At 66.4% G+C, this 54,848-nt stretch carries 55 protein-coding genes and 3 tRNA genes (1 of these 58 running past the window's edge); 38 read left to right on the top strand and 20 right to left on the bottom strand.

Annotated features, from left to right (window positions below):
- The first annotated feature begins 46 nt into the window (after nucleotides 1-46).
- From ABIC78_RS04900 to ABIC78_RS04880, 5 genes are all read left to right on the top strand, one after another.
- Nucleotides 47-2,950, top strand: a complete 2,904-nt coding sequence (locus ABIC78_RS04900) for a M16 family metallopeptidase (protein WP_054130679.1) — start codon at nucleotides 47-49, stop codon at nucleotides 2,948-2,950.
- Nucleotides 2,951-3,122: 172 nt separating this feature from the next.
- Nucleotides 3,123-4,496: a class II 3-deoxy-7-phosphoheptulonate synthase gene (locus ABIC78_RS04895; RefSeq protein WP_054130678.1), complete on the top strand. Its 1,374-nt coding sequence runs from the start codon at nucleotides 3,123-3,125 to the stop codon at nucleotides 4,494-4,496.
- A gap of 221 nt (nucleotides 4,497-4,717) precedes the next feature.
- A complete protein-coding gene (locus ABIC78_RS04890) occupies nucleotides 4,718-5,017 on the top strand; it encodes a GIY-YIG nuclease family protein (protein ID WP_054130903.1) in 300 nt (99 codons plus the stop codon).
- Nucleotides 5,018-5,197: 180 nt separating this feature from the next.
- Nucleotides 5,198-5,485 carry a hypothetical protein gene (locus tag ABIC78_RS04885; protein ID WP_022677432.1) on the top strand — a complete coding sequence of 96 codons (288 nt, stop codon included), beginning with the start codon at nucleotides 5,198-5,200 and terminating at the stop codon, nucleotides 5,483-5,485.
- A gap of 166 nt (nucleotides 5,486-5,651) precedes the next feature.
- Entirely contained in the window at nucleotides 5,652-7,337 is a 1,686-nt protein-coding gene (locus ABIC78_RS04880; RefSeq protein ID WP_054130677.1) for a S10 family peptidase, read from the top strand.
- A 6-nt stretch (nucleotides 7,338-7,343) separates the two neighbouring features.
- Here the strand turns inward: ABIC78_RS04880 and ABIC78_RS04875 are convergent, their stop codons facing one another.
- From ABIC78_RS04875 to ABIC78_RS04850, 6 genes are all read right to left on the bottom strand, one after another.
- Nucleotides 7,344-8,726 carry an alginate export family protein gene (locus ABIC78_RS04875; protein WP_211183297.1) on the bottom strand — a complete coding sequence of 461 codons (1,383 nt, stop codon included), beginning with the start codon at nucleotides 8,724-8,726 and terminating at the stop codon, nucleotides 7,344-7,346.
- An 84-nt stretch (nucleotides 8,727-8,810) separates the two neighbouring features.
- Nucleotides 8,811-9,902 (bottom strand): Zn-dependent alcohol dehydrogenase, encoded by a 1,092-nt coding sequence (locus ABIC78_RS04870; protein WP_054130676.1) that lies wholly within the window; start codon nucleotides 9,900-9,902, stop codon nucleotides 8,811-8,813.
- A gap of 73 nt (nucleotides 9,903-9,975) precedes the next feature.
- The gene (locus ABIC78_RS04865) at nucleotides 9,976-10,845 is read right to left on the bottom strand and encodes a metallophosphoesterase (RefSeq protein WP_171794726.1); all 870 of its coding nucleotides are present in this window, start codon (nucleotides 10,843-10,845) and stop codon (nucleotides 9,976-9,978) included.
- A gap of 4 nt (nucleotides 10,846-10,849) precedes the next feature.
- Nucleotides 10,850-11,521 carry a guanylate kinase gene (gene gmk / locus ABIC78_RS04860; protein WP_022675787.1) on the bottom strand — a complete coding sequence of 224 codons (672 nt, stop codon included), beginning with the start codon at nucleotides 11,519-11,521 and terminating at the stop codon, nucleotides 10,850-10,852.
- Between the two features lie 99 nt (nucleotides 11,522-11,620).
- On the bottom strand, nucleotides 11,621-12,067 hold the full coding sequence (locus ABIC78_RS04855) for a hypothetical protein (RefSeq protein ID WP_354488042.1): 447 nt from the start codon (nucleotides 12,065-12,067) through the stop codon (nucleotides 11,621-11,623).
- A gap of 78 nt (nucleotides 12,068-12,145) precedes the next feature.
- Complete coding sequence (locus tag ABIC78_RS04850; protein WP_022675789.1) at nucleotides 12,146-12,655, bottom strand: SspB family protein; 510 nt, start codon at nucleotides 12,653-12,655, stop codon at nucleotides 12,146-12,148.
- 83 nt (nucleotides 12,656-12,738) lie between these two features.
- Here ABIC78_RS04850 and hisB point away from each other — a divergent pair, with 83 nt between their 5' ends.
- From hisB to ABIC78_RS04775, 15 genes are all read left to right on the top strand, one after another.
- Nucleotides 12,739-13,332, top strand: coding sequence for an imidazoleglycerol-phosphate dehydratase HisB (gene hisB, locus ABIC78_RS04845; RefSeq protein ID WP_171794724.1), 594 nt, complete (start codon nucleotides 12,739-12,741; stop codon nucleotides 13,330-13,332).
- Entirely contained in the window at nucleotides 13,325-13,954 is a 630-nt protein-coding gene (gene hisH, locus ABIC78_RS04840) for an imidazole glycerol phosphate synthase subunit HisH (protein WP_171794723.1), read from the top strand. The genes hisB and hisH overlap by 8 nt, the downstream gene beginning before the upstream one ends.
- A gap of 118 nt (nucleotides 13,955-14,072) precedes the next feature.
- Nucleotides 14,073-14,852: an SDR family oxidoreductase gene (locus ABIC78_RS04835; protein WP_171794722.1), complete on the top strand. Its 780-nt coding sequence runs from the start codon at nucleotides 14,073-14,075 to the stop codon at nucleotides 14,850-14,852.
- The gene (locus tag ABIC78_RS04830) at nucleotides 14,849-16,009 is read left to right on the top strand and encodes a glycoside hydrolase family 130 protein (protein WP_171794721.1); all 1,161 of its coding nucleotides are present in this window, start codon (nucleotides 14,849-14,851) and stop codon (nucleotides 16,007-16,009) included. Before ABIC78_RS04835 ends, ABIC78_RS04830 begins: the two co-directional genes overlap by 4 nt.
- A 150-nt stretch (nucleotides 16,010-16,159) precedes the next feature.
- Entirely contained in the window at nucleotides 16,160-16,885 is a 726-nt protein-coding gene (gene hisA, locus ABIC78_RS04825) for a 1-(5-phosphoribosyl)-5-[(5-phosphoribosylamino)methylideneamino]imidazole-4-carboxamide isomerase (protein ID WP_062786192.1), read from the top strand.
- Nucleotides 16,886-16,915: 30 nt separating this feature from the next.
- Nucleotides 16,916-17,677 carry an imidazole glycerol phosphate synthase subunit HisF gene (hisF, locus tag ABIC78_RS04820; protein ID WP_022675795.1) on the top strand — a complete coding sequence of 254 codons (762 nt, stop codon included), beginning with the start codon at nucleotides 16,916-16,918 and terminating at the stop codon, nucleotides 17,675-17,677.
- A gap of 134 nt (nucleotides 17,678-17,811) precedes the next feature.
- Nucleotides 17,812-18,135 carry a phosphoribosyl-ATP diphosphatase gene (locus ABIC78_RS04815; RefSeq protein WP_022675796.1) on the top strand — a complete coding sequence of 108 codons (324 nt, stop codon included), beginning with the start codon at nucleotides 17,812-17,814 and terminating at the stop codon, nucleotides 18,133-18,135.
- Nucleotides 18,136-18,211: 76 nt separating this feature from the next.
- On the top strand, nucleotides 18,212-18,589 hold the full coding sequence (locus ABIC78_RS04810; RefSeq protein ID WP_054130668.1) for a histidine triad nucleotide-binding protein: 378 nt from the start codon (nucleotides 18,212-18,214) through the stop codon (nucleotides 18,587-18,589).
- Nucleotides 18,590-18,660: 71 nt separating this feature from the next.
- Entirely contained in the window at nucleotides 18,661-19,131 is a 471-nt protein-coding gene (gene ybgC / locus ABIC78_RS04805) for a tol-pal system-associated acyl-CoA thioesterase (RefSeq protein WP_168351585.1), read from the top strand.
- Nucleotides 19,128-19,838, top strand: coding sequence for a protein TolQ (tolQ, locus tag ABIC78_RS04800; RefSeq protein ID WP_054130666.1), 711 nt, complete (start codon nucleotides 19,128-19,130; stop codon nucleotides 19,836-19,838). Before ybgC ends, tolQ begins: the two co-directional genes overlap by 4 nt.
- Before the next feature lie 3 nt (nucleotides 19,839-19,841).
- Nucleotides 19,842-20,354 carry a protein TolR gene (tolR, locus tag ABIC78_RS04795; RefSeq protein WP_171794720.1) on the top strand — a complete coding sequence of 171 codons (513 nt, stop codon included), beginning with the start codon at nucleotides 19,842-19,844 and terminating at the stop codon, nucleotides 20,352-20,354.
- Nucleotides 20,355-20,359: 5 nt separating this feature from the next.
- A complete protein-coding gene (gene tolA, locus ABIC78_RS04790; RefSeq protein WP_062786198.1) occupies nucleotides 20,360-21,400 on the top strand; it encodes a cell envelope integrity protein TolA in 1,041 nt (346 codons plus the stop codon).
- The gene (gene tolB / locus ABIC78_RS04785) at nucleotides 21,397-22,800 is read left to right on the top strand and encodes a Tol-Pal system beta propeller repeat protein TolB (protein ID WP_171794719.1); all 1,404 of its coding nucleotides are present in this window, start codon (nucleotides 21,397-21,399) and stop codon (nucleotides 22,798-22,800) included. The genes tolA and tolB overlap by 4 nt, the downstream gene beginning before the upstream one ends.
- An 88-nt stretch (nucleotides 22,801-22,888) precedes the next feature.
- Nucleotides 22,889-23,410, top strand: a complete 522-nt coding sequence (pal, locus tag ABIC78_RS04780) for a peptidoglycan-associated lipoprotein Pal (RefSeq protein ID WP_054130901.1) — start codon at nucleotides 22,889-22,891, stop codon at nucleotides 23,408-23,410.
- Nucleotides 23,411-23,531: 121 nt separating this feature from the next.
- On the top strand, nucleotides 23,532-24,074 hold the full coding sequence (locus tag ABIC78_RS04775; protein ID WP_054130662.1) for a J domain-containing protein: 543 nt from the start codon (nucleotides 23,532-23,534) through the stop codon (nucleotides 24,072-24,074).
- A 73-nt stretch (nucleotides 24,075-24,147) separates the two neighbouring features.
- On the opposite strand, the gene ABIC78_RS04770 is transcribed toward ABIC78_RS04775, so the two are convergent.
- On the bottom strand, nucleotides 24,148-25,041 hold the full coding sequence (locus ABIC78_RS04770; RefSeq protein ID WP_082349720.1) for a LysR family transcriptional regulator: 894 nt from the start codon (nucleotides 25,039-25,041) through the stop codon (nucleotides 24,148-24,150).
- A 93-nt stretch (nucleotides 25,042-25,134) separates the two neighbouring features.
- On the opposite strand from ABIC78_RS04770, the gene ABIC78_RS04765 reads away from it, so the two are divergent.
- From ABIC78_RS04765 to ABIC78_RS04755, 3 genes are all read left to right on the top strand, one after another.
- A complete protein-coding gene (locus ABIC78_RS04765; protein ID WP_054130661.1) occupies nucleotides 25,135-26,316 on the top strand; it encodes an acyl-CoA dehydrogenase in 1,182 nt (393 codons plus the stop codon).
- Entirely contained in the window at nucleotides 26,313-27,506 is a 1,194-nt protein-coding gene (locus tag ABIC78_RS04760; protein ID WP_169041977.1) for a CaiB/BaiF CoA transferase family protein, read from the top strand. Before ABIC78_RS04765 ends, ABIC78_RS04760 begins: the two co-directional genes overlap by 4 nt.
- Nucleotides 27,507-27,577: 71 nt before the next feature.
- A complete protein-coding gene (locus ABIC78_RS04755; protein WP_148291613.1) occupies nucleotides 27,578-27,982 on the top strand; it encodes a hypothetical protein in 405 nt (134 codons plus the stop codon).
- Here ABIC78_RS04755 and ABIC78_RS04750 read toward each other — a convergent pair.
- Nucleotides 27,974-28,948, bottom strand: coding sequence for a glutaminase (locus ABIC78_RS04750; RefSeq protein WP_168351591.1), 975 nt, complete (start codon nucleotides 28,946-28,948; stop codon nucleotides 27,974-27,976). The two genes, ABIC78_RS04755 and ABIC78_RS04750, sit on opposite strands and share 9 nt — an antisense overlap.
- Nucleotides 28,949-29,046: 98 nt before the next feature.
- Between ABIC78_RS04750 and trhO the strand changes: the two genes are divergently transcribed.
- The 11 genes from trhO (at nucleotide 29,047) to ABIC78_RS04695 (ending at nucleotide 38,485) form a co-directional block, all read left to right on the top strand.
- On the top strand, nucleotides 29,047-29,901 hold the full coding sequence (trhO, locus tag ABIC78_RS04745; RefSeq protein WP_169041978.1) for an oxygen-dependent tRNA uridine(34) hydroxylase TrhO: 855 nt from the start codon (nucleotides 29,047-29,049) through the stop codon (nucleotides 29,899-29,901).
- Nucleotides 29,902-29,982: 81 nt separating this feature from the next.
- Nucleotides 29,983-30,792 carry an IclR family transcriptional regulator gene (locus tag ABIC78_RS04740; protein WP_354488032.1) on the top strand — a complete coding sequence of 270 codons (810 nt, stop codon included), beginning with the start codon at nucleotides 29,983-29,985 and terminating at the stop codon, nucleotides 30,790-30,792.
- A 105-nt stretch (nucleotides 30,793-30,897) separates the two neighbouring features.
- Nucleotides 30,898-31,902, top strand: coding sequence for an aldo/keto reductase (locus ABIC78_RS04735; RefSeq protein WP_169041979.1), 1,005 nt, complete (start codon nucleotides 30,898-30,900; stop codon nucleotides 31,900-31,902).
- Complete coding sequence (locus tag ABIC78_RS04730) at nucleotides 31,899-32,723, top strand: amidohydrolase family protein (protein ID WP_062786216.1); 825 nt, start codon at nucleotides 31,899-31,901, stop codon at nucleotides 32,721-32,723. The genes ABIC78_RS04735 and ABIC78_RS04730 overlap by 4 nt, the downstream gene beginning before the upstream one ends.
- A complete protein-coding gene (locus tag ABIC78_RS04725; RefSeq protein WP_062786218.1) occupies nucleotides 32,704-33,030 on the top strand; it encodes a UxaA family hydrolase in 327 nt (108 codons plus the stop codon). Before ABIC78_RS04730 ends, ABIC78_RS04725 begins: the two co-directional genes overlap by 20 nt.
- Nucleotides 33,030-34,256, top strand: coding sequence for a UxaA family hydrolase (locus ABIC78_RS04720; protein WP_169041981.1), 1,227 nt, complete (start codon nucleotides 33,030-33,032; stop codon nucleotides 34,254-34,256). Before ABIC78_RS04725 ends, ABIC78_RS04720 begins: the two co-directional genes overlap by 1 nt.
- Nucleotides 34,253-34,996 carry an SDR family oxidoreductase gene (locus ABIC78_RS04715; protein WP_054130653.1) on the top strand — a complete coding sequence of 248 codons (744 nt, stop codon included), beginning with the start codon at nucleotides 34,253-34,255 and terminating at the stop codon, nucleotides 34,994-34,996. Before ABIC78_RS04720 ends, ABIC78_RS04715 begins: the two co-directional genes overlap by 4 nt.
- A 58-nt stretch (nucleotides 34,997-35,054) precedes the next feature.
- A complete protein-coding gene (gene fucP / locus ABIC78_RS04710; RefSeq protein WP_169041982.1) occupies nucleotides 35,055-36,380 on the top strand; it encodes an L-fucose:H+ symporter permease in 1,326 nt (441 codons plus the stop codon).
- Nucleotide 36,381: 1 nt separating this feature from the next.
- The gene (locus tag ABIC78_RS04705; RefSeq protein WP_054130652.1) at nucleotides 36,382-36,729 is read left to right on the top strand and encodes an L-rhamnose mutarotase; all 348 of its coding nucleotides are present in this window, start codon (nucleotides 36,382-36,384) and stop codon (nucleotides 36,727-36,729) included.
- Nucleotides 36,726-37,571 (top strand): fumarylacetoacetate hydrolase family protein, encoded by an 846-nt coding sequence (locus ABIC78_RS04700; RefSeq protein WP_062786229.1) that lies wholly within the window; start codon nucleotides 36,726-36,728, stop codon nucleotides 37,569-37,571. Before ABIC78_RS04705 ends, ABIC78_RS04700 begins: the two co-directional genes overlap by 4 nt.
- Before the next feature lie 176 nt (nucleotides 37,572-37,747).
- Entirely contained in the window at nucleotides 37,748-38,485 is a 738-nt protein-coding gene (locus ABIC78_RS04695; protein ID WP_028657496.1) for a GntR family transcriptional regulator, read from the top strand.
- 88 nt (nucleotides 38,486-38,573) lie between these two features.
- Here ABIC78_RS04695 and ABIC78_RS04690 read toward each other — a convergent pair whose 3' ends face one another.
- From ABIC78_RS04690 to ABIC78_RS04665, 6 genes are all read right to left on the bottom strand, one after another.
- Nucleotides 38,574-41,276: a TonB-dependent receptor gene (locus tag ABIC78_RS04690; RefSeq protein WP_309804648.1), complete on the bottom strand. Its 2,703-nt coding sequence runs from the start codon at nucleotides 41,274-41,276 to the stop codon at nucleotides 38,574-38,576.
- A gap of 466 nt (nucleotides 41,277-41,742) precedes the next feature.
- Nucleotides 41,743-41,819, bottom strand: a tRNA-Pro gene (locus ABIC78_RS04685).
- Between the two features lie 61 nt (nucleotides 41,820-41,880).
- Complete coding sequence (locus ABIC78_RS04680) at nucleotides 41,881-42,690, bottom strand: GNAT family N-acetyltransferase (RefSeq protein WP_354488027.1); 810 nt, start codon at nucleotides 42,688-42,690, stop codon at nucleotides 41,881-41,883.
- Between the two features lie 152 nt (nucleotides 42,691-42,842).
- Nucleotides 42,843-42,918 (bottom strand) — tRNA-Ile (locus tag ABIC78_RS04675).
- Between the two features lie 76 nt (nucleotides 42,919-42,994).
- On the bottom strand, nucleotides 42,995-44,032 hold the full coding sequence (locus ABIC78_RS04670; protein ID WP_502915630.1) for a polysaccharide deacetylase family protein: 1,038 nt from the start codon (nucleotides 44,030-44,032) through the stop codon (nucleotides 42,995-42,997).
- 5 nt (nucleotides 44,033-44,037) lie between these two features.
- Nucleotides 44,038-45,924: a histidine kinase dimerization/phospho-acceptor domain-containing protein gene (locus ABIC78_RS04665; protein WP_171794718.1), complete on the bottom strand. Its 1,887-nt coding sequence runs from the start codon at nucleotides 45,922-45,924 to the stop codon at nucleotides 44,038-44,040.
- 318 nt (nucleotides 45,925-46,242) lie between these two features.
- On the opposite strand from ABIC78_RS04665, the gene ABIC78_RS04660 reads away from it, so the two are divergent.
- Complete coding sequence (locus ABIC78_RS04660) at nucleotides 46,243-46,710, top strand: Lrp/AsnC family transcriptional regulator (protein ID WP_054130649.1); 468 nt, start codon at nucleotides 46,243-46,245, stop codon at nucleotides 46,708-46,710.
- Between the two features lie 82 nt (nucleotides 46,711-46,792).
- Here ABIC78_RS04660 and ABIC78_RS04655 read toward each other — a convergent pair whose 3' ends face one another.
- Entirely contained in the window at nucleotides 46,793-47,095 is a 303-nt protein-coding gene (locus ABIC78_RS04655; RefSeq protein WP_022677957.1) for a chorismate mutase, read from the bottom strand.
- A 104-nt stretch (nucleotides 47,096-47,199) separates the two neighbouring features.
- On the opposite strand from ABIC78_RS04655, the gene ABIC78_RS04650 reads away from it, so the two are divergent.
- Entirely contained in the window at nucleotides 47,200-48,213 is a 1,014-nt protein-coding gene (locus tag ABIC78_RS04650) for a polyprenyl synthetase family protein (protein ID WP_022677958.1), read from the top strand.
- A 33-nt stretch (nucleotides 48,214-48,246) separates the two neighbouring features.
- Here ABIC78_RS04650 and ABIC78_RS04645 read toward each other — a convergent pair whose 3' ends face one another.
- Nucleotides 48,247-48,435, bottom strand: coding sequence for a hypothetical protein (locus ABIC78_RS04645; RefSeq protein WP_107715930.1), 189 nt, complete (start codon nucleotides 48,433-48,435; stop codon nucleotides 48,247-48,249).
- Between the two features lie 147 nt (nucleotides 48,436-48,582).
- On the opposite strand from ABIC78_RS04645, the gene ABIC78_RS04640 reads away from it, so the two are divergent.
- Both ABIC78_RS04640 and hrpB read left to right on the top strand, forming a co-directional pair.
- Entirely contained in the window at nucleotides 48,583-48,963 is a 381-nt protein-coding gene (locus tag ABIC78_RS04640) for a glutaredoxin (RefSeq protein ID WP_171794717.1), read from the top strand.
- 71 nt (nucleotides 48,964-49,034) lie between these two features.
- Nucleotides 49,035-51,581, top strand: coding sequence for an ATP-dependent helicase HrpB (gene hrpB / locus ABIC78_RS04635; protein ID WP_171794716.1), 2,547 nt, complete (start codon nucleotides 49,035-49,037; stop codon nucleotides 51,579-51,581).
- Between the two features lie 6 nt (nucleotides 51,582-51,587).
- On the opposite strand, the gene ABIC78_RS04630 is transcribed toward hrpB, so the two are convergent.
- The 4 genes from ABIC78_RS04630 to ABIC78_RS04615 form a co-directional block, all read right to left on the bottom strand.
- Complete coding sequence (locus ABIC78_RS04630; RefSeq protein ID WP_054130645.1) at nucleotides 51,588-53,339, bottom strand: cation:proton antiporter domain-containing protein; 1,752 nt, start codon at nucleotides 53,337-53,339, stop codon at nucleotides 51,588-51,590.
- 94 nt (nucleotides 53,340-53,433) lie between these two features.
- Nucleotides 53,434-54,270 (bottom strand): helix-turn-helix domain-containing protein, encoded by an 837-nt coding sequence (locus ABIC78_RS04625; protein WP_082349715.1) that lies wholly within the window; start codon nucleotides 54,268-54,270, stop codon nucleotides 53,434-53,436.
- A 95-nt stretch (nucleotides 54,271-54,365) separates the two neighbouring features.
- Nucleotides 54,366-54,441, bottom strand: a tRNA-Thr gene (locus ABIC78_RS04620).
- 27 nt (nucleotides 54,442-54,468) lie between these two features.
- A protein-coding gene (locus tag ABIC78_RS04615) for a hypothetical protein (RefSeq protein ID WP_054130644.1) crosses the window boundary here: on the bottom strand, nucleotides 54,469-54,848 show its final stretch. Its footprint extends 487 nt past the window's final position; 380 of the gene's 867 nt are visible here — the last part of the coding sequence; its start codon lies off the right edge, out of view — the gene reads right to left on this strand; the stop codon is at nucleotides 54,469-54,471.

Here is a 54,848-nt window from a genome sequence, read left to right as displayed (position 1 = left end):
GGTCTATTCACTGGCCCTTCACAAACCCCCTCCCTATAGATGGGAAATGCGATCGAACACCTGGCGCTCGCGGCGCTTCGCTTTTCTCGTTCTTTCCCTGCTCGCCACCACGGCGCCCGCCGGCATTCCGGCAGCGGCGCAGGCCAGAGCCGCCCCGGCGGCGACGGCCGTGGACAACACGGCGCAGAACTGGCTCTACGTCGGCAGCGACGTGCCGCAGGACAAGGAATGGATCTTTGGCCGCCTGCCCAATGGCTTGCGCTATGCCGTGCGCCACAATGGCGTGCCGCCCGATCAGGTTTCGGTGCGCGTGCTGGTCGATGCCGGATCGTTTTATGAAACCGATGCCCAGCAGGGCTTTGCCCACCTGATCGAACACCTCACGTTCCGCGATTCCAAGTATCTCAAGTCGGGTGAGGCGATCCCCACCTGGCAGCGCCTGGGCGCCACGTTCGGCAGCGATACCAATGCCGAAACCAGCGGCACCCAAACCGTTTACAAGCTCGACCTGCCCGATGCCACGCCGGCCAAGCTGGATGAAACCTTCAAGCTGCTGTCGGGCATGATCGCCGCACCGATCTTCACGCCGCAGGGGGTGAAAACCGAGGTGCCGATCGTGCTGGCGGAAATGCGCGAGCGTTCCGGTCCGCAGACCCGCGTGATGGACGCCACGCGCGAGTTGTTCTTTGCCGGCCAGCCGGCCGCCACGCGCTCGCCGATCGGCAAGGTCGAAACGCTGCAGGCGGCCACGCCCGAGAGCATCAAGGCCTTCCACGACAAGTGGTATCGCCCCGACAACACGATTATCGTGGTGGCCGGTGATGCCGATCCCCAGGCGATGCTGGCGCAGATCACCAAGTGGTTCGGCCCGTGGACCGGCAATGGCCCCAAGCCCGCACCGGTCGATTTCGGCAAGCCGGTGGCGCCCAAGGGGGCCAATCCCGCCAATCCCGTCGATGGTGCCCGCGTGCTGGTCGAACCCAGCGTGCCGATGCAGTTCAACTATGCCGTGGTGCGGCCGTGGAAGCGCCATGCCGATACCATCGCCTATAACCAGGGGCTGATGATCGACCGCTTGGCCATGGCGCTGATCAACCGCCGCCTGGCCGTCCGCGCGCGCGCCGGTGGCAGTTTCCTGTCGGCCTCGATCGATCAGCAGAACTATGCCCGTTCGGCCGATACCACGCTGGTTTCGGTCACGCCGCTGGGTGATGACTGGAAGGCCGCCGTGGCCGATGTGCGTTCGGTGATCGACGATGCGCTGGCCTCGCCGCCCTCGCAGGCCGATATCGATCGCGAGGTGGCCGAGTTCGACCTGTCGTTCAAGGTGCCGGTGGAAACCCAGCGTACCCAGGCCGGATCGGACCTGGCCGACGATATCACCCAGGCGGTCGATATCCGCGAGACGGTGGCCAACCCCGAGACGGTCTATACCATCTTCAAGAAGTCAGTGCCGCTGTTCACCCCGCAGGCCGTGCTGGCGCATACCCGCGCGCTGTTCAAGGGCACGGTCGTGCGCGGCATGCTGACCACGCCGCGCGATATCGGCGCGACGGCGGCCGATGTGCGCGCCGCGCTGATTGCCAAGCCGGTGCCAACCGGCAGTGTCCGCCTGCCGACCGACAAGCTGACCTTTGCCCAGTTGCCGCCGATCGGCACGCCGGGCACCGTCGCCCAGGCGCAGCCCACCGGCGTGCTCGGGATCGAGCGGCTGACCCTGTCGAACGGGGTCAAGGCGCTGCTCTGGGCCAATGATGCCGAACCGGGGCGGATCATCATCCGCATCCGCTTTGGCGGTGGCCTGGCCGCGATCGCGCCCAAGGATGCGGTCTATGCTTCACTTGGTGACATGGCGCTGATGGAAACCGGCTTTGGCAAGGTGGACCGCAACGCGCTGGACGAGCTGGCCACGGGCCGCAAGTTCAACCTCAACTTCAAGCTCGACGATACCGTGTTCGAGTTTTCGGCCGATACCCGCCCGTCCGATCTCAAGGACCAGCTCTACCTCTTCGCCGCCAAGCTGGCCGCGCCGCGCTGGGATACCAACCCGATCCTGCGCGCGGTGGCAGCGGCCAAGCTGCAATATGCCGCCAGTGGCTCTTCGCCCCAGGCAGTGTTGCAGCGGGACATGGGCTGGCTGCTCAAGGACAAGGACCCGCGCTACAAGGTGCCCGATCCGGCCGCGCTCGACACTGTGACGCCTGCCGATTTCCGCCGCGTGTGGGAACCCCTGCTGGCGCAGGGCCCGATCGAGGTGGACATGTTCGGCGATTTCACGCGGCAGCAGGCGCTCGATGCGCTCAACGCCACGTTCGGTGCGCTGCCGGCCCGCACTGCGGCCAACCCGCCGCCGCTCGATCCGCATTTGCCCGCGCACAATGAAACCCCGGTGGTGCTGACCCACACGGGCGATCCGAATACGGCAGCAGCCATGGTGGCCTGGCCCACCGGCGGCGGGCGCACCGGCGTGCACGAATCGCGCCAGCTCGAAATCCTGGCGCAGATCGTCAACAACCGCCTGTTCGACGAGATGCGCGAAAAGATCGGCGCGTCCTATGCCCCGCAGGTTGAATCGGTCTGGCCGATGGATCTGCCCTCGGGCGGTTATCTCGGCGCGACAGTGCAACTGCGGCCGCAGGATCTCCCCGCGTTCTTTACCGCGACGGACAAGATCGCCGCCGATCTGGTGGCCGCGCCGCCCACGCCCGATGAAATCGAGCGCGTGACCGAGCCGCTCAAGCAGCTGATCACCCGCGCCAGCACCGGCAACGCCTTCTATATGTCGCTGCTGGAAGGCGGAGCGCAGGAGCCGGGCAAGTTCGACGATATCCGCTCGATCCTGGTCGATTACAGCAAGACCACGCCCCAGGCGATGCAGGCGCTCGCCGCCCGCTATCTCCAGCACGATCGCTCGTGGCGCGTCGAAGTGGTCCCCGAAGCTAAGAAATAACGTGCAGGATCCTCCCTCCGCAAAGCGGGGGGAGGTGGCGGCCGCAGGCCGCCGGAGGGGGTGTTTTTCTTCCCCCCACGCAACAAAATGTCGATCACACTATGCGAAAGGCTTTCTTTGCAATCCTGCGCGCGTGCGCCTATGTCCGCCGGTCTTGAAAGGAATGAGGACAGTGGCACAGAACTGGAATGCAAAGAGCTGGCGGGATCAAGAGGCGCGGCATCTGCCGGTCTATCCCGACGCGGACAAGCTGAACGCGGTGGAAGGCACCCTTGGCAGCTTTCCGCCGCTGGTCTTTGCCGGCGAGGCACGCGCGCTCAAGGCCGATCTGGCCCAGGTGGCGGCGGGCAAGGGTTTTCTGCTCCAGGGCGGGGACTGCGCCGAAAGCTTTGCCGAATTTCATCCCAACAACATCCGCGACACGTTCCGGGTGCTGTTGCAGATGGCCGTGGTCCTCACCTTTGCCAGCAAGCAGCCGGTGGTGAAGGTTGGCCGCATGGCCGGCCAGTTCGCCAAGCCGCGCTCGTCGCCGGTGGAACGCCAGGGTGATGTGGAACTGCCCAGCTATCTGGGTGACAACATCAACGGCATCGATTTCACGCCCGAACAGCGTATCCCCGATCCCGACCGCATGCTGCGCGCCTATAGCCAGGCGGCCGCAACGCTCAACCTGCTGCGCGCCTTTGCCGGCGGCGGCTATGCCAACCTGCGCCAGGTGCACGGCTGGACGCTCGACCATATCGCCAAGAGCCCCTGGGCCACCAAGTTTGGCGAAATGGCCGACAAGATCGGCGAAGCGCTGGACTTCATGGAAGCGTGCGGCGTCAACCCGTCGAACGTCCCGCAGCTGCAGGGCACCAGCTTCTATACCAGCCACGAAGCGCTGCTGCTGCAGTATGAAGAGGCGATGACGCGGCAGGATTCGCTGACCGGTGACTGGTACGATACCAGCGCGCACATGCTGTGGATCGGCGATCGCACCCGCTTCGAAGGTTCGGCCCATGTCGAATTCCTGCGCGGCGTGGGCAATCCGATCGGCATGAAGTGCGGCCCCAGCCTGACGCCCGACGCGCTGCTGCGCATGCTCGACACGCTCAACCCCGCGCGCGAAGCCGGCCGTATCACCCTGATCAGCCGCTATGGCCACGACAAGGTGGAAGCCGGCCTGCCCGCGCTGGTGCGCGCGGTGAAGCGCGAAGGGCACCCGGTGGTGTGGAGCTGCGACCCGATGCACGGCAACGTGATCAAGGCCGACAACGGCTACAAGACGCGGCCGTTCGACCGTATCCTGGCCGAAGTGAAGGGCTTCTTCGCCGTGCACCGCGCGGAAGGCACGCATGCGGGCGGCATCCATATCGAGATGACCGGCCGCGACGTGACCGAATGCACCGGCGGCGCCGTGGCGATCACCCAGGAAAGCCTGGCGGACCGCTACCACACCCACTGCGACCCGCGCCTCAACGCCGCGCAGTCGATCGAACTGGCGTTCCTCCTGGCCGAAATGCTCAACTTGGAACACGCCGACAAGAAAGCCGAAGCGGCCTGAGACTAGCAAAAAGCCCCCTCCTCTTCAGAGGAGGGGGTTGGGGGTGGTGCAAAGCCGCGCGCTAAATCCCGAACAAGCGGGACCCCGGATCAAGTCCGGGGTGACGAACCATGTAACGTCAGTTTAACGTCACCCCGGACTTGATCCGGGGTCCGGCTTTCCTTCGAAATCGGCCGCAACGTGCGTTGACGCTCCGCATGTGTCTGCGCGACGATCCGCCCATGGATCGCGAAACCTATGGCGGCTGGGTCTATATGATGGCCGATCGCTATCGCGGCACGCTCTACATTGGCGTGACAGCGGACCTCGCAAAACGGATCGATCAGCATCGCAAGGGCGCCGGATCAGACTTCTGCGCGCGCTACGGTTTGCATCGGCTGGTTTGGGCCGAGCGCGGAGAGCCGATCGACGCCTGCATCGCCCATGAAAAGCGGTTGAAGCGCTGGCGCCGGGACTGGAAGTTTGCGCTGGTTGAAACGGCCAATCCAGGGTGGGACGATCTGTTTCGGTTTCTGGTGTGACTGTTTCCCAAGGAAAAGCGGGACCCCGGGTCAAGCCCGGGGTGACGTTGTAAATTGATGCTATCGCGTTCGTCACCCCGGACTTGATCCGGGGTCCCGCTTGCTGATGAGCACACATTTCCGGGCACAACCGCACGTCGCCACTTCCCCCCGCGCACGCCATCGCGCACAGTGGCGGGCATGAGCCAGCCCAACGCCCAAAAGCCCATGGACCCGCTTGCCCAACGCGCGCTGTTTGCCAGGGCGGTGGACCTGCTCGGCGGGATCAAGGCCGCTGGCCAGGCGATCGGGGAAAGCGAACTGGGCATGGCCGCGCTGCTTTCGGGCGCGGAGCCATTGCATCCGCGCGTGCTGGAGCGGGCGAGCAAGGCCTTGATCGCCCATGCGGACGCCTGCCGCGCGATGGAGCGGCGCATTTCGCCGGCCTTTACTGCCAACCTGACCAACGCGCAGATCGGCAGGGGCTGAAACCCACCGCAGTCTGCGCCCAAGGCGGCCTGGCGGATATAGTATAACGCTGATCGGCGCGGGTTGGTCGTTCGTCGAACGGTTGGGAACCTTTGCTTGACACCATCGCGCCCGCGCGCGTTCGATGCGGCCGCCAAACCGGTTTCGCCTGTAAAGGAATTCACCCTTGCGCTCCGCCCTGTCGCTTGCCGCTGCCGTATCCCTGCTTGCTCTTAACCCCGCGCTGGCCCTGGCCAAGCCTGATGACGCCGCCAAGGCGGACAAGGCTGACAAGGACGCCAGGTCTGATGCGGCGCGCAACGATCCCGATGGCGTGCCCGATCCCGATAACGCCACCACCACGCGCTTCTTCAAGCCGCGCAAGGTGCTCTCGTCCGGCATGGTGACCGTGGGCGGTCAGAAGATCGACTACACCGCCGAAGCGGGCACCGTGGTGGTGCACCAGGCCGATTGGGACGATACCGATTGGCGCGAGACCGCCGCAGCCGGCAAGACCAAGGACGATGCCAAGGACGCGCCGGCCGAAGCCTCGATGTTCTACACCGCCTATTTCAAGAAGGGCGCGCCCTCGGCCGATCGGCCGATCACGTTCCTGTTCAATGGCGGCCCCGGTTCGGCCACGGTCTGGCTGCACATGGGCGCATTCGGCCCGCGCCGGGTGATCACTGCCAACGACAGCCACACTCCGCCCGCGCCTTATAACCTGGTGGACAACGCCTATAGCCTGCTCGACGCATCGGACCTGGTGTTCATCGATGCACCGGGCGCTGGCTGGTCGCGCATTGCCGGCAAGAACAAGGAAAAGGCGTTCTGGGGCGTGGACCAGGATGTCCATGCCTTCCGCGAATTCATCAAGGCGTTCCTGTCTGACCATGGCCGCTGGAATTCGCCCAAGTTCCTGCTGGGCGAAAGCTATGGCACGCCACGCGCCTCGGCCCTGGTCAACGCGCTGCAATCAGACGATTCGGTCGATTTCAACGGGGTTGTCCTGCTTTCGGCGATCCTCAACTTCGATCTTTCGGCTGATGGCCCGGAACACAACCCGGGCGTGGACAGCGCCTATGTGGTGAGCCTGCCCACCGTGGCGGCGACGGCGTGGTATCATAACCGCCTGCCCGGCACGCGCCCGGCCGACCTGGAAACCTTCCTGCGCGAGGTGGAGCACTTTGCCACCACCGACTATGCCATGGCCCTGATGCAGGGCAGCACACTGCCCGATGCCCAGCGCCAGGACATGGCCAAGCGCCTGGCTGGCTATACCGGCATTCCGGCCGAATACTGGCTGCGCTCCAACCTGCGGCTCAACGTGGGCCAGGTGATGCAGCACTTGCAGGAAGAGCAGGGCCTGACGACCGGCCGCCTCGATTCGCGCTTTTCGGGCCCGACGCTCGATCCCACGGCCAAGGAAGCCGGCTATGACCCGCAGAGCGCGGCGATCAGCTCGGCCTATATCTCGGCGTTCAACGCCTATGCGCGGGACAGCCTGCACTATGCCACGCAGGCGACCTACAAGCCGTTTGCCGGGCTGACCGAATGGGACATGACCCACCGCCTGCCCGATGGCAGCCGGTCGGAAAGCGGCCCGCTCAACGTGATGCCAGACCTGGCCAACGCGATGAAGCAGAACCCGCAGCTCAAGGTGCTGCTGGCCGGCGGCTATTACGATCTCGCCACGCCCTATTTCGAAGGGCTGTTCGAAACACGCCACCTGCCCATGCCGCAATCGCTGCAGGGCAACATCAGCTTTGCCTATTACCCGTCGGGCCACATGGTCTATGCCAACGAAGCCTCGCTCAAGGGCTTCCACGATGCCACGGCGGCCTTCATCGCCCGCAACAGCGGCAAGCACTGATCCCGTTCAATAGAACGCGGTCACGTTGAACGAACCATAGGTGGTGGATTGCCCCGGCTGCGCATTGGGCGCGGTCTGCATGAAGCCACCTTTGGCCAGATAGACCCCATCGAATTCCAGGCGCAGCCGGCGGGGCACCGCCCAATAGCGCAGCCGGGAATCGAACTGGTGCCCGGCAAAGGTGCCGCTGGTGCCCGCCGCATCGCGCACGCCCGAACTGCCAAACATATCGTGCGCATTGGCCAGCCACATCGGGTGCCACGTCAGCAGATAGTCAAACCGCTTGGACGGCGCGCCTTCCAGCCGCAGTCCGGGGGCGATGATATTGGCGCGGTAGGGCACGTTATAGAGCCCGGCCGGGGCGAAATCGTTGCGTCGCGTGGCATAGAGCGGATCATAGCGGGTGATCGTGCCGCCGGGCGTATCGCCGGTGGCATAGTCCAGCTCTGCCGTCAGATGCGTTTTGGCCTTGTCGGCAAAGGTATAGCCCACGCGTACGTGCAGGTTGCCGGCGCTGACGGGCAGCAGCGGCGCATTGGGCGCCATGACCGTGGCTTCCTCGCCCCACTGGTAATTGCCTTCCAGTTCGTAATCCAGGTGCGCCGGCGCGGGCTCTGCCGCCAGGCGCAGGCTGGAGGTGTTGAGCGAGCGGTCGCGCGTCGGGGTATCGGGCCGGTCGCGTTCGCCAAGGTGCAGCAGTCCGGCCTCTACCAACGTGACCGGCGCGCCCTTGGCCGAGATCACCTTGCCGACAAAGCCGCCCCACAGCATCAGGTCAAAGCCTTCATGGTCCCAGGCAAAGCGGTGGACATGCATGCCGCGCCGGTCCAGCGGCAGGCGCTGGTCGGGCAGGGTGAAGACGAGTGACGCACGCCATCCGCTGGGCCATTGGGCCTCGGCATGAAGGCCGGTATAGCTGTTGATGGTGTTGCGATAATCGTCGGCCGCGATCAGGCGGCGCGATCCGATGTTGAGCGTTTCGCGCCCCAGCCTGACGTTGAGCTTGCTGCCCTTGCCGAGGTGGCCGGGCAGGTCCAGCCCGACATAGCCTTGCACCAGTTCAATGGCATTTACCTCTCCGGTGGTGATCGGCGTGCCGGGATTGTCGTTGAACACGCGCGCGTCCCACAATTCGCCCACCACCTGCCACGGGCCCTTGGTCCACGCTGCCTTGATCGTGGCGCGGGTGTTGATCAGCTGGTCGGTGCGGTTGGCGTTGGGCCGCGCCTGGCCATCGATCACTTCATAACGCAGGCGAATCTGGCCAGAGATGGCCAGGCCATCGGCCGGCGGTGCCTCTCCCGCCAAGGCCGGCGGGGCGGCTGCCAGGGCCGTGGCGGCAAGCAGCGCAGCGCCCGGCAGGCGGGCGCGGTGGCAAAGGGCGGGCATCGGCGGTTTCCCTCGTGGCATGGCGATGCCACCGGGATTAGCGCCGCGCCCGCCAAGCCGGCGTGAAAGCGGCCTTAAGCGGAACTACGCGCCGTCGAACAGCACCACAGCGCGGGCGCCATCGCCACGGCGCAGCGCGGCAAAGCCATCGTTGACCTGATCAAGCGTGATCCGCGCGGTCAGCATGGTGTCGAGCTTGAGCTGCCCACCGAGGTAGAAATCGACCAGGCGCGGCAGGTCGATCGGAAAGCGGTTCATGCCCATCAGCCCGCCTTGCAGCGTCTTGCCCGACAGCAGGTCCATCGCCGAAAGGCCGACCTTGTGATCAAGCGGCATCATGCCCAGGATCGTGGCCGTGCCACCCCGGCGCAAGACCTGCACCGCCAGATCGGCCGAAGCCGGGCGGCCCACGGCCTCGATCGCATGCTCCACGCCGCCGCGCGTCAGTTCCATGATCGTGCCGGCGGCATCGTCGGCACTGGGGTCGATCGTGTCGGTCGCGCCCATTTCCTGCGCCAGCGCGCGCTTTTCGGGTGAAGGATCGGCGGCGATGATGCGGCCGGCCCCGGCAATGCGCGCGGCGTTCACCGCCGCCAGACCCACGCCGCCGCAGCCGATCACCGCCACGCTGTCACCCGGCGTTGGCTTGCAGGCATTGAACACCGCACCAGCCCCGGTGGTGACCGCGCAGCCCAACAGCGCGGCGCGATCGAGCGGCATGTCGGGCCGGATGGCGACGCAGGCGTTTTCGTGCACCAGCATCATTTCGGCCAGCGCCGACAGGTTGAGCATCTGCTGCACCGGTGTGCCGTCTGGCCGGGCGAGGCGCGGCGCCGCGCCGCGCGGGCGGCGGGTGCCGCTGCCCAGGCACAGCGCCATGCGGCCCGACAGGCAGAATTCGCAGGTGCCGCAAAAGGCCGAAAGGCAGGTGACCACGCGATCACCCTTCTTCACCCGCCGCACTTCCTCGCCCACGGCCTCGACAATGCCGGCGGCCTCGTGCCCCGGCACGGCGGGCAGCGCGTGGGGATAGGCGCCGTCGATGAAGTGCAGGTCGGAATGGCACAGGCCGCAAGCCACCGTGCGGATCAGCACCTCATGCGGGCCGGGCCGGTCAACCACCAGATCGGCCAGGGTCAGCGGCTGGCCCGCTTGTTCGAGAACGGCAGCTTTCATCGGTGGTCCTCTTCGTGGCGCCGGCGGATCGCGTCGCGGCTGCGCTGGTCCATTCGCGCAAATGCGCGGCCGGTCAACGCCCGGTAAGGGTGATCATCCAGAAATCGGGTCGCGTGCCGATGCGCAAGGGAAAGCTGCCCGATCCCACGCCGCTGCCGATCAGCACGATCTGGTCCTGCCAGCGCACGATGCCACAGCGAAATCGCGCGTCGTAATAGCGATTGCCGGTGATGGGGTTGCCGGCGATGCTGATGCCGGGCAGGTGAATCTGGCCGCAATGGGTGTGGCCGGCCAGGATCAGCGGCACGCCGGGGATTACGCGCGGCACATGCTCCACCACGATCACCGGCTTGCCCGCGGCGCGCGCCGCCGGCAGCAGCGGCGCGGCGATCAGCCGGGCACGGGGCGTATCGGCCAGGCCCAGCAGCGTGATCGGCCCCACGCCCTGGCTCTGGTTGTTGAGCACGGTGATCCCGGCGCGGCGCAGCAGCGCGGTAACCGCGTGCGGATCAGTCCATTCGTCATGATTGCCCAGCACGGCATAGACGCCCAGCGGGGCATGCAGGCGCGCCAGTGCCTCGGGCAGCAAATCCAGATGCACTGCCGGATCGTTGCGCCGGTCCCCGTTGACGAAATCGCCAGCCAGCAGGATGGCATCGGCGTGCTGCGCCATGATCTGGTCCACCACCCGGTCCAGCCGGGCGGCGCTCATCCCGTGGCTGCCGACATGGATATCGGAAACCAGCGCCACATCGATCTTGCGGCCGGCCATGGCCGGAGTATCGAACACGATCACCGCGCGGCGCACCAGCGGCGGCCAGGTTTCCACCCAATAGCCCCAAGCCAGCAGCGCTGCGCCAGCCAGGATCAGGGCAAGGAGCGTCCAGGCCCACCACAACCGGCGCTGGCTTGGCGGCGATGGCTCGATCTCCACGGCCGCCACGCGATCAGTGCCGGGTCAATTCGCGGACAAAGCCGATCAGCCCGGTCTGGCGCGCACGCTTGAGGCGTTCGGCCGCCAGGATCTGGCAGATCTGGGTATAGCAGGCATCGATATCGTCGTTGACCACGACATAGTCATAGCCGTCCCAGTGGCTGATTTCGGCCTGGGCGCGGGCCATGCGCGCGGCGATCACCTCGGCGCTGTCGGTGCCCCGCCCGGTCAGGCGGCGGCGCAGTTCCTCGATGCTCGGCGGCAGGATGAACACGCGCACCACGTCGGCCTCGGCCTTTTGATAAAGCTGCTGCGTGCCCTGCCAGTCTATATCGAACAGGGTGTCGCCGCCTTCCTTGAGGCGGGCGCGGATATGGGCCTTGGGCGTGCCATAGCAATTACCGAAGACTTCGGCCCATTCATAGAATTCGTTGGCTTCGACCATGGCATCGAACGTGGCGCGGTCGACGAAGTGGTAATCCTTGCCATCCACCTCGCCGGGGCGGATCGGGCGCGTGGTGGCCGAAACCGATGCCTCGATCTGCGAATCGTGCGCCAGCAGGCGCTTGGCGATCGTCGTCTTGCCCGCGCCCGATGGCGAAGAGAGGATGAGCATGAGACCGCGACGATGCAGTGCATCGGCACGGGAAACGGGCAGGGTGGGGGGCAATGCGCTGTCGGCCATGGTCGCAGATGGACCATGGCCGCCCTGCCGGTCAAGCCGCAGTTTGTGGCACCGGGAAGGTTTGCCAGGCTCTGCCGCAAAGGGGCAGGCGCTGCGGGATCAACGCGGCTTGGCTTTCACCGCGGCGCGGGCGCGGCGGATCTTGCGGCGATCGTAAAGCGCCTTGGCAACCAGGCCGCCGCCCACCACGATCGCGCCGGGCACCGAACGCGTGGCGACGCGGGCGATCGCGGTGCCAACCAGGCTGCCCACCAGCGAGGGGCCGCGGATCAGCCCGCCGGGCGTGCGCACCGGCAATGCCTTGCCCAGCACGCGGCCAGCCAGGCCCTTGCCGGCAACGCCGCGGGCCAGCAGGGCGCTGCCCGCGCTCATCGCGATGTCGGTGAGGATCAGGGTGGTCAGCGGGCTGTTTAGCGGCTGATCGTCCTTGGCCGGCGCAGCCTGGGTCGGCGCAGCCTTGGCCGGTTCTGCCTTGGCCGGCACGGCGTGGGTGCCGTCCTCGTTAATATCCTGTTCCGACTTCGCCGCTTTGCCCTTGGAAACCATGTGCGGGTGCCCCGTGTACCTTGATGGCCTGCGGCAAACGCGATCGGACTGGGCCGGGATCAGGTCTGGCGCAGGCGGTTACTTCTTGCGGCCGAAATCGACCGTGACGACATTCGAGCCGTCGTCGCTGCGTTCAACGGCGGGCTTGTCGGAAGTTTCCCCGGGGTTTGCGGAAGAATCGTTTTCCGCGTCCTCGTGGATGTCATCGTCCATCTCGTCGGCCGCCTGGAACTGCAGGCCGAAATCCACCGCGGGATCGACAAAGGCCGTGATCGCGCGGAACGGGATGACCAGCGTTGACGGCACCTGGTTGAAGCTCAACCCGACCGAGAAGGTATCTTCCTCCACCTTGAGGTCCCAGAACTTGTTCTGGAGCACGATGGTCATCTCGTCGGGAAAGCGTTCTTTCAGGCGGTTGGGGATGGAAACCCCCGGCGCCCCGGTGCGGAACGTGATGTAGAAATGGTGCTGGCCGGGAAGCATCCCGCCGGATGCCTCCACCTGGCCCAGGACGCGGCCTACCACGGCGCGCAGGGCTTCCTGCACGATTTCGTCATAGGGGATCAGGCTGTCGGGCGTTTCGCTCATATGCAGCACAACTGGCGCTGGCACGGGCGCGGGTCAAGAGGGAGTGATTGATTCTCGCATATCCGGGCGTATAGGCATGGCCCATGCGCACCGGATCGATCACCCGCACCACCGCCGAAACCGATATCAAGGTCAGCGTCAACCTGGATGGCTCCGGGGTCTATGACGTGAACACCGGGATCGGCTTTCTCGATCACATGATCGAGCAGTTCTCGCGCCATTCGCTGATCGATGTGACGCTGTTCGTGAAGGGCGATCTTCACGTGGACGAGCATCACACCGTGGAAGACAGCGCGATCGCGCTGGGCCAGGCGATCGGCCAGGCGCTGGGCGACAAGAAGGGCATCGCCCGCTACGGTTCGACCTATGCCCCGATGGACGAGGCGCTGGCCCGTGTCGCGCTCGACATTTCCGGCCGCCCGATCCTGGTGTGGAAGGCCGCGTTCAGCCAGCCGCGCCTGGGCACGATGGACACCGAGATGTTCGAGCACTGGTTCCAGTCGATCTCGCAGGCCGCCGGCATCACACTGCACATCGAGTGCCTCTATGGCACCAACAACCACCACATCATCGAGGGCATCTACAAGGGCTTTGCCCGTGCCATGGCCCAGGCAATCGCCATCGATCCGCGCAAGGCCGATGCCGTGCCCTCGACCAAGGGCATGCTCGGTGGCTGAACGGCTGGCCCTGATCGACTATGGCGCCGGCAACCTGCGCTCTGTCGCCAATGCGCTGAAAGTGGCTGGCGCCGACAATGTCATCGTCACTGCCGATCCCGATGTGGTGCGCCGCGCCGATCGCATCGTCTTGCCCGGTGTGGGTGCCTATCGCGCCTGTGCCACGGCGCTGCGCGGCGTGACTGGCATGATCGATGCGCTGGAAGAACGCGTGCTGGCCGATGCCGTGCCGTTCCTGGGCATTTGCGTGGGCATGCAACTGCTCGCCTCGCGCGGGGTGGAGCATGGCGTGACCGAGGGGCTGGACTGGATCGCGGGCGAGGTGCGCCTGATCGAGCGGACCGATCCGGCGATCAAGGTGCCGCACATGGGCTGGAACGATGTGTCGCCCATGCACCACGGCGATGGCGCCAGCCTGATCCGCGGCGGAGAAGCCTATTTCCTGCACTCCTACCACTTCGCCGCTGATGACGGCGCGGACGTGGCGGCCATGACCGACCATGGCGGCGGCCTGGTGGCGGCCGTGGCGCGCGACAATATCCTGGGCGTGCAGTTCCACCCGGAAAAGAGCCAGGCCTATGGCCTTGGCCTGTTGTCGCGCTTCCTCGGCTGGCAGCCCTGAGGCGCCCAGCCTGAGCCACCCAGCCTGAGGCGCACGGCCCCGCCAAAGGGGCAGGGCGCGGAACCAGCCGCGCCGCGAGGCTTTCCCTTTCCTGACACCGGCAGGAAAAGGACGCATCATGGCAATAGGTTACGCGGCAACCGGCGGGGCAGCGGGGCATACCGCGCAAACCCCGTTGACCGGACGGCGCATCGCCATCACCGGCGGCACCACCGGCATTGGGCGCGCCACGGCGCTTTTGCTGGCGGGCGAAGGCGCGCAGATCTTCACCTGCGGACGCGATCCTGAGCACCTGGGCGATTGCCTCGCCGCCGTGCGCGATGCTGGCGGCACGATTGACGGCTTGGCGCTGGATCTGGCGCATGAAGGCGCGGTCGATCGCTTTTTCGGCGCCGCCGAGCAGGCAATGGGCGGGATTGACGTTGCGGTCATCAACGCGGCGGTGCCGGCCTCGGGGTTGACCGAAATGGACGAGGCCGGATTGCGCTATGCCATCGCGGCCGATTTCACCGCCTATCTCGTCTCGGCCTGGCGGGCAGCCGCAGCCCTCTCTGGCAAGGATGGCGACATCGTGCTGGTCGGCTCGATGAGCGCGCACGTGCTTGGTGGCCATTCCACCGTCTATGCCGGGATGAAAGCCGGCATCGCCGGTTTTGCCGAGGCGTTGCGCCGCGAATTGGGCGGCAAGGGCGTGCGGGTCGGCTTGGTCGAGCCGGGCCTGGTCGGCACCGATTTCCAATATCCCGATATCCCCGCAGACAAGCAGCGCGCGATGATCGCCGACGAAAAGATGCTGCGCGCCGAAGATATCGCCGTCGGCATCCATTATTTCCTCACCCAGCCGCGCCGCACCGTGGTGCAGCAGATGGTCATTGTTCCCAGGGTCAACGAAGAATGAAATTTCCCCACGACCGACTGGTCATCACCCCCCACGTCATTGATCTGTCGCGCTCGCCGCTGGCGGGCCATTTCGATGCGGAAACCTTTGTGCTCGGGGCGTTCAACCCCGGCATGACCACGCTGCCCAATGGCAACGTCCTCCTCATGGTGCGCGTGGCCGAGGCGCTGCGCGAGCCGATCCGCGATGGCAAGGTGCACGCGATCCGCTGGGATGGCGATGGCCGGCTTGTCGGCGGTCAGCCGTTCGGGCGCTTCGTGCTCGATGCCTGGCCACTGGAACTGGCCGATACCCGCGATCCGCGCAAGTTCATGGTGCCCGGCGGCGGCTGGAAAGTCATGGCGCTCACCTCGCTATCATGGCTGCTGCCGGTGGAAATGACGCCCGATGCCATGGAAATCGTGGCGATCCACTATGACAAGGCGATCGCGCCGGCCGGGCCGTGGGCCTGTTATGGCGTGGAAGACGCCCGCATTTCCCGCGTGGCCGACGAGCAATATCTGATGACCACCTGCTCGGTCAGTCCCGAACGTCATTCCACCACGCTTTACAGCTCTGCCAATGGCCTGGACTGGACGTTCGAGGGTCTGGTGCTCGATCACCAGAACAAGGACATGCTGATTTTCGAAGGCCTGGTCGATGGGGCCTATTGGGCCCAGACGCGGCCCCTGGGCGATCTGTGGTTTGCCTATCCGCCGGGCAGCCCGTTCCGCGCCGGCCCGTCGATCAACCTGGCAACATCGCCCGATGGCCGGCACTGGAAGCCGCATCTTTCGCCGCACATCCGCCCGCGCGTCGATCGCCCGGCCACGGCCCGGATGGGGGGCGGCGCGCCGCCGATCCTGACGGAGGTGGCGGGCCAGCGTGGCTGGCTCAGCCTGTGGCACGGGGTGGAGCCCAAGGAAATCGTCGGCATCTACCGCACGTTCTGGAGCTTGCTCGACGAAGCCAATCCCACCCGCATCCTGGCCGAAGGAGAGGTGCCGCTGCTGGAACCCGAGCCGGCGCTGACCCAACCGCTCGAAGACCTGCTCTATCTGCGCGACGTGGTCTTCACCACCGGGGTGATCGACCAGGGCGATCGCTTCATCATCGCCTCGGGCGAGGCGGATCTGGCATGCCGCATCACCCATGTGCCCAAGGATGCGTTGGGGTAGGGTAACACAGGGGCTTCGACAGGCTCAGCCCGAACGAACTTCACGGAAATCGGTCTTGCCCCCGTTCGCCCTGAGCTTGTCGAAGGGCACCAAGCGTGAGCCACGCAAAACCCGTTGGACATGGCCGCGTGCGATGCTAGGCGCGCGGCCATGATCGTATTTCCCGCCATCGACCTCAAGGGAGGTCAGGTCGTCCGCCTTGCAGAAGGCGATATGGATCGTGCCACTGTCTATGGCGATGATCCCGCGCACCAGGCCGGGCTGTTTGCCCAGGCGGGTTCGCAATACCTGCATGTGGTCGATCTCGATGGCGCCTTTGCGGGCGAGGCGCGCAATGCCCGCGCGGTGGAAAGCATTCTCAAGGCCTTTCCCGGCCATGTCCAGCTGGGCGGTGGCATCCGCAATGCCCGCGCGGTCGACGGGTGGTTCGATCTGGGCGTGTCGCGCGTGGTGATCGGCACCGCCGCACTCAAGGATCCGCAGTTCGTCAAGGATATGGCCAAGGCCTATCCCGGCGGCATCGTCGTGGCGGTGGACGCGCGCGATGGCATGGTGGCCACGGCTGGCTGGGCCGATGTGTCCGACGTGTCGATCACCGACATGGCCCGCCGGTTCGAGGATGCCGGCGTCGCCTCGCTCCTGTTTACCGACGTGGGCCGCGATGGCCTGCTCAAGGGTTGCAACATCGAGGCGACGGTCAACCTGGCGCGCGCCACGCGGCTGCCGGTGATCGCTAGCGGCGGCGTGAAAGGCATCGATGACATCGCCATGCTCAAGGTGCATGAAGCCGATGGCATCGAAGGCGTGATCACCGGCCGCGCGCTCTATGACGGGCGGCTCGATCTGGCCGCCGCGATCCAGATCGCGGAACGCTAAAGATTTGCACTAACGAAAGGCGCCTGTGTCATGACCGTCCGCGTCCGTGTCATTCCCTGCCTCGATGTGGCCGAAGGCCGCGTGGTCAAGGGCGTCAACTTCGTCGACCTGCGCGATGCCGGCGACCCGGTGGAACAGGCCCGCGCCTATGACGCGGCCGGTGCTGACGAGCTGTGCTTCCTTGATATTTCCGCCACGCACGAAGGGCGCGGCACGCTGCTCGATGTGGTCGCCCGCACGGCCGAGGTGTGCTTCATGCCCTTGACCGTGGGCGGCGGCGTGCGCGCGGTGGAGGATGCCCGCGCGCTGTTGCTGGCCGGCGCCGACAAGGTGGCGGTCAACAGCGCGGCGGTGGCCCGGCCCGAACTGGTGCGCGAGATTGCCGAGAAATTCGGCGCGCAATGCGTGGTCGGCTCGGTCGATGCGCGGCGCGTGGGCCCAGGCAAGTGGGAAATCTTCACCCATGGTGGGCGCAAGGGCACGGGCATTGATGCCCTGGTCCATGCCGAGCGGCTGGCCAGCCTGGGGGCAGGCGAACTGCTCGTCACCTCGATGGACGGGGATGGCACCAAGGCCGGCTATGACCTGGAATTGACCCGCGCGATTGCCGATGCCGTACCGGTTCCGGTGATTGCCAGCGGCGGGGTGGGCACGCTCGATCACCTGGTGGATGGCGTGACCAAGGGCCATGCCAGCGCGGTCCTGGCCGCTTCGATCTTCCACTTCGGCACTTATTCCATCGCCCAGGCCCACGCCGCGTTGCGTGCTGCGGGATTGCCCGCGCGGGGCTGAGCACCTCTGCCCCTCCGCCAGGCGGGGAGGATCTGATCCTCCCCATGGCATGGGGAGGGGGACCAGCCGCAGGCTGGTGGAGGGGCGGGGCAAGAGGCTTGACCCTCGGCCCGCGCCGTTCCATGCCGCGTGCCATGGACCAGAGCACGCTTGCCCGCCTCGAGGCGACCATCGCCGCCCGCCGCAGCGCCGATCCCGATGCCAGCTATGTTGCGCGCCTCCATGCCAAGGGGCTGGGCAAGATCGCGCAGAAAGTGGGCGAAGAAGGCGTGGAAACGGTGATCGCCGCGCTTTCGGGCAGCGCCGATGAACTGGTGGGCGAGGCAGCCGACCTCTTGTTCCACCTCATGGTCCTGCTTGGCGCGCGCGACGTGCCGCTGGCCCGCGTGCTGGCCGAGCTTGACCGCCGCGAAGGCCTGTCGGGCCTCGCGGAAAAGGCCGCGCGTCCGCGCGATTGAGGGCCGCTTCGCTGCTGTGAACTTTTCACCAGCGTGAAGGCCTTGATTCCCAGCCCCTTATCGAAAGCACTGTCCCATGCCGATCGATGCCACGCTGCCCTATGATGATCAGAACGTCTTTGCGAAGATCCTGCGCGGGGAAATCCCGTCGAAGAAGGTCTATGAAGACGATTTTGCCCTGGCATTCCATGATATTGCGCCCCAGGCGCCGGTGCACGTGCTGGTCATTCCCAAGGGCCCCTATGTCAGCTGGGACGATTTTTCCGCCCATGCCCCGGCCGATCTGATCGCCGGCTTCGTGCGCGCGGTGGGCAAGGTGGCGCGCGATCTGGGCCTGGTCGAGCCAGGCTATCGCCTGCTGGGCAATGTCGGCGGGCACGGCGGGCAGGAAGTGCCGCATCTGCACGTGCATCTGTTCGGCGGTGCGCCGCTTGGCCCGATGCTGGCGCGTTAATCCTTTCGCACCGCAGCAAGATAGGGTAACACAATCGTGTCATTCCGTCGCAAGGCAGGCACGTTTCGCCTATGATCGGCCCGGAAATTCCCTCTGGTTGTCTTAACGGCACGGTCCATCGCCTGGGCGTGCGGGTCTATTACGAAGACACCGACCTTTCCGGCGTTGTCTATCATGCCAATTACTTGCGCTGGTTCGAACGCGCGCGATCCGATCTGTTGCGCCTGATCGGCATTGATCAGCGCGCCGCCCACGAAGCGGGCGAGGGCGCCTTTGCCGTGGCCGACATGGCCCTGCGCTATGCCAGCCCGGCCCGCCTGGACGATGGCATCGTGATCGAATCGCGCCTTTCTGCACTGCAAGGTGCCAGCTGCACGCTGCTTCAGCAGGCGTTCAGGCACCAGAGCCTTTTGTGCGCCGCGCGGGTTCGCGTCGCCTTTGTCACGCCAGGCGGACGACCACGCCGTCTGCCGCCGTCCTGGCGCGATGCCTTTGCCGCCCTGATCGATCCAGCAATGGACCTTGAGAAAGCCTTCCCATGACTTTGGCCCTTCTAGCCGCCGCAGCAAGCGTGACTGCCGGCGCTCCTACCCGGCTTAATCCTGTTGCCCTGTTCCTGCATGCCGATATCGTCGTGCAGATCGTGATGAGCGCGCTGGTTCTCGCCAGCGTGTGGGTGTGGATGATCATCGTGTCATTCAGCCTGCGCATGGCCGGCGCGTCGCGTCGCTCCACCCGCTACGAGCAGGGTTTCTGGGAAGCGCGCGATATCGATGCTTATCACAAGGAAAACGGCAAGGGCGACGTGCCCGCCGCCCGCGTGGTGACCGCCGCGCTGGCCGAATGGCGCCGCTCCACCGCCGGCAAGAATGTCGACCGCGAAGGCACGCGCCAGCGCCTGCAAGTGGCCATGGACAGCGCCGTGGCGGCCGAGACCGACCGCCTGTCGGGCCGCTTGAACTTCCTTGCCACGGTCGGTTCGGTCGCGCCGTTCGTGGGTCTGTTCGGCACGGTGTGGGGCATCATGGACAGCTTCTTCAACATCGGGGCGCAGGCCAATTCCTCGCTCGCGGTGGTGGCGCCGGGTATTTCCGAAGCGCTGTTTGCCACGGCGATCGGCCTGGTGGCGGCGATCCCCTCGGTCATCGCCTACAACCGCTTCAGCAACACGGTGAACCGCTTTGAAGCGCGCCTGTTCCGCTTTGCCGACCGGTTCCACGCCACCTTGAGCCGCGAACTGGAGCAGTAAGCCATGGCCATGAACCTGGGCCAGAGCAGCGGCGGAGGCGGGGGGCGGCGGCGCCGGTCGCGTGGGGCTCCGATGGCCGAAATCAACGTGACGCCGCTGGTCGACGTGATGCTGGTGCTGTTGATCATCTTCATGGTCACCGCGCCCATGTTGACCGCCGGCGTGCCGATTGACCTGCCAGACAGCAAGGCTGAGGCGCTGCAGGAAAAGAAGAACGAAATCACGGTGAGCATGGACGGCCAGGGCCGCCTGTTCCTGGATGACCAGGAACTGGCCCCAGGTGAACTGGCCGACCGGCTGGCCGCCGTGCAGCGCCCCAATGGCGAGGCGCCGCTGGTGACGCTGCGGGCCGACAAGGCGCTCGATTATGGCCGCGTGATCGCGGTGATGGGCGAATTGAATGCCGCTGGTTTCAAGCAGATTTCGCTGGTCAGCAATGGCGTGGGCGGTGGCGGTGAACCCGCCGCTCCGGCTCCAGAGCCAGCCGCCGCCGCAGCGGCACAAGGCCAGCCCTGACGCCCATGGCCACGCGCGATCCTCTTGACCAATCTCCGGCTGGTTTGCGCCGGGAAGAGAAGCTGGCACTGGGCGTGGCGGTGGTGGCCCACGCGGCGCTGATTGCCGCGCTGACGCTCTCGCCGCCGGGCAAGTCGATCAAGCCGCCGCCCCAGCGCATGGTGGTGACAATCGCCGACGACGTGGCCGATAAGGCCACCTCACCCGAACCCAACGCCCAGACCGCGCCCGACGTGGCCCCCGCGCTGGGCGAGCAGCAGCAAGCCGCCGAGCCGGAAACGGCACCGCCCGCGCCGGTGGAAAAGGTCCAGCCTGCCCCTCCGCCGCCCGCGCCGGTGGAACGGCCGCAGCCCAGGCCCGAGCCGCCCCGGCCTGCGCCACCCAAGCCCCAGCCCAAGCCGCAGCCGGTGGTGCGGCATGAGCCGCGGCCGGAACCGCGCCCGCAGCCCCGGCCCGCGCCGCCACCGCCCAAGCCCGCGCCGGCCCGTCCAGCACCTCCACGCCCGGCGCCACCCCGTCCGGCTCCAGTTCGTCCGGCTCCTGAGCATTCCCCGGCAAAGCCGGCGCCGCGCCAGGCCGAGCATGCCCCAGGGCGGGACAAGCCAGCGCCCACCCCGCCGCGCAAGGCGCCCCAGGGTGGCGATCGCATCGGCAAGGATTTCCTCGCTGGCGTGCCCAGCAACAGCAACCCCGGTGCCTCGCGCAATCCCCCTGCGCAGACCGCCGGACCCGACGTGCGCGCGTCACTGGGCATGGCGCTGTCGCGGCAGATCAAGCCGCATTGGCAAGGGCCGTCTGGCGTCGAGGTGGACAAGCTCGTCACCGTGGTGGCCTGGAACCTCAATCCTGACGGGTCGTTGGCTGGAAAGCCGGTGATCGTATCGCAAAGCGGGATTACCGACGCCAATCGTGCCCAGGCCCATCGCCATGCCGAACTGGCGATCCGTGCGGTGGAACTGGCCGCGCCGTTCAATTTGCCGCCGCAGTACTACAACAGCTGGAAGCGCGTTTCCGCGTTTCGCTTTGACTGGAAGCTGTCACAATGAAGCGTATTTCATCCGCTCTTCTTGGTGTCTTGCTGGCTGGCCTGGGTGCCGGCTCCGCTATCGCCCAGCAACAAACCCTGCCAGCCTCAAACGCGCCGCAGGCAGCGCCCACCACCGCCGCGCCTGATGATGGCGGCTTGACCGGCTCTGTCACCGGCGAGGGCGCCTGGCAGGATTTGGGCGTGGCCATTCCGGCGTTCCCCACCGACAACGCCGTGCCAACGGCGGCCGATGGTGGCAATACGGCGGCACTGGGCAAGAACCTGGCGCGGGTGGTCTATAATGACCTCAAGAACAATGGCCTGTTCAAGCCGACCGGCCCTGATGCGCTGCCGGGCATCGGCTATCAGGAAGTGGCTGCCCCCAATTTCAGCGGCTGGCGTGCGCGCTCTGCCGAAATGCTGGTGCAGGGCTTTGTGCGCGCCGCTGCCGATGGCCGGCTGACGGTAGGCTGCTATCTCTATGACGTGGGGCTGGGCAGCGAACTGGCGCGCCAGGGCTATGTCGTGCAGCCCGGCGATTGGCGCCGCGCCGCGCACAAGTGCGCCGACATGGTCTATTCGCGTCTGTCGGGCGAGAGCCCGTTCTTTGACAGCAAGATCGCCTATATCGCCGAAACCGGGCCCAAGGATCACCGGCGCAAGCAGCTGGCCATCATGGATTCCGATGGCGCCAACCACCGCTTCATCACCAATGGCCAGGCCACCGCGCTGACCCCGCGCTATTCGCCCGATTACCAGCAGATTGCCTATCTGTCGTATCTCAACGGCAATCCGCGCATCTATGTCTATGATATCGGATCGGGCACGCAGCATCTCGTGCTGCAAAGCCGCAACCCCACGTTCGCGCCGCGCTGGTCGCCCGATGGCAAGTCTTTGCTGTTCTCCATGGCGATTGGCGGCAACACCGATATCTATCGCATCCCCGCAACCGGCGGTGAACCGGTGCGGCTGACCAATGCGCCGGGCATCAACGTGGGTGGTTCCTACAGCCCCGATGGCAAGCGCATCGTGTTTGAAAGCGATCGTTCGGGCAGCCAGCAGGTCTATGTGATGAACGCCGATGGCACCGACCAGAAGCGCATCAGCTTCTTCGGCGGCCGCGCGGCCACGCCGGAATGGAGCCCGCGCGGCGACCAGATCGCGTTTACTTGCATCTGCGGCAACCTGCGCGTGGCCGTGATGAACCCGAGCGGTGGCGACATGCGCTTCCTGACCAACAGCTGGCAGGATGAAGCGCCCACCTGGTCTCCCAATGGCCGTATCGTGCAGTTCTTCCGCACGGAAAAGAACACGGGCCATACCTCCATTTGGCAGGTCGATCTGACCGGCCTCAACGAACGCAAGCTCAATACCCCGGTCGATGCTTCTGACCCGGCTTGGGGTCCTGTCTTGCCGTAACCGGTGCAGCCTGGTGGCTGCACCATTTCTCAGCCCCCCGACGTTTTGTGCAGTGCAAAACTTTCTCATCCGCCCTGAGGAGAATATGATGAAACGCACGCTTCTTACCGTAACGCTTTTGGCTGGCAGCATTTCGCTGGCCGCCTGTTCGTCGAACTCGGCGAAGAATCGCACGGCCGCCGAACTGCCGCCGCCACCGGCTTCGTCGACCACCACCACCCCGCCGCCGCCGCCGAGCGGCCCGGCTGCTGGCAGCCAGGCCGATTTCGTGGCCTCGGTGCAGTCTGACACGATCCACTTCGACACCGACCGTTACAACGTCGATGCGCAGAGCCAGACGATCCTGCAGAGCCAGGCGCAGTGGCTGGCCCGCTATCCGATGAAGCGTGTCACCATCGAAGGGCACTGCGACGAACGCGGTACCCGTGATTACAACATCGCCCTGGGCGAACGCCGCGCCAATGCGGCCAAGAACTACCTGGTCAGCCTGGGCGTGGATGCCAGCCGCATCAGCACGGTCAGCTATGGCAAGGAACGCCCGATCGCCCTCGGCTCTGACGAAGCCGCCTGGGCACAGAACCGCCGCGCGGTGACTGTCACCGTACAGTAAGGGACAGCTTGCGCCGGGGGGCCGCCGGTGGTTAAGAGCGAATCCGTCTTAGAGGGGGCGCCTTGTGCGGCAATGGCCGTGCATGGCGCCCCATCCGCGTCAGGAGAAAGTGGCAAGGCCGATGGCACGGCAAGGGCGATCAAGCGACTGGGGTTTTCCCCGCTGGCGCGGCTATGGCAGCGCGCGCGAGGCCGTGAACGTGCGCCTGTGCGATCGCGCCGGCTGCAACGAGCCTGGCAATTGCCCGGCGCCGAAATCGCCCAACAGCCCTGACCGCTGGTATTTCTGCGAAAAGCACGCCGCCGAATACAATGCCGGCTGGGACTATTTCGCGGGGCTCGACAAGGAAGAAGCCGCTGCGCGCGAGCAGGCAGAGCGCCGCACCAACGAAGGCTATAGCGATTCGTCGTGGAAAGCCTGGGCCGGCCCTGGCGATGGCAGCCGCAGCCGCGACGAACTGCGCGCCCTGGAAGCCTTGGGCCTCGATCCCGATGCCGCGTTCGAAGACGTGCGCAAGGCCTGGCGCACCCGCGCCAAGGAAGTGCACCCCGATGTGCGCCCGGACGACGCGAAAGCTGCCGAGGAATTCCAGAAGCTGCAACTCGCCTACGAAGTGCTGCGCGCCGCCGAAGAGCGCCGCACGTGGAAGGGCTCGGGAATCTAGGTGGCGGTAAATTAGCGGGACCCCGGATCAAGTCCGGGGTGACGACAAGTAATTAGATCAGTGATATTTTTCGTCACCCCGGGCTCGACCCGGGGTCCCGCTTCAGCGCGGCAACGACCTGCGGTGGGACATGCGCGCCCGCCAGGGTGACGAGATCGACCGTGCCGGCATGATCGGCCAGCGGGCGGAACACCAACCCTTCGAGGTTGAGCCGCGCGAGGCTTGCCGGGGCCAGGATAACGCCTTGACCCGCGGCAGCCAGGCTTGCGGCGGTGATGAAATCGGCGGTGCGGCGGATCAGCGGGGCGGGCAGGCGTGCCGCCTTGGCCAGTGCCGTCACGGTTTGCGCCAGGCCCACTTCTTCATGGAATTGCGGGGTGAGAAAGGTTTGTCCGGCCAGGTCGGCCGCGTGCAGTGGGGCAGTGCTGGCAAGCGGGCTTGCTGCGCTCATCGCCACCAACAGCCCTTCGCGATGGCGCGCGAGTTCCTGGCAATCGGCCGGCCAGGCGGGGCGCGGGCGCACGATGGCCAGGTCGATCCGCCCATCGGCCAGGGCCTTGAGCTGATCGGGGGTTTCCATCAGCGTGGGCATCACCTCAATGCCCGGCAGCGCCTGGGCCAGGGTGGTGATCAGCCGCGGCAGGACACCGGCCATGGCCGCGGAAAAGACATAGCCGACGGTGAGTGGCCCGGCTTCTCCCCGCGCCAGGGCCATGCCGATGCGGCCGGTGCGCGCCAGGGTTTCGAGGGCGGCGCGCGCCTGCGGCAGGAACAGCGCCCCGGCGCGGGTGGGGACCACGGCGGTGCGGCTGCCGCGTTCGATCAGCCGGGTGCCGAGCGCGTGCTCCAGCCGTTGCAATCGCTTGCTGGCCACCGACTGGGCAATGCCGAGCGTATCGGCGGCGCGCTGGAAATGGCCGTGATCCGCCACGGCCACGAACACGGCAAGGGCCTCAGGATCGAGCATCAGCGTTCATTCCTAAACGCGATCAAAAACCGCATCAAGGGCTGTTGATGCGATCGGCCGGCCCTGTCAACCTTGCGCGCAAGGAGAGTGCGCATGGCCAAGGTTCGTTTCGATTGGGAAGATGCCCTGGGGCTGGACAGCCAGCTGACCACAGATGAGCGGATGGTGCGCGATGCCGCGCGCGCCTTTGCCCAGGACCGGCTGCAGCCGCGTGTGATCGATGCCTTTGCCGCTGAAACCACCGATCCAGAGATCTTTGCCGAAATGGGCGCGCAGGGCCTGTTGGGCGTGACGCTGCCCGAACGGTTTGGCGGGGCGGGGGCCTCGTATGTCGCCTACGGCCTGGCCGCGCGCGAAGTGGAGCGGGTCGATTCCGGCTATCGTTCGATGATGAGCGTGCAGTCGAGCCTGGTGATCCACCCGATCCATGCCTATGGCTCTGACGCGCAACGGGAAAAGTATCTGCCTCGGCTGGCCAGCGGCGCGGCCATCGGCTGTTTTGGCCTGACCGAGCCCGATGCCGGATCAGACCCGGCCGGCATGCGCACCCGCGCGCAGAAGGTCGATGGTGGCTATCTGCTGAGCGGCACCAAGACGTGGATTTCAAACGCGCCGATTGCCGACGTCTTTGTGATCTGGGCCAAGAGCGATGCCCACGGCGGCGCCATTCGCGGTTTCGTGCTGGAAAAGGGCATGCCCGGCCTTTCCGCGCCCAAGATCGGCGGCAAGCTGTCGCTGCGCGCCTCGGTCACCGGGCAAGTGGTGATGGACCAGGTCTTGGTGCCCGAAGAGGCGTTGCTGCCGGGGGTGGAGGGGCTGAAAGGCCCGTTCGGCTGCCTCAACCGCGCGCGCTATGGCATTGCCTGGGGGGCGATGGGCGCGGCCGAGTTCTGCTTTGCCGCCGCGCGGCAATATGGGCTGGACCGGCACCAGTTCGGCCGCCCGCTGGCCGCGACGCAGCTTTACCAGAAGAAGCTGGCCGACATGCTCACCGAAATCACCCTGGGTGTTCAGGCCGTGCTGCGGCTTGGCCGCATGCTGGATGAAGACGGCGCTGCGCCCGAGGTGATCTCCATCCTCAAGCGCAACAATGTGGGCAAGGCGCTCGACATTGCCCGCATGGCGCGCGACATGCACGGCGGCAACGGCATTTCCGGGGAATACCAGGTGATCCGCCACATGGTGAACCTGGAAACCGTGAACACCTATGAAGGCACGCACGATGTGCATGCGCTGATCCTGGGCCGGGCGATTACCGGAATCGCGGCGTTTTGACCGGCGCGGCCGCTGCGGCGCCGCCGCTCGCTGGCCTGCGCGTGATCGAATTTGCGCGCGTGCTGGCCGGGCCCTGGGCGGGGCAAATCCTGGCAGACCTGGGGGCAGAGGTGATCAAGGTGGAAAGCGCGGGCGGCGATGATACCCGCGCCTGGGGGCCGCCGTTCATCGCCAATCCCGATGGCAGCCAGGATGCGGCCTATTTCCACGCCACCAACCGCGGCAAGCGTTCGCTGGTGCTGGACCTTGCCACCGCGGCGGGGCAGGCGCAGGCCCGCGCGCTGGTGGCCGATGCTGATGTGGTGATCGAGAATTTCAAGCTGGGCGGCATGGCGCGGTTCGGGCTGGACTATCCCAGCCTGGCCGCGCACAATCCGGGGCTGGTCTATTGCGCGATCACCGGGTTTGGCCAGGACGGGCCCTATGCCGCGCGCGCCGGCTATGACTTTATCGTCCAGGGCATGAGCGGGATCATGGACCTGACCGGCGCGCCTGATGGCCCGCCGCAGAAGATCGGCGTGGCGTTTGCCGATATCATGACCGGCCTTTATGCCGTGATCGCCATCCAGGCCGCGCTGGCAGAGCGCGCGCGATCCGGGCGCGGGCAGATGATCGACATGGCGCTGATGGACGTGATGACCGGGGTTCTGGCCAACCAGGCGATGAATTATCTGGCCTCGGGCGTGGCGCCGGTGCGCATGGGCAATGCCCATCCCAACATCGTGCCCTATGCGGTCTTTCCGGCCGCCGATGGCTGGCTGATCCTGGCGGTGGGCAACGATGGGCAGTTTACCCGCCTCTGCGCGGTGCTGGGCCTGGCCATGCAGCTGGGCTGGGCCAGCAACCCTGGCCGGCTGGCCGATCGGCCTGCGCTCACCGCCGCGATCGAGGCGGCGACAGTCACGTGGGCGCGCGATGATCTGCTGGCCGCCCTGGAGCGCGAAGGCGTGCCGGCCGGGCCGATCAACACCGTGGCGCAGGCCTTTGCCGATCCGCAGGTGCGCCATCGCGGGCTGGAACTGGCCATGCCGCGGGGCGAGGGCGATGTGGTACCCGGCGTTGCCCTGCCGATCCGCTTTTCCCGCTCTGCATTGGCCACCCCGCGCCCGTCACCGCAGTTGGGCGAGATGAATCGCAACCTTCTGCCGGGCGGTGCCCCCGTGCGGCAAAGCGTCGGGCCAAGTGATTGACAGCTGGTGCTATTACCGCCGAGTCTGCGGCGCACAGGGATAGCGCGGGGGCGCAAGAGCATGGGGTTGCGATGACGCGATATGGAATGGGTGCGGCGCTGGCTTTGGCGCTGCTGGCATGCCCGGCACTGGCACAGGCCAAGGGGCTGGGGGTCGAGGCGACCGGCGGCAAGGCCGATGGGCAATGGGGCGCCGAACTGGGCGCGAGCTACAGCATGGGCTTTGGCCCGTTTACCGTGCGGCCGGTGGTGGGGGCATTCATTCCCACGCAAGACGGCGCCAGCACCTCGATCTATGCCAAGGGTGAGGCAACCTTCACCATTCCGGCCGTGGCCGAACTGGGGCTGGGCGCGCGCCTGGCGCATGAAAAGGTGCGGGCCTATGCCCTGGCGGCCTTTCCCATCCTGCCCAAGTTCAAGCTGACCCTGCAGGGCGGCGAGCACTATGGCGCGGCGGGCCTGCGCTTTTCATTCTGAAGTGCTGCCCTGGCTCTGGCTTTGATCCTGGCCAAGGCCGGGTTCGAAGACCGACCAGCCGGTGTGCTGCACCAGCCGCTCCAGCGCCAGGGTGCCGGCCAGCGAATTGCCCCGCGCGTTGAGACCGGGCGACCAGACGGCAATGCTCGCCACCCCCGGCGCGATCGCCAGGATGCCGCCGCCCACGCCGGATTTGCCGGGCAATCCGGTGCGGAATGCGAATTCGCCCGATCCGTCATAGTGCCCACATGTAAGCATCAGGGCATTGATGCGCCGCGCGCGCTGGGGTGACACCACGCTGCGCCCGGTATCGGGATTGCGGCCCCGCGCCATGAGATAGCGACCGGCCATGGCCAGTTGGCGGCAGTTCATCGCCAGGGCGCACTGGTGGAAATAGAGGCCCAGCACCTTTTCCACCGGGTGGTGGATGTTGCCGAACGCGCGCATGTAGTTGGCCAGGGCCATGTTGCGATAGCCGGTTTCCTGCTCGCCGCGCGCCACCTCTTCATCCACCACGATGCTGTCATCCCCGGCGAGCGCGCGCACGAAGCGCAGCATCTCGCCGATTGCCTCGCGCGGTTCATAGCGGCCGAGCAGGATATCGCTGACTACGATGGCGCCGGCATTGATGAACGGGTTGCGCGGGATGCCGTGCTCGCTTTCAAGCTGGACGATTGAGTTGAACGCGCTGCCCGAAGGCTCGCGCCCCACCCGCTGCCACAGTGCATCGCCCACCGCGCCCAGCGCCATGGTCAGGGCAAAGACCTTGGAAATGCTCTGGATCGAAAAGGCTTCCTGCGCGTCGCCGGCCATGTGGCAGGTGCCATCGGCCATGACCACGGCGATGCCGAAGCGATCGGCCGGAACCGTCGCCAGCGCCGGGATATAGTCGGCCACCGTGCCCTTTTCGGGGTGGTTGCGCATTTCGGCGGCAATCTCGTGCACGATGGCGCCCAGGTCGGGCATGGCAATCTCCCTTTGCCTGCCTCCCTTTCACACCAGGCGGGGCCAGGGCAAGTGCGGGATAGCCAGCGCCCTGCTTAAGGGTTTATGGGGGCCGCGCCATGGACCCGATCACTGTTGCCGCGCTCTATCAGTTTGCCCCCTTTGCCGATCCGGCCGCCCTGCGCGCGCCGCTGCTGCAACTGTGCGCGGAACACGGCGTCAAAGGCACGCTGCTGCTGGCGGGCGAGGGGGTCAATGGCACTATCGCCGGCAGCGCGGCGGGGATCGCCGCCGTGGTGGCGCATGTGCGCAGCCTGCCCCACTGCGCCGGGCTCGACGTGAAGTATTCCACCGCCGCGACGATGCCGTTTGCCCGCATGAAGGTGCGCCTCAAGCGCGAGATCGTGACCATGGGCGTCGATGGGATTGATCCGCTGGCCAGCGTCGGCACCTATATCGATCCGCACGACTGGAACGCGCTGATCAGCGATCCCGACACCATCGTGATCGACACGCGCAACGATTACGAAGTGGCCGTGGGCACCTTTGCCGGGGCAATCGACCCGCAAACGCGCAGTTTCCGCGAGTTTCCCGCCTGGTTCCGCCAACAGCGCGACTCCTTGCTGGGTGAAGGGCGCCAGCCGCGCGTGGCGATGTTCTGCACCGGCGGGATCCGCTGCGAGAAATCCACTGCCTTTCTCAAGAGCGAGGGAGTGGATGCGGTCTATCACCTGAAGGGCGGCATCCTCAATTACCTGGAACAGGTGCCCGAGACAGAAAGCCTGTGGCAGGGCGAATGCTTCGTGTTCGACGAGCGCGTGGCGATCGGCCATGGCCTCAAGCCGGGCAGCCATGTGCTGTGCGGGCCGTGCGGCCGGCCGGTCGATGCGGCGGGCCAGCAATCGCCACTTTATCGTGCGGGCGTGTCGTGCCCGGCATGCCATGGCGAAGGCAGCGGCGACGCCGACGCCTGAGTGTGGCTGCGCCCCTTGCCGAGCCGTGCCGCCAGGCGATAGCATCGCATGATACCGCAACAGGGTTGAGGATCTTTCCAGTTGAACGACATTCCGGGCATGCCGCAGGGCGACGATGAAGGCCGTGGCACCGGCAACCGCTATCGCGCGCCGGCGCTGGAAAAGGGGCTCGACGTGATCGAGTTGCTGGTCAATTCTGGCCGGGCGATGACCATGACCGAAATCTGCCAGCGCCTGGGCCGCTCGCAGGGGGAAATGTTCCGCATGGTGCAGGTGCTGCAGGCGCGCGGCTTTGTCGAGCAGGACGGCGCCAACGACGGCTATTACCTGACCGACCTGTTGTTCACCATGGCGATGCGCCAGCCGCCCACGCAGAACCTGGTGGAAGTGGCGCTGCCGCGCATGCGCCAGCTGGCGATGGATATTGGCCAGTCGTGCCATCTGGTGTTCCACACCCGGGGTGAGATCGTGGTGGTGGCGCGCATGGAATCGAACGAGCAGATCGGCTTTTCGGTGCGCATCGGCCACCGCCTGGCGCTGCACCGGTCGGTATCGGGCGTGGTGCTGTTCGGCCACCAGCCGGCCGATATCCAGCAGGCCTGGCTGGCGCAGCTTTCCCCCACAACCGATCGCGGCGAGATTGCCGCGTTCGTCAAGGCCGCCAAGGCTGCCGCCGCGCAAGGGCACGCCCAGGCGCAAAGCACGTTCGTGAACGGCATCAGCGACATTTCCGCCCCGATCATGCGGGGTGATCGCGCGGCGGCGGCGCTGACTGTGCCGTTCATCCATCATGGCAACCTGCAAAAGACCATGGACGAGGCGACCGGCCACCTGGTGGAAACCGCGCGGCAGATATCCGAGCTGCTGTCCACGGCTGACAGCCGGGTGTGAACGCACGGCGGGCGGTGAATATCGGCCTTGCAAATATGAAAGCTATTTTTGTATGTGAGAGGAACGAGCTGGCCACCATGGCGCGGCGGTGGGAGTTTGGGCGGGATGCTGGGATTTGGCGGCGCAGCGCTGGGCAATCTCTATCGCGCCATCCCCGATGATCAGGCGCAGGCGACGCTGGCCGCCGCGTGGGACGGCGGCATCCGCCTGTTCGACACGGCGCCCTATTATGGCCTGGGGCTTTCCGAACAGCGGCTTGGCGGGTTTCTGCGCGGCAAGCCGCGCGCCGACTATGTGATTTCCACCAAGGTCGGCCGCCTGCTGGAATACGATGCCACGCTGGAAGGCGCGGCCGAACGCCATGGCTTTGCCGACCCGCTGCCCTATCGCGTGCGGTTCGATTATTCCTATGACGGGGTGATGCGCGCCTTTGAAAGCAGCCTTGATCGGCTGGGGCTGGACCGCATCGATATCCTACTGGTCCACGATATTGGCGAAGTCACTCACGGCAAGGACGCCGCCCGCCACTTTCGCGATCTAGCCGAGGGCGGCTATCGCGCGCTGGCGCAGCTGCGCGAGGCGGGCGTCGTGGGTGCGATCGGGCTGGGCGTGAACGAGTGGGACGTGTGCCTGGCGGCCATGGCGATCGGGCGCTGGGACCGTTTCCTGCTGGCCGGCCGCTATACCTTGCTGGAGCAGGAGGCGCTGCACGCGTTCCTGCCGCAATGCCTGGATCATGGCGCCAAAGTGCTGCTGGGCGGGGTATTCAACAGCGGCATCCTGGCCAGCGGCACGCGCGGCCCTGGCCCGTTCTATTACAACTATGCCCCCGCGCCGGCCGCCGTGGTGGACCGCGTGGCGCGGATCGAGGCGGTCTGTGAGGCTCACGGGGTGAGCCTGGCCGCTGCCGCGCTGGCCTTTCCCCAGGCGCATCCGGCGGTGGCCGCCGTGCTGCCGGGCCTGGCCAGCGCGGCCGAGGTGCACAGCGCCCTTGCCCTGGCGGCAACGCCGATCCCGCTGGCGCTGTGGGCCGAGCTGGTGGCGCAAGGGCTGCTCGATCCCGCAGCACCAGTGCCCGTTGCCGAACGCGGGCAGGGCGCTCTGGCATGATCCTGGACGGCCACCAGCATTTCTGGGCACTGGCCAATCCATTCACGGATTGGCCCACGGCCGATCTCGCGCCGATCCATCGCGATTTTCTGCCGGCCGATTTTCCCGCAGACGCAGCGGTTTGGGGCACGATACTTGTGCAAGCCGCGCCCGATCGCGCCGAAACTGCGTGGCTGCTGCGCCTGGCACAGGATCATCCGCTGGTGCGTGGCGTGGTCGGCTGGGCCGATCTTGCTGCGCCCGATGCGCCTGCGCAGATTGCCGCCTTGGCGCAGGAGCCACTGCTCAAGGGTTTACGCCCGATGTTGCAGGGGCTCGACGATCCACGCTGGATCTTGCGGGGCGAGGTGGGCGATGGCCTCGATGCCATGGCCCGGCATGGGCTGTGCCTCGATGCGCTGGTGCGGGCGCCGCAACTGCCGGTGATTGCCGAGCTGGCCGCGTGCCATCCTGCTTTGCGCATCGCGCTCGATCATGCGGGCAAGCCCGATATTGCCAGCCATGGCTATGCTGCCTGGGCCAATGATCTGGCCGCGCTGTCTGGCCATGGCAATGTCTGGTGCAAGCTGTCTGGCCTGTGGACCGAGGCGGGTGGCCAGACCGACGACGCCACGATCGCGCTCTATGTCGATCACATCCTGGCCTGCTTTGGCCCGGATCGCGTGATCTGGGGCAGCGACTGGCCGGTGCTGCATCTGGCCGGGGACTATCACGACTGGCTGGCGCAGTGCCGCCGGCTGCTTTCGGGTTTCAATGAAACGGAACAGGCGCAGGTTTTCCTGCACAACGGGGTTGGGTTTTATGGTCTCGCCACAAGTTGAGCCGGCGCAGGAGGCGTTCCTGCTGCTGGACCCGGCAGACAATGTGCTGGTGTGTATTCGCGATGCCGCGCTCGGCGAGATCGTGACGATCGATGGCGTGGCCATGCCGTTGCCCCAGGCCGTGCCGCTGGGCCACAAGATTGCCCGCCATGACCTGGCCGTGGGCGACAAGGTGCTGCGCTATGGCGCGCCGATCGGCAGCATGAAGGCAGCCACGCCGCGCGGCGGCCACGTTCATTCCCACAACCTGGCGAGCGATTACATTCCCGCCCATGGCCGCGATGCCAGCACGAAAGGCAGCAAGTGATGCAGCATCACCCCATCCAGGGTTTCCTGCGTGCCGATGGGCGCAAGGGCGTGCGCAATGTGGTGCTGGTCGCCTATCTGGTGGAATGCGCGCACCATGTGGCGCGCCGCATCGTCAGCGCGATCGACGATCCCGATGTGCAGCTGGCCGGCTTTCCCGGCTGCTATCCCAACAGCTATGCCGCGCAGATGATGGCGGCGATCGCCACCCATCCCAATGTGGGCGGGGTGCTGGTGATTTCGCTGGGCTGCGAAGGCTTTGACCGCCAGACCCTGGCTGCGCAGGTCGCGGCCAGCGGCCGGCCGGTGGAAACCGTGGTGATCCAGCAGGCCGGCGGGACCCGCGCCACGATCGATGCCGGCCGGGAAGCGGTCGCCCGCCTGCGCGCCGCGGCCGAACAGGCCCCGCGCGTGCCGATGGCCGTGTCGGAACTGGTGGTCGGCACGATCTGCGGCGGGTCTGACGGCACCAGCGGCATCACTGCCAATCCGGCGGTAGGCCGCTGTTTCGATATGCTGGTGGCCGAGGGTGCCACCTGCATCTTCGAGGAAACCGGCGAGCTGATCGGCTGCGAGCAGGTCATGGCCGCGCGCGCGGTGACGCCGGAACTGGGTGACGAGATCGAGGCCTGCGTGGCCAAGGCCGCCCGCTATTATGCCACGCTGGGCTATGGCAGCTTTGCCCCCGGCAATGCCGATGGCGGGCTGACCACCCAGGAGGAAAAGTCGCTCGGCGCCTATTCCAAGTCGGGCGCCTCGCCCATTTCCGGGCTGATCCGCCCGGGCGAGCGGACCGGCGGGCCGGGGCTTTACCTTATGGACGTTGTGCCCGATGGCGAGGTGCGCTTTGGCTTTCCCAACATTTCCGACAATGCCGAAATCGTCGAGATGATCGCCTCGGGCTGCCACCTGATCCTGTTCACCACCGGGCGCGGTTCGGTGGTGGGATCGGCGGTTTCCCCGGTGATCAAGGTTTGCGCCAATCCCGAAACCTATGCCCGCCTGGCCGAAGACATGGACGTGGACGCCGGGCGCATCCTGCATGGCAAGGCCACGCTGGACGAGGTGGGCACCGAGATCTTTGATCAGGTGGTGGCCGTCGCTGCCGGGGCGCAGACCCGATCAGAAGCGCTGGGCCACCAGGAATTCATTCTCACCTACAAGCAATTCGAGCCGAGCGGTCCGGGATGCCTGCCGCTGGCCCACCGTGCAGGAGCCCTGACATGACGCATCACCCGTTCGACCTTACCGGCAAGCGCGCGATCGTGACTGGCGCAGGCCAGGGGATCGGCCGCGCCAGTGCCGAAGCCTTTCGCGATGCCGGGGCCGATGTGTTGGCACTCGATCGCAATCCTGCCGCGCTCGAAGAGCTGCCCGGCTGTCGCACCGCTGTGCTCGACGTGACCGATGCCGCCGCCATCACCGCGCTTGCCGCGCAAGAGGATGGTTTTGACATCGTGTTCAACTGCGCCGGCGTGGTGCACGGCGGCACGATCCTGGACTGCAGCGACGATGACTGGGCCTTTGCCTTTGATCTCAACGTCACGGCGATGTTCCGCCTGATCCGTGCGCTGCTGCCTGGCATGATCGCGCGGGGCGGCGGGTCGATCATCAACATGGCCTCTGTCGCCGGATCGGTGATCGGCGTGCCCAATCGCTTCGCCTATGGCGCCAGCAAGGCGGCGGTGGTCGGGCTGACCAAGGCGGTGGCGGCCGATTTCGTGCAGCAGGGCATCCGCTGCAACGCGATTTGCCCCGGCACCGTGCACTCTCCTTCGCTGGAACAGCGCCTGGCCGCCACCGGTGATTTCGATGCGGCCATGGCCGCTTTCAAGGCGCGCCAGCCGATGGGACGCATCGGCGATCCGGCGGAAATCGCCGCGCTGGCGCTCTACCTCGCCAGCGATGCCGCCGCCTTTACCACCGGCCAGTGCCACATCATCGATGGCGGCTGGGCCAACAGCTGATCATGACGGCGGCCAAGCCGCCACCTGTAACCAGAACATAATCCAACGAGAGGTTTCCATGGCCCCGATCTCCATCGGCTTGAGCGACCAGGAACACAGTGGCCCAGCCGGCCGCGCGCCCGATGATCCCCAGCGCGCACTGCCCCTGGTGGCACGCGGCGCACGGGTGGCCTTTGCCGTGGTCTGCTCGATGTTTTTCCTCTGGGCCCTGGCCAACAATTTCAACGATATTCTGATCAAGCAGTTTCAAAAGGCGCTCGATCTCACGCGGATGCAGTCAGGCCTGGTGCAGACCGCATTCTATTTCGGCTATTTCACTTTTGCCCTGCCGGCCGGCTGGGTGATGAACCGCGTGGGCTATCGCAACGGGCTGTTGATCGGGCTGGTGCTCTATGCCGTGGGCGCGCTGCTGTTCTGGCCGGCCGCGCATGTCCAGGCGTTCGGCTTTTTCCTGGGGGCGCTCTACATCATCGCGGCGGGCCTGGCTTTCCTGGAAACGGCGGCCAATCCGCTGATCACGGTGATGGGGCCGGCCAGCACGGCGGCACGGCGGCTCAACCTCGCGCAAAGTTTCAACGGGCTGGGGGCCTTCGTGGCGCCGTTCGTGGGCGGGGCGCTGATCTTTTCCGGGGTGGAGCGTACGCCGGCGCAGCTGGCGGCAATGGCCCCGGCGCAAGTGGCGGCCTATCGCACGCAGGAAGCGCTGGCGGTGCAACTGCCCTATCTTGGCCTTGGCCTGCTGGTGCTGTTCCTGGCGCTGGTCGTGCGGCTGACGCGGTTTCCCGCCGTGGACGAGCCGGCGCAGGGGGAGGGCGGCAGCCTTGCCGCCGCGCCCTTGCTGCGCAGGGCGGTGATCGCGCAGTTCTTCTATGTCGGCGCGCAGGTTTCGATCTGGAGCTATTTCATCAACTTTGCCCAGGATGCCACGCGCATCGGTGAAATGCGCGCGGCGCATCTGCTGGGCTATAGCCTGATGGCGTTCATGGCCGGGCGCTTTGCCGGCACCGCGCTGATGAAGCGGGTGCCACCGGTGCGGCTGCTCACGCTGTTTGCGGTGATCGCGGCCGGGCTGTGTGCCGTTGCCATCATGGCGAGCGGGTGGACGGCGGTGATCGCGCTGGGGCTGTCGAGCTTCTTCATGTCGATCATGTTCCCGACGATCTTTGCCTTGGGCGTCTCGGGCCTGGGCAGCAAGACCAAGCTGGGTTCCTCGCTGTTGATCATGGCGATCATTGGCGGGGCGGTGTTCCCGCCGCTGGTCGGGCTGATTGGCGATCATCTCCATTCGCTCAAGACCGGCATGGTCGTGCCACTGGCCAGCTTCCTGGTGGTGGCATGGTTTGGCACGCAGGCGGCCCGCGCCGTGGCACAGGAAAGAGGCTGACATGCGCGAGGTTTTCCTGCTCGACCTGGCAGACGCGGGTGTGGCCGCCGCCTATGATGCCTGGCACCAGCCGGGCCGCGTGCCGGCTGGCGTGCTTGCCGACATTGTCGGATCGGGCGTGCGCGTGATGGAAATCTATCGCGTGGCCGATCGCCTGGTGATGATTACCGAAACCACCGGCGATGCCCCCGCCGCAGATCGCGTAGCCAGCGCTGACTCACATGCGTGGGAGCGCACTATGGACCCACTGCAAAAGCCGCTGGACGCCGCCCCGCCAGGGGTGAAATGGTTGGCGGCCCATCGCATTTTCAATCTGGCCGATCATTTAGACACAAAGGACCAAGCATGAAGCTGCTGCGTTTTGGAAACCCCGGGGCAGAACGCCCCGGCCTGCTCGATGCCCAGGGAGTGGTGCGTGACCTGTCCGGCGTAGTCGCCGACATTGCCGGCGATACGCTCTCGCCCGCCGTGCTCGACCAGTTGCGCGCGATCGATCCCGCCACGCTGCCGGCGGTGGAGCAGCCTGGCCGCCTGGGGCCGTGCGTGGCCGGCGTGGGCAAGTTCGTGTGCATCGGCCTCAACTATTCCGACCATGCTGCCGAAACCGGCGCTACCGTGCCGCCCGAGCCGGTCGCATTCATGAAGGCCACCAGCGCCATCTGCGGGCCGAACGATCCGGTGATCAAGCCGCGCGGCAGCACCAAGCTCGATTGGGAAGTGGAACTGGCGTTCGTGGTGGGCAGCCATGTCAGCTATGCCGACGAGGAAACCGCGCGCGCCGCGATCGCCGGCTATTTTGTGTGCCACGACGTGTCGGAGCGGGCATTTCAGATCGAGCGCTACGGCCAGTGGATGAAAGGCAAGGGCTGCGACAGCTTTGGCCCGATCGGCCCCTGGCTGGTGACCGCTGATGAAGTGGGCGATCCTGGCGAACTGGCGATGTGGCTGGAAGTCAACGGCAAGCGCTACCAGGACGGATCGACCCGCACCATGGTGTACAAGCCGGCCTTCCTGCTCAGCTACATGTCGCAGTTCATGAGCTTCCAGCCGGGCGACATCATCACCACCGGCACGCCCGCCGGCGTGGGCCTGGGCCTCAACCCACAGGTCTTCCTCGACGTGGGCGATGTGGTGGAACTGGGCATCGAAAAGCTTGGCACCCAGCGCCAGGTGGTCGTCGCCGCGCCCTGAACCGGGCTGGCGCTTCAATTATGCGCAGCATGCAAGCCGCGCCGGGCCTTTGCGCCTGGCGCGGCTTTTGCGTGGCGGTACGGCCCAATATGTAACCTATGATGCCAGTTGTCTCGAAAGGGTCGGTACTCTAGTCTGGCCGAATAATACGAGCGCGTGGTTTCGAGGCGAACATGATGTCCTTCGTGCAGAGAGTTGGTCGATTGCGCGAAGACCTGCGCGCGCCACTCTATTTGCAGCTTCAGCAATTGGTGCGCCAGGCGATCGAGACCAAGGTCTTGACCCAGGATGACATGATCCCGGCCGAACGGGATCTGGCTCTCGAATATGGCGTGTCGCGCATTACCGTGCGCAAGGCCATTGATGGACTGGCGCAGGAAGGCCTGGTGGTGCGCCGGCGCGGCTCGGGCACCTATGTGGCCGCGCGCGTGGAAAAGAGCTTTTCCAAGCTCTCGTCATTTTCCGAAGACATGCTGGCGCGGGGCCGCAAGCCGAGCAGCGAATGGCTGTCGCGCTCGGCGGGGCTGGTCACGCCCGAGGAATCGCTTTCATTGGGACTGTCGCCGGGGCGGCAGGTCTATCGCTTCCAACGCCTGCGCTTTGCCGATGACGTGCCGATGGCGTTCGAAACCTCGACCATTGCCGCCGATTGCCTGGCGGGGATCGATGCCGTCAAGGATTCGCTCTATGCCGCGCTGGAAGCCGAGGGCAACCGCCCGGTGCGCGCGCTGCAACGGCTGCGGGCCATGCCGTTCCCCGGGGAGCAGGCGCGGCGCCTGGGGGTGGAAACCGGCCACGCTGGCCTGCTGATCGAGCGGCGCGGGTTCCTGGGCGATGGACGCGCGGTGGAATATACCCAGTCCTATTACCGGGGCGATGCCTATGACGTGGTCGCGGAATTGAACGCCGGCTGATCGGCGCCCAGCACATCTTGCAGAAAAAAGGCCCGCTTCCCTTTCAGGAAGCGGGCCATACCACGCAAGGGTTGTGGCTTTCAGGGTCTTAGAAGCGCCCGGTCACGCTGGCGGAGAACACGCGGCCGTTCTTGTAGACCGACGTGGGCGCCTTGGGATCGGAGCTGTACTGGTAATAGGTTTCGTCCAGCAGGTTGGAGGCGGTCGCCGTCACCTGCACGTGATCGTTGATGGTATACGAGATCTGCGCATCGAGCTGGCGATAGGCGTCGGTATAGTCCTGCGACTGCTGGCGGCCGAAGCGGTAGAAGTACTTCGAGCGACGGTTGTAGCTGACCCGCGCCTGGAACGGCCCGTTTTCATAGTAGGGCGAGATCTGGATCGTGTTGCGCGACAGGAACGGCAGGCCGGTGGACGCCTGCGTGTCTGCATCGGCAAACGTGTAGGCGGCCTGGATGCCGAAGCCCCAGATCAGGTTGGTATTGCCCGAGAGCGAGAAACCGGTGACGGTTGCCTTGCCGCCGTTGACCGGGCGCGAGATCGCATAGGTGCGGGTCTGGCCGGTGATCGGGTTGGTCAGCGTGGTGTCGAGGGTTTCGTTGCCAACGTAGTTGCTGATATCGCGGTAGAACACTTCGCCCGAGAGGAAGCTGGACGGGGCGAAGTACCACTCGGCCGAAAGACCGAAGTTGGTCGCGAGATAGGGCTTGAGGTCGGGGTTGCCGCCGCCGCCGCTCAGCGTGCTGTCATCGAGCGAGAGATAGCCGGCAAGGTCGGAGTAGCGCGGACGCGCCATGACCTTGGCGACCGCACCGCGCAGCACCACGCTCTGCCCGGCATTGTAGATCACGTTGAGGGCAGGCAGGAAGCGGTTGTCGGTCTTGTTGTACTGCACCAGGTTCACGGTCGAACCGCTCTGGGCGTAGAAGTTGGATTCCACGCTGGTGCTGACGAAACGGCCACCGATGTTGCCGCGCAGCTTGCCGCTTTCGAAGTTGGCCTGGATATAGGCTGCCTTGATGCGCTCGTTGACCAGCCAGTAATCGCCCTTGGACAGGCCGCGATCGTCGGTGAAGTTGCCATACTTCTTCAGCGTGGCGATGATCCCGTCCTTGTCCATGCCGACATAGGGCGCCCCGTTGCCCGAGGTGCCCAGGCCATTGTAAAGGCCCGAGTTCAGCACGTTGTAGTCAAGATCGGCCAGCGTGTAGTTCTGGTTGGTGAAGATCGCGTTGCTGTAGGTGGTATTGCTGTTCTGGTGCGAGCTGTAGCGGCCACCGAACAGCAGCTTGTTGAACGGGCCGACGTTGATGTCGCGCACGAAGTTGGCTTCGCCGTACCATTCCTTGTCGACCGTGAAGCCTGACTGGGTGGGAATGCCGCCGATCTGCCGGCCGAAGAACTTGCGGCCATCGGTGGCCGTGACGTTTTCGCCGCCCAGCGCAGTGTAGTTGCTCAGCCACTTGGTGGGATCGGTGGCCGGGCGGTCCCAGTTGACGATCGTGTTGCGGCCATTGGCGCCCGAGGTGAAGCCCTGCTGGGTGCGGAAATCGAGCAGGTATTCGGGATCCTTGCCGCCCGAGGCGCGGGTGTAGCCGACATTGCCGGTGATCGCCCAGCCTTCCGGCTTCCAGTCATAGGCCAGCGAGTAGGTGTCGTTTTTGATGCGGGTGCGGCGATAGAGCGTATCGAGCTGGCCGGTGGCGCCGGTCTGGCCAGCCGGAATGCCCGAGAACGTCGCTTCGGTGACCAGGCCGTTGCCATACTTGGCCGAAATCAGGCGCGAGCCTTCATACCCGTAGGTATACATCGAATTCGACACGTTGTCGTAGTTGCCGCGAATGACCAGGCCCGTGGCGGTCAGCACGAGGTTGTCGGCCGGCTTGAGCTGGATCGCGCCGTTGAAGCCCAGGCGTTCGCGATCCTGCTTGAAGAATTCGCGCGCCAGGAACGAGGCAAAGCGGGCGTCGGAGAAATCGGCGCGTTCGGTGGCCGACAGGGCCGAGATCGGCTTGCCGTTGACCGTGGCGGTGGCGGGCGCGTTATCGAGCAGGGCCTGACCGGTACGATACCAGTACACGGCCACGCCGGCGCGGCTGAGCTGCTCCTTGTCGTAGTTCACCGCTGCCAGGATGCCGATGGTTTCGTCATCGTTCTTCCAGCTGTACAGGCCGCCGCCGCGGAAGCTGCCACGCTTGGCGCGGTCGTTGTATTCATAGCCGCCGTTGAAGCGGATGGTGTTGGCAGCCAGATCGAGTGGCTTGCGCGTGACGACATCGACGGTGGCGCCGATGGCGCCTTCCTGCAGGCGCGCCTCGGGAGTCTTGTAGACGACGGCCTGGCTGATGATCGCCGGCGAAAGCAGCGAGTAGTTGAAGCTGCGGCTCGAACGGTCGGACGGGTTGCCGCCCCAGTCGGCCGAGGCGACCGAGTGGCCGTCGATCGTCAGGCGGTTGAGCGCGGGCTCCACGCCGGCGATGGACAGCTGCTCGCCTTCGCCGAACTGGCGGTCGACCGTGATGCCCGGCAGACGCGAGAGCGATTCCGCCACGTTGCTATCCGGGAACTTGCCCACGTCTTCGGCGCTGATCACGTCGACGATCGAGTTGGCGTTGCGCTTGATCTCGATGGCGTTGCGCAAGCTGGCGCGGATGCCGGTGACAACGATGCCCGAACCATCGCCCGAACTGCTGGAAGCGGTTTCGCCCGGTCCTTCCGCAGCGGTCTGCGCCTGCGCCGCAATCGGCATCGCGACCATCGCGGTTGTGGCGATCAAAAGGAAGCGCCGCACGTTCATTCCCATTCCCCCAGTTTTTCAGCGCACCGCGCTGATCCCTCGCCGAAGCCCGGTTCGGCCACGTAACTTTTCCCGTCTGGGGATGAGGCCCATTTTGTTACCAAACCCCCATTTGGTTATGCATATGTTATATGTCACACTTCGAGAATCCAGGAAAAAATTGGAAATGTCTTCAATATGTTTCATATTTTCTCTATGAGAATGAAATTTATATATAAAAATTGGTGCCCAAAATGATGGACGGCGCTGTCATTCCGGCGGGTGAAACGCGCAAACGCCGATGGCACCGCGAATCAGCGCTGGGCGGCGCTGGCGGTGTGAATAAGAACCAGTTGTTGATTGGTACTGTTTTGCGCGGCGTGGCGTGGCGCGATGGCGCCGGTGCGCCTCACGCAAGAATGCTCGCCGCTACCGCCCCTGGCGTGGGGCGGTATGGCTTGGCGATGTCAGATGATGGAAATGGTCGGGGAGACAGGATTCGAACCTGCGACCCTCTGCTCCCAAAGCAGATGCGCTACCAGGCTGCGCTACTCCCCGACACGAGCATGCCCTTAGGTTTGCAGGGCGTTGCGTGCAAGCGCGAAGTTGCAGACGGGGATTATGCTGCCACGCTGAAGCGGGTGGCGTAGCGCTGGCTGATCTGTTCCACCGGCAGGACGACGCAGACATCGACGGTGTTGAACGCGTGATCGATGAACGCGCCATCGCCAAAGCGCGCGCCGCAACGCAGATAGCCCTTGATCAGCGGGGGCAGCGCCAGCATCGCGCGGCGCTCGTCATAGCTGCCGCGCGGCAGGCGTTCGAGCGGCACGGCGCAGCGGGCATTGGGCCGCACCTGCGGGCGCTGTTCTGCCGGGGCCAGGCAGGTGTGGGCCAGCAACGAGAGCGCGGCGGCATGGGCATCGGGATCGATGCCGGAAAACGAGGCGCAGCCGAACATCAGGCCGATATCGTGGGCGGCGATATAGTCGGCAATGCCGCGCCAGAGCAGGGAAATCGTGGCGCTGGTGCGGAAGTCGGGCAGCACGCAGGAGCGGCCCAGTTCCAGCAGTTCGCCGCCGACACGGCCTTCACCAGCGATCAACGGGCCAAGATCGAATTCGCCGGCGCTGTAAAACCCGTCCGCCGCCCGCGCCACGCTTTCGCGCAGCAGGCGATAGGTGCCGACGACCTGGCCATCGGCCACAATGGTGCCGGGCTGGTCTTCATCGATCACCAGAAGATGATCGCACAGCGCATCATAGGGATCAGCGTCAAGCTGGCTGAGCAAGCCGTGCGCCTGGGCGCCCATTTCATCGAAAAAGACCTGCCAGCGCAGCTTCTGCACTGCCATGAGATCAGCGCCGTCGCGCGCCAACCGCACGGCCAGACGCCGCTGCCGCTTGTCCATCCCGATCACTTCGCCCATCGAATGCGCCCTCCGTTCGGAACGCGATAGCGCATGGGCATGACGCCGGTTTTGCAGAATGATGATGATCGTGGGTCACTTGTGGCACGCGTGTCGCGCGCCTGTCGTAATTGCAGCGCCGCAAATGCAGCGCCGCCATGCTCGCGGGGTGGTGGTAGGCCCGGCAGGATTTGAACCCGCGACCTAGCCGTTATGAGCGGCCAGCTCTAACCACTGAGCTACGGGCCCCCGTTGCGCCCCATGCCGTTAAAGCGCTGCCGCGCACTTGGCAAGAAAGCGTATGCGGCGCAGCGCGATGGCGGTTTCAGATCAGGGCGGCCTGCATGATGTCAGACACACTGGCAGGCTTGATGCCGCAGCAGGCCAGGTGCGTGAACACCACGCGCCACCAGTCATAGAGCTGGTCAAGCTGGCGGGCATCGCGCACATAAGGTGTGTGCCCGGGGCGCAGCGACGGGCTGTGGAACGAAAACACCAGGATCGGCAGGCCATCGGCCAGCGTCAGATCGATGCAGCGGATGGCCTCGGCCGCAGTGACGCCTTCGGGCGTGAAGGGCACGCGGTTCATCAAGCCTGCGCGGGCCATCGCCCCGCGCAGGCGTGGCACCCGCCATAGGCGCGGAAACAGCCATGGCCCCTGACGCCGCAACACCCCGGAAAATACCGTGGTCAGCGGCAATTCCATCAGCCCGCCCTGGCGATCGACCCACCAGGGATGCAGCGGCAGCGCGGTGAAATCGGGGCCGCCCTGGCTGGAATAATCGAAATGGCTGCGTACCGAGGTATCGATCGCGATGCCCGATTCCGCCAGGATCTGCGCCGTGGCCGCCCCTACGCCATAGCGCCCGGCGCGATAGATGCGGGGCGCTTGGCCAAACGCGGCCGAGATCGTGTCGCGCAGCTTGACCAGCTTGGCGCGTTCCAGCGCCGGTGGCAAATTGCCGGCAAAGCTGTTGAATACGTTCAGCTGTTCCTGGTGCGGCGGATTGACCCAGGGATGCAGCTGCACCCCGATTTCGGCGCGGCCATGGCGAACGGCATCGCCCAGCGCCATGCCCACGGCCGGATCGCTGGCGATGGGATAGTCGATCAGATAGATCGGGGCGACACCGAACCCCTCGCAAAACTGCTGGAACTTGGCGAGGCGCGGCACATGGCTCAGGCCGTGGCCGGTTCGCTCGAACGGCTTGGCCCAGTCGAATTCCTCTTCGGTGTCGACGGTAACGACGAAACGCTGCCCGAATTCGGGGGCAAAGTGCACGCGGGCATCGGGCGGGGGCGGGCGGGTGATCCGCGCCGGTGCGCCCTGGCGCTCGCCTTCGCCCCCAAGCCGCGATGGCACCGTGGTCAGCCCGCCTGCGCCGGGGTGGCGCTATCGCCGCCGACAAGATCGTGCGGCGAGACAGCAGCGGGCAACTGTGCGAGCAGCCGCGCCCCTTCGCGGCGCAAGCCGCCGCCCATGGCACGCAATTCCGCCGCCGCCAGGCGCAGGGCAAAGCCATTGCCCATCATGCCGCCAGGGCCCAGGCCGCCGGCCTGCTGGCCACCGCCCTGGCTGCGGGCGCCATCGGCGGCAAACAGCGTGGCATCATCGCGCATGGCGAGCGTTGCCGGCAATGGCAGGTCGAGGCGCACGGCTGCTGGCGCGCTGTCGCCGGCAACGGGCGCGGCGAGTGCGATGGCCAGGCGCTCCCCCGGTGCTGCCGTGCTGGCGATTACGGCGAGCAGGCGCCATATCGCATGTTCGAGCTCGGCCGCAGGGGCTGCAACCCGTACCGGTTCTGCCGGGGGCTGCCAGCGCAGGCGCACTTCGCGTGGGCCGATCACCGGATCGAGCTGGGCCAACTGCCGGCTGACCAGCGCGGCCAGATCGATGCCGCTGTCGGGCGCGGGCATCTCGGCAGCGCCGGTTTCCAGCCGGGCCAGCCGCTCCAGGTCTTCAAACCCGGCCAGCATGCGGGCGGCATCGGCCGCGATGCTGGCGGCCAGGCTGCGGTATTGGTGCGGCGTGGCGCCAAACACCTGCTGCTGGATCATTTCGGCAAAGCCCTGGATCGCATTGATCGGGGTGCGCAACTCGTGCAGCGTCTGGCGCAGGCGATCGGCGCCCTGGGCCACCGGCGCCTCAGCAGCAGCCGGGGCGCTGGCCAGGCTTGCGGCCGGGCGGCGCAGGCAGGCGCGATAGCCGGCAAAGGCGCCGCCAGCGCGGGTGAACACCGGCACGGCATCGCATTGCCAGGCGCCCGCCACGGCCGGCGCACCGTCGAGCATGAGCAGCCCGGCGGTGATCGGCAGCCGCGCGGCAAAGGCGCGGGTGCTGCGTGCATCGAGCCGCGCGGGCGCATGCGGCTGCGCGGTGAAGGGGCGATGGCCGACCAGCATCGGCGCCCAATCGGCATCGGCGGCAACCACCGTGCCGAGCGCATCGATCGCGATGGCGATGCTTTCCGGGCGCAGTGCGGTGGCCGGTGGCTCGTCGGCAAAAGGCAGGCGCGGGTGCGGATCAGCCGCAGTGGCCAGGGCAGGAGCGCCGGGGCTGGCGGCACCGGTGGGGCGCGCCTCACGGTCGCGGCGGAACGCCTCGATCCGCCGCACGATCGCGCCGATGCCCTCGCTCGCGCTGGCAGAAAGCAACGGGGCGGGCGATTCGGGCAGAACGGCCTCTATCGGCTCTGCTGGCGGCGCCTGCGCCACGATCGGATCGACCTTAGCCATCTGATCAACCGGCGCGGACAGCGCAAAGTCATCAATACCCAGCCGCGCGAGCAAGGCATCGACCGCAGGGCTCAGGTCGCGGCGGTGGCGCAGGAAGCCGCGCGCGTGGATCGGCAGGCGCGGCACGAGCGCGAGCCAGTCTGCCTCGGCAAGCCGGGCGGCGCGGATCGCGGCCAGCGCCAGGCGCGGCGCCTGCGCGGCAAAATGGCTGACCAGGCGGGGATGGCCGAGCGGCGTGCCGGCGAGCAGTGCGGCGGCGCCCTCATGGCCGCCGGGCGCCGTGGCGATTTCGTGGAACAGCGCATCGAGCCGGGCAAGGGCGGCATCGTGCGGCGCGGCCCAGGCATCGGGCGCCACGCGGCCAAGCAGATCGGCCAGCTGCCGGAACTGCACCCGCATGCCCGCCGGCCCGGCGACGCGGGTGCGCAGCACGGTTTCCAGCCGATCGTCCACCACCAGGGCGGCGCCAGCCGTTGCGGCATGCGCAGGCATCAGGGAAGGATCAAGATCGGCAGGCATCGCTCTGGCGCCAAGGCATCCTGTTGTGCGGTCTTCTGCCATGGGGCAATGCCTGGCGAGAGGCAAGCCGGTTACGGACCGTTTCGGAACTCATCCTTGTGCCTTTATCGGTCAGGTTTTTAAGAAAGTGTGGCGAACCCGCCTGCCATGCGGTGAATGGTGATCCGTTCATCGTGGAGCGGGTTTTTCCACACTATGCACCGGCTTTGGTGATGGTGCGTTGCATTGCAGGACAATTGCGATATGAGCTAATAATATTAGCTTCACTGCCAGCGGTGACGCACAATCTTGCGGGTCGAGCGGCTAAAGAACACGAACATGGCGACATTGGACGGAATTGACAGGCGGCTGCTGGCCGAGCTTCAGGATGAGGGCCGCGTAACCAACGTGGAACTGGCCCAGCGCGTGGGCCTCACGGCGCCGCCCTGCCTGCGCCGCGTGCGCGCGCTGGAAGAGGCCGGCGTCATCCGCGGCTATCACGCCGATCTCGATCCGGCCAAGCTGGGTTTCGCGATCACGGTCTTTGCGCTCGTCAGCCTGAAAAGCCAGGCCGAGGAATCGCTGCGCCAGTTCGAAGAGCATATGCGCACGCTGCCCGAAGTGCGCGAATGCCACATGCTCAATGGCGAGATCGACTTCATCCTCAAGATCGTCAGCCGCGATCTGCAAAGCTTCCAGGAATTCCTGACCAGCAAGCTGACGCCCGCGCCCAATGTGGCCAGCGTCAAGACCTCGCTTACCATTCGCACCGCCAAGCAGGTGCCGGGCGTTCCATTCACCGAGTGAAGCGGGCCTTAACTCCCCATCCTCTTTAGAGGAGGGGAGAGTGGTGGCGGGCGCCCTTTAGGGCAGGGAGCCGCCGCGCGGGTTACTGCGCGGCCTTGGCCTGCTTGTGGTGGCGGATCACTTCCTCGATTACGAAGCGCAGGAATTTTTCGGAAAATTCCGGATCGAGCCGGGCATCCTCGGCCAGCTTGCGCAGGCGCGCGATCTGGCGCTCCTCGCGGCCAGGATCGCTGGCGGGCAAGGCTTTTTCGGCCTTGTAGGCGCCCACGGCCTGGGTGATGCGAAAGCGTTCGGCCAGGATGTGGATCATCGCGGCATCGATGTTGTCGATGCTCTGGCGATAGCCGGCCAGAACCGGATCGGTGCCTTCGGCGGATGCGCTCATGTGCTTTCGGGCCTTTGTCAGTGGGGTATGCAAAAGTGTCGCTCTGCCGCTACCGTGCAACTTGCGACTTGCCAAGCCGTGCACCACGCGCCAAGCGGGCAGCAATGACTGCTACCCTCCATACGCTCCCCCGCAAGGCCGAACCCTCGCTGGCGCCGCTGATGGCGCTGGTGGCCGACGGCATGAACAGCGTCAACGCCGTGATTCTCGATCGCATGCAATCGCGTATCCCGTTGATCCCGGCGCTGGCCGGCCATCTCATCGCCGGCGGTGGCAAGCGCATGCGCCCCATGCTCACGCTCGCCGGGGCGGCGCTGCTGGGTTATGGCGGCAGCCGCCATTTCAAGCTGGCCGCAGCGGTGGAGTTCATCCACACTGCCACCCTGCTGCACGACGACGTGGTCGATGGATCGGACATGCGCCGCGGCAAGAAGGCCGCCAACATCATCTATGGCAATCCGGCCACGGTGCTGGTGGGCGATTTCCTGTTCTCGCGCAGCTTTGAACTGATGGTCGAGGATGGCTCGATCAAGGTGCTGCGCATCCTGTCGGGCGCATCGGCCGTGATTGCCGAGGGCGAGGTCGACCAGCTGGTGGCGCAGCGCCAGGTGGAAACCAGCGAAGAACGCTATCTCTCGATCATCAACGCCAAGACCGCGGCCCTGTTCGCCGCTGCCTGCCGCATTGCCGCCGTGGTGGCTGAGCGGGACGAGGCAGACGAACTGGCGCTCGACGCCTATGGCCGCAACCTGGGCATTGCGTTCCAGCTGGCGGACGATGCGATCGACTATGATTCCGACGCGTCGGAAATGGGCAAAGACCAGGGCGACGATTTCCGCGAGGGCAAGATGACGCTGCCGGTGATCCTGGCCTATGCGCGCGGCAACGAGGAAGAGCGCGGGTTCTGGCGCGATGCCATCGCCGGCAATCGCAACAGCGACGCTGATCTGGCCCATGCCATCACCTTGATTCGCAAGCATGATGCGGTGAATGCCACGCGCGAGCGGGCGCGCCATTATGCCCAGCGCGCGATTGACGCCATTGCCGGCTTCCCCGCCAGCGCGGCCAAGGCGGCGATGGGCGAGGCCGCCGAATTCGCCGTCGCGCGGCGGTATTGATCAGGGCGTGACGAAGCCTGGTGCTGCGCCGTTTCAGCGGAACACGTGCACCAGTCCTTCGATCACCGATGAGCCGGCCAGCGGGCCGATCAGCATCATCACCAGGTTGATCGCCACGAGCACCACCACGATGCGCTGCCGGCGCGGGGTGAGCCTGGGCGCCGGTTCGGGCTGGCGATTGGGTGGGGCTGGCGGCCACGGATCTTTCAGGTCAAGAAACATGGGTCCTCTCGGGGCAGGTCGTGCCGCGATCGGGCACCGTTGCCCATTGTGGTATCATGGTTCTGACCGCGTCGCATCGGTCCTCATGGGAAGTTTGGCCCGATTCGGCGCTACTGGCTTGTTTCCCAACGCATAAAGGCATGGTTCATGACTGCGACCCCGTTCCGTCCCGTCCTCTATCTCAAGCGTTCGTGCCCGTTCTGCCTCAAGGCGGTCGCCTTCCTGGCCGAGGCCGGGCAGCTCGACAGCGTGGACCTGCGGGCCTTCTGGCCCGGTGACGAGGACGAAGCGCCGATCCGTGCGGCTCTGGCGCCGCATCTCGACAACGTGACCTTTCCCACGCTGGAAGTGGAGCCGGGCCGCTTCATCGCCGATTCCGATGCCATCGTCGCGCTCTATGCGCAAAAGGTCGGGCTCGATCCCGCGACGGCGCCGTTCTATCAATATGTCATGGCCGGGCCGTTTCGCCGCCTGCGCGAGGCCTTTGCCGAGCAGCAGGAACTGGAAAAGCTGCGCGCGCAAGGGTGATGTAGCGGGGCCTTGGCGCGCCGCTGTGCCGGCCCTCGCCAAGGCCGGGCCAAGGCGATAAGGGCAGGCGGGTGACCGATCTGCCCATCCACGCCGTCTTGCCCGATCTGCTGGCTGCCCTGGCCGCCAGCCCCAATGCCGTGCTCATCGCGCCGCCGGGCGCGGGCAAGACGACCACGGTGGCCACGGCCTTGCTGGGCGAGGCGTGGTGTACCGGCACGGTGATCCTGTTGTCGCCCCGCCGCGTGGCGGCGCGCGCTGCGGCCGAGCGCATGGCCGACCTGCTGGGCGAGGCGCCGGGCGAGACGGTCGGCTATCTCACCCGGCTCGACAGCAAGCGATCGGCACGCACCCGCGTGCTGGTGATGACCGAGGCGATCTTTGTCGCCACGATCCTGGCCGATCCCGAACTGACCGGCGTTTCGGCCGTGCTGTTTGACGAAGCGCACGAACGGCATCTCGATTCCGACCTTGGCCTGGCGCTCGCGCTGGAAGCGCAAGGCGTGCTGCGCGAGGATCTGCGCGTGGTGGTGATGTCGGCCACGCTCGACGGCACGCGCTTTGCCGGGCTGATGGGTGCCGGTTCAACGCATGGCGCGGCGGTGATCGAAAGCGCCGGCAAGGCCCATCCCTTGCGCATTCGCTGGCTGGGCAGCAGTCCGCAGTTACGCACCGAGCAGGCCGTGGCCAATGCCATTGCCCTGGCCTGGGGCGAAGAGACAGGCGACATTCTGGCGTTCCTGCCCGGCGTGCGCGACATCGATCGCACGGCCGAAATCCTCGCGCAGCGTCTGCCCCACGCGCTGGTGCTGCCGCTGCACGGGCAGGTCGATCCGGCAGGTCAGCGTGCCGCGATCCGCCGCGATCGCGAGGGCCGGCGCCGGATCGTGCTGGCGACGGCGATTGCCGAAACCTCGTTGACGCTTGATGGCGTGGCAGTGGTGGTCGATGCGGGACTTTCGCGCCGGGCAGAGTTCGACAAGGTGGCAGGGGTGACCCGCCTGGTCACCACCCGCGCCAGCCAGGCCGCCGCCGCGCAGCGCGCCGGGCGTGCCGCGCGCCAGGGGCCGGGCGTGGCCTATCGCCTGTGGGAAGAAGCCGCCCACGCCGGGCGTGCGCCGTTCGATCCGCCCGAAATCCTCAATGCCGATCTGGCCCCCCTGGCGCTGACTCTGGCGCAATGGGGCGCGGGCGATCCGGCGGCGATGGCCTGGATCGATCCGCCGCCGGCTGCGGCGATGGCCGCCGCGCAGGCCAGCCTCGCCGCCTTGGGCGCGCTGGATGGGGAAGGGCGCATCACTGCCCACGGCCGCGCCATGGCCAGCCTGCCGATGGAGCCGGCGCTGGCGCACATGCTGCTGTTTGCCGCCCGCCATGGCGCGGCGCAGGATGCGGCACGGCTGGCGCTGCTTTTGCAGGAACGCGGCCTTGGCGGCTGCGGCGATGATCTCGCCCGCCGGTTCGATCGCTGGCAGGGCGATCGCGGGGCGCGGGCCGATGCTTCGCGCAAGCTGGCCGCGCGCTGGGCCAATATGGCGGAACGGGCGGCGCGGGGGGGCTTCGACAAGCGCAGCCCGAACGGGGGGGAGGGCATGTCCCAAGGTTCCGTTCGCCCTGAGCCCGTCGAAGGGCGCCAGCGCAACGCCGCAAGGCCGCCGCTAGCCGTGCTGCTCGCCGAAGGCTTTCCCGATCGCATCGCCCGCGCGCGCGGCGCCAGCGGAGAGGAATGGCTTTCGGCCGGTGGGCGCGGCTATCGCCTTGATCCCGCCTCTCCGCTGGCCACGGCGCGCTGGCTGGTGATCGGCGATGCGCAGGGAGAGGCCAAGGGCGCCCGCATCATGAGCGCGCTGGCGCTTGACGAGGACGACGTCACCACCTGGCTGGCCCACCGCATGGACCAGCGCCACACCCTGACATGGAACGCCGGCGAGGGCCGGGTGGAAGCCCGGCTGGAGCGGCGGCTGGGCGCGATCGTGCTGGCGCGCGTGCCCGATCCGTCGCCACAGCCGGCAGCGGTTACGGCGCTGCTGCTTGATGTGGTGCGACGCGAAGGGCTGGCGGCGCTGCCGCTGGGCGCTGCGGCGCAAGCGCTGCTGACCCGCGCCCGCTATGCCGGGCTGGCCGCGCTCGACGAAGCGACCCTGCTCGCCGATCTGGAGGAATGGCTGGCCCCCTTGCTGGCCGGGCGGCGCGATCTGGCCATCGCGGCAGGCAAGCTGCACGAGGCGCTGGAAAACCGGCTGGACTGGAACGAGCGGCAGACGCTCGACCGGCTGGCGCCGCCGCACTATCGCTCTCCGGCGGGGACTAGCCATGCCATCGACTATGCCCACGAAGGCGGCCCGGCGGTGGAACTGCGGGTGCAGGCATTGTTCGGCCTCGATCGCCATCCCACGATCGGCCAGCCGCCGCGCCCGTTGCTGCTCTCGCTCACCTCGCCCGCCGGCCGGCCGATCCAGACCACGGCCGATCTGCCCGCGTTCTGGCGCGGATCGTGGCGCGATGTGGTGAAGGACATGAAGGGCCGCTATCCCCGCCATCGCTGGCCCGAACAGCCGTGGACCGAAGATCCCAGCCTCAAGACCCGCAACGCGTTCGAGGCGACGCGAAAGAGCTGAGCAAAATCAGCTTTCCTGCGCCTGTGGCTCGGTAATGATCCGTTCGCGCGCAGCGCGCAGGTCGCCGCCTTCGATCTGGATCTTGAGCCGCTCCTTGTCGCGCGCGCGGTACATGTCTTCGGCGCGGGTGATGATTTCCTCGCTAACCCCGGTTTCGGCCAAGGCCAGGCGCGCCATCTTCACCGCGGATTCCATCACCTCGCGGATCACCCACTTGGCCGGCGAGCCGCGCAGCCGCACCACCGCGCGCCGATCGAACGCGCGCACGAAGATGGCTGCCTGGGGAAAGGCCTGCTGCACCGCTTCCAGCGCGGCGGCATCCATCTGGTCGCCATCCATGCAGAACAGGATCAGCGCGGCCTCGTCCGCACCAGCCTGGCGCAGCAGGTCGAGCCGGGTGCCATCACCGAAATAGACCTTGGCCCCGAAATTGCTGGCCACGTCGATCATTTCCACGTCGGTATCGATCAGCGTAACCGTCAGGCCGCTGGCATTGAGCATCTGCGCCACGGTCTGGCCAAAGCGGCCATAGCCCACGATCAGCGCATTGGCGGCGTCGCCGGTGGGCCCTTGGCGTTCGCCCTTCACCGCGCGCGGATCGTTGCGCAAGGGCTTGGTCAACGCCATCAGGAACGGCGTGGTGGCCATCGACAGGGTCACGATCGCGCCAAACAGGCTGGCCGCCTCGGGCGCGATCAGCTGGGCATGCTGCGCCTGGGCAAACAGCACAAAGCCAAATTCGCCGCCTTGGCTCAGCAGCAGGCCCAGCGCCAGTGCGCCGCGCCACGGCATGCGGAAGGCAAGGCCGATGCCCATGATCATCGCTGCCTTCACCGCCACCAGCGCCAGCGCCATGGCAATCACGAACAGCGGCCGCTCGGCAATGGCATGAAGATCGAGCATCATGCCCACGGCCAGGAAGAACAGCCCGAGCAGGATGGAGCGGAACGGCTCGACATCGGCTTCCAGTTCGTGGCGATAGGGGCTGTCGGCCAGCATGACCCCGGCGATGAACGCGCCGAGCGCGGTCGACAGGCCCAGCGCCTCCATCACCGCGGCTGAGGCCATGACCGTGAACAGCGCGGCGACCACGAACATCTCGCGCTCGCCCAGGTTGCCGATCAGGCGGAACAGCGGCCGGATCAGATAGCGCCCGGCCAGGATCAGCCCGGCGATCGCCAGCACGGTATAAAGCCCCAGTTGCCAGCCCGGCGGGCCATTGGCATCGGCCGGATTGCGGCTGAGCGCAGAGATCAGCGTGATCATGGGGATGATCGAAAGGTCCTGGAACAGCAGGATGGCAAAGGTCCGCTCGCCAAACGGCGTGCGCAACCGGCCCGAGGCCTGGAGCATCGGCAGGACCTGCGCGGTGGACGAGAGCGCCAGCGGCAGGCCCAGCGCGATGGCGGCCGTCAGGCTGAAATCGGTGCCGAAGTTGATCACTGCCGTGATCGCCGCGCCGCACAGGACCACCTGCAACAGCCCCAGGCCGAGGATATCGCGCTTCATCCGCCACAGCCGCGACGGGTTCAGCTCCAGCCCGACCAGGAACAGCAGCAGCGTGATGCCGAGTTCGGCAATGCCCAGCTTCTGCTCGGCCTCGCCCACCAGGCCCAGCACCTGCGGCCCGACCACGGCACCCGCCAGCAGGTAGCCCAGCGTGGCCCCCAGGCCCAGCCGGCGGAACACCAGCACGAAGACCATGGCAAAGCCAAGCAGCAGAAAACCATCGTGAAGCATCGAGGGGGGCTGGTTCATGCCTCCTGCCTCGCCTTCCCTGCCGCCCGCGTCAACCCATCGTGGGCAAGCCGCGGCAACAAGGCGGCCGGGAACGGCGGCGCGTTGCGGGCGATCACTCCACGCGGTGGAACGTGGTGGTTTCAAGGCCGGGAATGGCATTGCCGGGCCAGATGATCGTTTCAGTCATCGATCGCTGGTCTTTGGCGACCGCATAGACGCGCGTAGAAACCGGGGCGCCGTTCTTGCCCAGGGTCATCACCAGCGTGTTGGGCGCAGGCTGGCGCAGCGATACCGTGTCGATGAAATCCATCGTTCCCGTCACCGGCGCGGGCACGCCATCGAGCGCCGCCGTCGATTCCGCCTTGTGGGCGGTGCCATCAGGACCGATCATGTCGACCATGGTTGTCCAGCGGCCGTCGGCGGCCTTGGCGAAGGCAATGGTGACCTTCTGCGGCCGCTCCTCGGCGGGAATCCGCGTCACATCGAGCGACCAGCGGCCGAGCAGCGGCATGGCCTTGGCGGGCGTCGCCTGCGCCGTTGGAGCGGGTAGGGCGGCCCCGGTGCGGGGCGGCAGCACCTGTCCGGTGGAAACCAGCAGGCCTGCGGCGGCAAGCGAAAGTGCGGTAAGCATGGCAAGCAATCCTTTCGACCATCGGCGCCCGACGATGCGGGGCGCCCCTGCCGTATCGGGCGCCTTGCCCGGGCCGGTAAGCTCAGGATTTCTGTCCCAACTTTTTTGGGCCGCCAGCATGCGCGCCAACTCGCGGCTGCTGCCCACCCCGGTCTTGCGCCGCGCATCGCGCAGCCGCTCGTTGATCGAGGCTTCCGACCGGCCCAGTTGCAGCGCGATGGATTTGACCGTGTGCCCCGCCGTCAACAGGCGCAGGATCTCGCGTTCCTTGTCATTCAAAGCCGCAAGCGAGACGGGTGCAGGTTCCGGGGCTGCCATGCCCCTTGCTCACCACAGGTGCCCCACAGCGTCCATCCCAAATTTCTTGGGTGACGATGGCATGCGTGACGCGGTGGATGTCGTGGGTGCAAAAATGGTGCCGGCTAGAGGAATCGAACCCCTGACCCCCTGGTTACAAAGCAGGTGCTCTACCAACTGAGCTAAGCCGGCATCGGTGCGTGGGTTTCGCGCATAGCCTCAAGTGGCCCCGAACGTCCAGCCCTCGGTGCGGGCAATTTCGGGGGTGAGGGCTGCGGGGTGCCACAGGGCGGGCGTGTGCGCCACGGTGCGCAGCCACGCGGCGGTGATCAGGGCGTCGCTCTGGTGATCGTCGATCGCGCCGGCGTGCCCAAAGGGGGCACTGCCCAGCGTGGCGAGGGCGTGGTCAAGGCTGGCGCCGTCGCGGATCTTGGAGCGGCTGGCAGGGCGGCCGGCCGCCATGGCGGCGATGGTGGTATAGATTTCGCAGACCACGCTGCCGCGCGCGGGCAGGGGATCGATCGGCCAGACGCTGATCTGCCCATCCAGGCGGTGCAGCACGCGCATGCCCGAGAGGCTGGACTTGCCCACTTGCGCCG

This window comes from Novosphingobium sp. 1529, from assembly GCF_040544855.1.
In the GTDB taxonomy this organism is placed as follows: domain Bacteria; phylum Pseudomonadota; class Alphaproteobacteria; order Sphingomonadales; family Sphingomonadaceae; genus Novosphingobium; species Novosphingobium capsulatum.
The sequence above is the reverse complement of the archived record's forward strand: the minus strand, read 5'-3'. Positions and strand labels throughout refer to the sequence as shown.

Excerpts from the sequence above, each read along its gene's own strand:
- tolB (WP_171794719.1), top strand. The coding sequence starts at position 21,397 with ATGAAGCGTATTTCATCCGCTCTTCTTGGTGTCTTGCTGGCTGGCCTG.
- trhO (WP_169041978.1), top strand. The coding sequence starts at position 29,047 with ATGGACCCGATCACTGTTGCCGCGCTCTATCAGTTTGCCCCCTTTGCC.
- ABIC78_RS04705 (WP_054130652.1), top strand. The coding sequence starts at position 36,382 with ATGCGCGAGGTTTTCCTGCTCGACCTGGCAGACGCGGGTGTGGCCGCC.
- ABIC78_RS04755 (WP_148291613.1), top strand. The coding sequence starts at position 27,578 with ATGACGCGATATGGAATGGGTGCGGCGCTGGCTTTGGCGCTGCTGGCA.
- ABIC78_RS04720 (WP_169041981.1), top strand. The coding sequence starts at position 33,030 with ATGCAGCATCACCCCATCCAGGGTTTCCTGCGTGCCGATGGGCGCAAG.
- ABIC78_RS04850 (WP_022675789.1), bottom strand. The coding sequence starts at position 12,655 with ATGAGCGAAACGCCCGACAGCCTGATCCCCTATGACGAAATCGTGCAG.
- ABIC78_RS04815 (WP_022675796.1), top strand. The coding sequence starts at position 17,812 with ATGGACCAGAGCACGCTTGCCCGCCTCGAGGCGACCATCGCCGCCCGC.
- ABIC78_RS04655 (WP_022677957.1), bottom strand. The coding sequence starts at position 47,095 with ATGAGCGCATCCGCCGAAGGCACCGATCCGGTTCTGGCCGGCTATCGC.
- ABIC78_RS04765 (WP_054130661.1), top strand. The coding sequence starts at position 25,135 with ATGGCCAAGGTTCGTTTCGATTGGGAAGATGCCCTGGGGCTGGACAGC.
- ABIC78_RS04725 (WP_062786218.1), top strand. The coding sequence starts at position 32,704 with ATGGTCTCGCCACAAGTTGAGCCGGCGCAGGAGGCGTTCCTGCTGCTG.
- ABIC78_RS04665 (WP_171794718.1), bottom strand. The coding sequence starts at position 45,924 with ATGCCTGCCGATCTTGATCCTTCCCTGATGCCTGCGCATGCCGCAACG.
- ABIC78_RS04885 (WP_022677432.1), top strand. The coding sequence starts at position 5,198 with ATGAGCCAGCCCAACGCCCAAAAGCCCATGGACCCGCTTGCCCAACGC.
- hisF (WP_022675795.1), top strand. The coding sequence starts at position 16,916 with ATGACCGTCCGCGTCCGTGTCATTCCCTGCCTCGATGTGGCCGAAGGC.
- tolQ (WP_054130666.1), top strand. The coding sequence starts at position 19,128 with ATGACTTTGGCCCTTCTAGCCGCCGCAGCAAGCGTGACTGCCGGCGCT.
- ABIC78_RS04730 (WP_062786216.1), top strand. The coding sequence starts at position 31,899 with ATGATCCTGGACGGCCACCAGCATTTCTGGGCACTGGCCAATCCATTC.
- ABIC78_RS04750 (WP_168351591.1), bottom strand. The coding sequence starts at position 28,948 with ATGCCCGACCTGGGCGCCATCGTGCACGAGATTGCCGCCGAAATGCGC.
- ABIC78_RS04630 (WP_054130645.1), bottom strand. The coding sequence starts at position 53,339 with ATGAACCAGCCCCCCTCGATGCTTCACGATGGTTTTCTGCTGCTTGGC.
- hisA (WP_062786192.1), top strand. The coding sequence starts at position 16,160 with ATGATCGTATTTCCCGCCATCGACCTCAAGGGAGGTCAGGTCGTCCGC.
- ABIC78_RS04890 (WP_054130903.1), top strand. The coding sequence starts at position 4,718 with ATGGATCGCGAAACCTATGGCGGCTGGGTCTATATGATGGCCGATCGC.
- ybgC (WP_168351585.1), top strand. The coding sequence starts at position 18,661 with ATGATCGGCCCGGAAATTCCCTCTGGTTGTCTTAACGGCACGGTCCAT.
- ABIC78_RS04830 (WP_171794721.1), top strand. The coding sequence starts at position 14,849 with ATGAAATTTCCCCACGACCGACTGGTCATCACCCCCCACGTCATTGAT.
- tolA (WP_062786198.1), top strand. The coding sequence starts at position 20,360 with ATGGCCACGCGCGATCCTCTTGACCAATCTCCGGCTGGTTTGCGCCGG.
- ABIC78_RS04855 (WP_354488042.1), bottom strand. The coding sequence starts at position 12,067 with ATGGTTTCCAAGGGCAAAGCGGCGAAGTCGGAACAGGATATTAACGAG.
- ABIC78_RS04900 (WP_054130679.1), top strand. The coding sequence starts at position 47 with ATGCGATCGAACACCTGGCGCTCGCGGCGCTTCGCTTTTCTCGTTCTT.
- ABIC78_RS04625 (WP_082349715.1), bottom strand. The coding sequence starts at position 54,270 with ATGGCAGCCCCGGAACCTGCACCCGTCTCGCTTGCGGCTTTGAATGAC.
- tolR (WP_171794720.1), top strand. The coding sequence starts at position 19,842 with ATGGCCATGAACCTGGGCCAGAGCAGCGGCGGAGGCGGGGGGCGGCGG.
- ABIC78_RS04735 (WP_169041979.1), top strand. The coding sequence starts at position 30,898 with ATGCTGGGATTTGGCGGCGCAGCGCTGGGCAATCTCTATCGCGCCATC.
- ABIC78_RS04870 (WP_054130676.1), bottom strand. The coding sequence starts at position 9,902 with ATGAAAGCTGCCGTTCTCGAACAAGCGGGCCAGCCGCTGACCCTGGCC.
- ABIC78_RS04875 (WP_211183297.1), bottom strand. The coding sequence starts at position 8,726 with ATGCCCGCCCTTTGCCACCGCGCCCGCCTGCCGGGCGCTGCGCTGCTT.
- hisB (WP_171794724.1), top strand. The coding sequence starts at position 12,739 with ATGCGCACCGGATCGATCACCCGCACCACCGCCGAAACCGATATCAAG.
- pal (WP_054130901.1), top strand. The coding sequence starts at position 22,889 with ATGAAACGCACGCTTCTTACCGTAACGCTTTTGGCTGGCAGCATTTCG.
- ABIC78_RS04775 (WP_054130662.1), top strand. The coding sequence starts at position 23,532 with ATGGCACGGCAAGGGCGATCAAGCGACTGGGGTTTTCCCCGCTGGCGC.
- ABIC78_RS04640 (WP_171794717.1), top strand. The coding sequence starts at position 48,583 with ATGACTGCGACCCCGTTCCGTCCCGTCCTCTATCTCAAGCGTTCGTGC.
- ABIC78_RS04660 (WP_054130649.1), top strand. The coding sequence starts at position 46,243 with ATGGCGACATTGGACGGAATTGACAGGCGGCTGCTGGCCGAGCTTCAG.
- ABIC78_RS04650 (WP_022677958.1), top strand. The coding sequence starts at position 47,200 with ATGACTGCTACCCTCCATACGCTCCCCCGCAAGGCCGAACCCTCGCTG.
- ABIC78_RS04715 (WP_054130653.1), top strand. The coding sequence starts at position 34,253 with ATGACGCATCACCCGTTCGACCTTACCGGCAAGCGCGCGATCGTGACT.
- ABIC78_RS04680 (WP_354488027.1), bottom strand. The coding sequence starts at position 42,690 with ATGGGCGAAGTGATCGGGATGGACAAGCGGCAGCGGCGTCTGGCCGTG.
- fucP (WP_169041982.1), top strand. The coding sequence starts at position 35,055 with ATGGCCCCGATCTCCATCGGCTTGAGCGACCAGGAACACAGTGGCCCA.
- ABIC78_RS04645 (WP_107715930.1), bottom strand. The coding sequence starts at position 48,435 with ATGTTTCTTGACCTGAAAGATCCGTGGCCGCCAGCCCCACCCAATCGC.
- ABIC78_RS04700 (WP_062786229.1), top strand. The coding sequence starts at position 36,726 with ATGAAGCTGCTGCGTTTTGGAAACCCCGGGGCAGAACGCCCCGGCCTG.
- gmk (WP_022675787.1), bottom strand. The coding sequence starts at position 11,521 with ATGGCCGACAGCGCATTGCCCCCCACCCTGCCCGTTTCCCGTGCCGAT.
- ABIC78_RS04695 (WP_028657496.1), top strand. The coding sequence starts at position 37,748 with ATGTCCTTCGTGCAGAGAGTTGGTCGATTGCGCGAAGACCTGCGCGCG.
- ABIC78_RS04770 (WP_082349720.1), bottom strand. The coding sequence starts at position 25,041 with ATGCTCGATCCTGAGGCCCTTGCCGTGTTCGTGGCCGTGGCGGATCAC.
- ABIC78_RS04835 (WP_171794722.1), top strand. The coding sequence starts at position 14,073 with ATGGCAATAGGTTACGCGGCAACCGGCGGGGCAGCGGGGCATACCGCG.
- ABIC78_RS04810 (WP_054130668.1), top strand. The coding sequence starts at position 18,212 with ATGCCGATCGATGCCACGCTGCCCTATGATGATCAGAACGTCTTTGCG.